General features: G+C 42.2%; 51 protein-coding genes (1 of these 51 running past the window's edge). 47 read left to right on the plus strand and 4 right to left on the minus strand.

All coding sequences use genetic code 11. From position 1 onward, the window contains the following. Nucleotides 1-172: 172 nt before the first annotated feature. Nucleotides 173-973 carry an MBL fold metallo-hydrolase gene (locus tag LJE11_RS03085; RefSeq protein WP_008704134.1) on the plus strand — a complete coding sequence of 267 codons (801 nt, stop codon included), beginning with the start codon at nucleotides 173-175 and terminating at the stop codon, nucleotides 971-973. 77 nt (nucleotides 974-1,050) lie between these two features. Here the strand turns inward: LJE11_RS03085 and LJE11_RS03090 are convergent, their stop codons facing one another. Then, nucleotides 1,051-1,710, minus strand: a complete 660-nt coding sequence (locus tag LJE11_RS03090) for a TetR/AcrR family transcriptional regulator (RefSeq protein WP_008704131.1) — start codon at nucleotides 1,708-1,710, stop codon at nucleotides 1,051-1,053. A gap of 328 nt (nucleotides 1,711-2,038) precedes the next feature. On the opposite strand from LJE11_RS03090, the gene LJE11_RS03095 reads away from it, so the two are divergent. The 42 genes from LJE11_RS03095 (at nucleotide 2,039) to xerD (ending at nucleotide 47,890) form a co-directional block, all read left to right on the plus strand. Then, nucleotides 2,039-4,129, plus strand: a complete 2,091-nt coding sequence (locus tag LJE11_RS03095) for an efflux RND transporter permease subunit (RefSeq protein ID WP_022381013.1) — start codon at nucleotides 2,039-2,041, stop codon at nucleotides 4,127-4,129. A 58-nt stretch (nucleotides 4,130-4,187) separates the two neighbouring features. After that, nucleotides 4,188-7,202 (plus strand): hypothetical protein, encoded by a 3,015-nt coding sequence (locus LJE11_RS03100; RefSeq protein WP_008704127.1) that lies wholly within the window; start codon nucleotides 4,188-4,190, stop codon nucleotides 7,200-7,202. 472 nt (nucleotides 7,203-7,674) lie between these two features. Further along, nucleotides 7,675-8,871, plus strand: coding sequence for an FtsW/RodA/SpoVE family cell cycle protein (locus LJE11_RS03105; RefSeq protein WP_008704125.1), 1,197 nt, complete (start codon nucleotides 7,675-7,677; stop codon nucleotides 8,869-8,871). A 249-nt stretch (nucleotides 8,872-9,120) separates the two neighbouring features. Beyond that, the gene (gene acpP / locus LJE11_RS03110) at nucleotides 9,121-9,354 is read left to right on the plus strand and encodes an acyl carrier protein (protein WP_008704123.1); all 234 of its coding nucleotides are present in this window, start codon (nucleotides 9,121-9,123) and stop codon (nucleotides 9,352-9,354) included. Between the two features lie 166 nt (nucleotides 9,355-9,520). After that, the gene (gene fabD / locus LJE11_RS03115; RefSeq protein ID WP_008704122.1) at nucleotides 9,521-10,441 is read left to right on the plus strand and encodes an ACP S-malonyltransferase; all 921 of its coding nucleotides are present in this window, start codon (nucleotides 9,521-9,523) and stop codon (nucleotides 10,439-10,441) included. Nucleotide 10,442: 1 nt separating this feature from the next. After that, entirely contained in the window at nucleotides 10,443-11,183 is a 741-nt protein-coding gene (fabG, locus tag LJE11_RS03120; protein ID WP_008704121.1) for a 3-oxoacyl-[acyl-carrier-protein] reductase, read from the plus strand. Between the two features lie 14 nt (nucleotides 11,184-11,197). Next, complete coding sequence (fabF, locus tag LJE11_RS03125; protein WP_008704120.1) at nucleotides 11,198-12,433, plus strand: beta-ketoacyl-ACP synthase II; 1,236 nt, start codon at nucleotides 11,198-11,200, stop codon at nucleotides 12,431-12,433. An 87-nt stretch (nucleotides 12,434-12,520) separates the two neighbouring features. Next, nucleotides 12,521-12,982 carry an acetyl-CoA carboxylase biotin carboxyl carrier protein gene (gene accB / locus LJE11_RS03130; RefSeq protein ID WP_008704119.1) on the plus strand — a complete coding sequence of 154 codons (462 nt, stop codon included), beginning with the start codon at nucleotides 12,521-12,523 and terminating at the stop codon, nucleotides 12,980-12,982. A 19-nt stretch (nucleotides 12,983-13,001) separates the two neighbouring features. Next, a complete protein-coding gene (gene fabZ / locus LJE11_RS03135; RefSeq protein ID WP_008704118.1) occupies nucleotides 13,002-13,433 on the plus strand; it encodes a 3-hydroxyacyl-ACP dehydratase FabZ in 432 nt (143 codons plus the stop codon). A 3-nt stretch (nucleotides 13,434-13,436) separates the two neighbouring features. Continuing rightward, the gene (locus tag LJE11_RS03140) at nucleotides 13,437-14,783 is read left to right on the plus strand and encodes an acetyl-CoA carboxylase biotin carboxylase subunit (protein WP_008704117.1); all 1,347 of its coding nucleotides are present in this window, start codon (nucleotides 13,437-13,439) and stop codon (nucleotides 14,781-14,783) included. A gap of 182 nt (nucleotides 14,784-14,965) precedes the next feature. After that, nucleotides 14,966-16,681, plus strand: a complete 1,716-nt coding sequence (locus tag LJE11_RS03145) for an acetyl-CoA carboxylase carboxyl transferase subunit (protein ID WP_008704116.1) — start codon at nucleotides 14,966-14,968, stop codon at nucleotides 16,679-16,681. Between the two features lie 757 nt (nucleotides 16,682-17,438). Continuing rightward, nucleotides 17,439-18,890 carry a glutamate--tRNA ligase gene (gene gltX, locus LJE11_RS03150; protein WP_020994074.1) on the plus strand — a complete coding sequence of 484 codons (1,452 nt, stop codon included), beginning with the start codon at nucleotides 17,439-17,441 and terminating at the stop codon, nucleotides 18,888-18,890. Between the two features lie 2 nt (nucleotides 18,891-18,892). Then, a complete protein-coding gene (locus LJE11_RS03155) occupies nucleotides 18,893-20,719 on the plus strand; it encodes an ATP-dependent helicase (RefSeq protein ID WP_008704113.1) in 1,827 nt (608 codons plus the stop codon). Next, the gene (locus LJE11_RS03160) at nucleotides 20,716-21,267 is read left to right on the plus strand and encodes a 4'-phosphopantetheinyl transferase family protein (RefSeq protein WP_008704112.1); all 552 of its coding nucleotides are present in this window, start codon (nucleotides 20,716-20,718) and stop codon (nucleotides 21,265-21,267) included. The genes LJE11_RS03155 and LJE11_RS03160 overlap by 4 nt, the downstream gene beginning before the upstream one ends. 3 nt (nucleotides 21,268-21,270) lie before the next feature. Next, entirely contained in the window at nucleotides 21,271-22,401 is a 1,131-nt protein-coding gene (locus LJE11_RS03165; protein WP_008704111.1) for a hypothetical protein, read from the plus strand. A 34-nt stretch (nucleotides 22,402-22,435) separates the two neighbouring features. Continuing rightward, nucleotides 22,436-23,374, plus strand: coding sequence for a stage III sporulation protein AA (gene spoIIIAA, locus LJE11_RS03170; RefSeq protein ID WP_008704110.1), 939 nt, complete (start codon nucleotides 22,436-22,438; stop codon nucleotides 23,372-23,374). After that, nucleotides 23,359-23,877, plus strand: a complete 519-nt coding sequence (locus LJE11_RS03175) for a stage III sporulation protein AB (protein WP_008704109.1) — start codon at nucleotides 23,359-23,361, stop codon at nucleotides 23,875-23,877. Before spoIIIAA ends, LJE11_RS03175 begins: the two co-directional genes overlap by 16 nt. 81 nt (nucleotides 23,878-23,958) lie before the next feature. Beyond that, on the plus strand, nucleotides 23,959-24,153 hold the full coding sequence (gene spoIIIAC, locus LJE11_RS03180) for a stage III sporulation protein AC (protein ID WP_008704108.1): 195 nt from the start codon (nucleotides 23,959-23,961) through the stop codon (nucleotides 24,151-24,153). A gap of 52 nt (nucleotides 24,154-24,205) precedes the next feature. Continuing rightward, a complete protein-coding gene (locus LJE11_RS03185; protein WP_020994071.1) occupies nucleotides 24,206-24,592 on the plus strand; it encodes a SpoIIIAC/SpoIIIAD family protein in 387 nt (128 codons plus the stop codon). Then, entirely contained in the window at nucleotides 24,589-25,818 is a 1,230-nt protein-coding gene (locus tag LJE11_RS03190; RefSeq protein WP_008704105.1) for a stage III sporulation protein AE, read from the plus strand. Before LJE11_RS03185 ends, LJE11_RS03190 begins: the two co-directional genes overlap by 4 nt. A 32-nt stretch (nucleotides 25,819-25,850) precedes the next feature. Continuing rightward, nucleotides 25,851-26,417, plus strand: a complete 567-nt coding sequence (locus tag LJE11_RS03195; RefSeq protein WP_008704104.1) for a stage III sporulation protein AF — start codon at nucleotides 25,851-25,853, stop codon at nucleotides 26,415-26,417. A gap of 40 nt (nucleotides 26,418-26,457) precedes the next feature. Beyond that, complete coding sequence (locus LJE11_RS03200) at nucleotides 26,458-26,718, plus strand: hypothetical protein (RefSeq protein ID WP_227194528.1); 261 nt, start codon at nucleotides 26,458-26,460, stop codon at nucleotides 26,716-26,718. 10 nt (nucleotides 26,719-26,728) lie between these two features. Next, nucleotides 26,729-27,481, plus strand: coding sequence for a SpoIIIAH-like family protein (locus LJE11_RS03205; protein WP_020994069.1), 753 nt, complete (start codon nucleotides 26,729-26,731; stop codon nucleotides 27,479-27,481). Nucleotides 27,482-27,636: 155 nt separating this feature from the next. Continuing rightward, nucleotides 27,637-29,226: a peptide chain release factor 3 gene (locus LJE11_RS03210; RefSeq protein WP_008704101.1), complete on the plus strand. Its 1,590-nt coding sequence runs from the start codon at nucleotides 27,637-27,639 to the stop codon at nucleotides 29,224-29,226. Nucleotides 29,227-29,294: 68 nt separating this feature from the next. Continuing rightward, nucleotides 29,295-29,681: an Asp23/Gls24 family envelope stress response protein gene (locus LJE11_RS03215; RefSeq protein WP_008704100.1), complete on the plus strand. Its 387-nt coding sequence runs from the start codon at nucleotides 29,295-29,297 to the stop codon at nucleotides 29,679-29,681. A gap of 64 nt (nucleotides 29,682-29,745) precedes the next feature. Next, complete coding sequence (gene nusB / locus LJE11_RS03220) at nucleotides 29,746-30,168, plus strand: transcription antitermination factor NusB (RefSeq protein ID WP_008704098.1); 423 nt, start codon at nucleotides 29,746-29,748, stop codon at nucleotides 30,166-30,168. Next, nucleotides 30,165-31,394, plus strand: a complete 1,230-nt coding sequence (gene xseA, locus LJE11_RS03225) for an exodeoxyribonuclease VII large subunit (protein WP_020994067.1) — start codon at nucleotides 30,165-30,167, stop codon at nucleotides 31,392-31,394. The genes nusB and xseA overlap by 4 nt, the downstream gene beginning before the upstream one ends. After that, the gene (xseB, locus tag LJE11_RS03230; RefSeq protein ID WP_008704094.1) at nucleotides 31,372-31,611 is read left to right on the plus strand and encodes an exodeoxyribonuclease VII small subunit; all 240 of its coding nucleotides are present in this window, start codon (nucleotides 31,372-31,374) and stop codon (nucleotides 31,609-31,611) included. Before xseA ends, xseB begins: the two co-directional genes overlap by 23 nt. Beyond that, a complete protein-coding gene (locus LJE11_RS03235; RefSeq protein WP_008704093.1) occupies nucleotides 31,595-32,482 on the plus strand; it encodes a polyprenyl synthetase family protein in 888 nt (295 codons plus the stop codon). Before xseB ends, LJE11_RS03235 begins: the two co-directional genes overlap by 17 nt. A 13-nt stretch (nucleotides 32,483-32,495) precedes the next feature. Next, on the plus strand, nucleotides 32,496-34,364 hold the full coding sequence (gene dxs, locus LJE11_RS03240; RefSeq protein WP_008704091.1) for a 1-deoxy-D-xylulose-5-phosphate synthase: 1,869 nt from the start codon (nucleotides 32,496-32,498) through the stop codon (nucleotides 34,362-34,364). Next, nucleotides 34,364-35,173 carry a TlyA family RNA methyltransferase gene (locus LJE11_RS03245; protein WP_008704090.1) on the plus strand — a complete coding sequence of 270 codons (810 nt, stop codon included), beginning with the start codon at nucleotides 34,364-34,366 and terminating at the stop codon, nucleotides 35,171-35,173. The genes dxs and LJE11_RS03245 overlap by 1 nt, the downstream gene beginning before the upstream one ends. Before the next feature lie 23 nt (nucleotides 35,174-35,196). Beyond that, nucleotides 35,197-36,057, plus strand: coding sequence for an NAD(+)/NADH kinase (locus LJE11_RS03250; RefSeq protein ID WP_008704089.1), 861 nt, complete (start codon nucleotides 35,197-35,199; stop codon nucleotides 36,055-36,057). Nucleotides 36,058-36,075: 18 nt separating this feature from the next. Next, entirely contained in the window at nucleotides 36,076-36,534 is a 459-nt protein-coding gene (gene argR, locus LJE11_RS03255; RefSeq protein WP_008704088.1) for an arginine repressor, read from the plus strand. An 83-nt stretch (nucleotides 36,535-36,617) separates the two neighbouring features. Further along, nucleotides 36,618-38,309, plus strand: a complete 1,692-nt coding sequence (gene recN, locus LJE11_RS03260; protein WP_008704087.1) for a DNA repair protein RecN — start codon at nucleotides 36,618-36,620, stop codon at nucleotides 38,307-38,309. Nucleotides 38,310-38,463: 154 nt separating this feature from the next. Further along, nucleotides 38,464-39,681, plus strand: coding sequence for a SpoIVB peptidase (gene spoIVB / locus LJE11_RS03265; RefSeq protein ID WP_020994066.1), 1,218 nt, complete (start codon nucleotides 38,464-38,466; stop codon nucleotides 39,679-39,681). 220 nt (nucleotides 39,682-39,901) lie between these two features. Next, nucleotides 39,902-40,708 (plus strand): sporulation transcription factor Spo0A, encoded by an 807-nt coding sequence (gene spo0A / locus LJE11_RS03270; RefSeq protein ID WP_008704085.1) that lies wholly within the window; start codon nucleotides 39,902-39,904, stop codon nucleotides 40,706-40,708. Nucleotides 40,709-40,761: 53 nt separating this feature from the next. Then, complete coding sequence (gene glgA, locus LJE11_RS03275) at nucleotides 40,762-42,210, plus strand: glycogen synthase GlgA (RefSeq protein ID WP_008704084.1); 1,449 nt, start codon at nucleotides 40,762-40,764, stop codon at nucleotides 42,208-42,210. 346 nt (nucleotides 42,211-42,556) lie between these two features. After that, on the plus strand, nucleotides 42,557-43,621 hold the full coding sequence (gene recA, locus LJE11_RS03280; RefSeq protein ID WP_008704083.1) for a recombinase RecA: 1,065 nt from the start codon (nucleotides 42,557-42,559) through the stop codon (nucleotides 43,619-43,621). A 2-nt stretch (nucleotides 43,622-43,623) separates the two neighbouring features. Then, nucleotides 43,624-44,211, plus strand: coding sequence for a regulatory protein RecX (locus LJE11_RS03285; protein WP_020994065.1), 588 nt, complete (start codon nucleotides 43,624-43,626; stop codon nucleotides 44,209-44,211). A gap of 174 nt (nucleotides 44,212-44,385) precedes the next feature. Beyond that, nucleotides 44,386-45,945, plus strand: coding sequence for a ribonuclease Y (rny, locus tag LJE11_RS03290; protein ID WP_008704078.1), 1,560 nt, complete (start codon nucleotides 44,386-44,388; stop codon nucleotides 45,943-45,945). Between the two features lie 213 nt (nucleotides 45,946-46,158). After that, nucleotides 46,159-46,752, plus strand: a complete 594-nt coding sequence (locus LJE11_RS03295) for a stage II sporulation protein M (RefSeq protein WP_008704076.1) — start codon at nucleotides 46,159-46,161, stop codon at nucleotides 46,750-46,752. A gap of 253 nt (nucleotides 46,753-47,005) precedes the next feature. Further along, a complete protein-coding gene (gene xerD / locus LJE11_RS03300) occupies nucleotides 47,006-47,890 on the plus strand; it encodes a site-specific tyrosine recombinase XerD (RefSeq protein ID WP_008704075.1) in 885 nt (294 codons plus the stop codon). A gap of 249 nt (nucleotides 47,891-48,139) precedes the next feature. Here the strand turns inward: xerD and LJE11_RS03305 are convergent, their stop codons facing one another. Further along, nucleotides 48,140-49,171, minus strand: coding sequence for a 3-deoxy-7-phosphoheptulonate synthase (locus tag LJE11_RS03305; RefSeq protein ID WP_008704074.1), 1,032 nt, complete (start codon nucleotides 49,169-49,171; stop codon nucleotides 48,140-48,142). A gap of 264 nt (nucleotides 49,172-49,435) precedes the next feature. Beyond that, nucleotides 49,436-50,767, minus strand: coding sequence for a polysaccharide biosynthesis protein (locus tag LJE11_RS03310; RefSeq protein WP_020994064.1), 1,332 nt, complete (start codon nucleotides 50,765-50,767; stop codon nucleotides 49,436-49,438). A 185-nt stretch (nucleotides 50,768-50,952) separates the two neighbouring features. Here LJE11_RS03310 and LJE11_RS03315 point away from each other — a divergent pair, with 185 nt between their 5' ends. The 4 genes from LJE11_RS03315 to LJE11_RS03330 all read left to right on the plus strand — a co-directional run bounded on the left by LJE11_RS03315 (nucleotide 50,953) and on the right by LJE11_RS03330 (nucleotide 55,896). Continuing rightward, entirely contained in the window at nucleotides 50,953-51,429 is a 477-nt protein-coding gene (locus tag LJE11_RS03315) for an RrF2 family transcriptional regulator (protein WP_008704071.1), read from the plus strand. Between the two features lie 17 nt (nucleotides 51,430-51,446). After that, the gene (gene nifS, locus LJE11_RS03320; protein ID WP_008704069.1) at nucleotides 51,447-52,631 is read left to right on the plus strand and encodes a cysteine desulfurase NifS; all 1,185 of its coding nucleotides are present in this window, start codon (nucleotides 51,447-51,449) and stop codon (nucleotides 52,629-52,631) included. Nucleotides 52,632-52,716: 85 nt separating this feature from the next. After that, on the plus strand, nucleotides 52,717-53,166 hold the full coding sequence (gene nifU, locus LJE11_RS03325) for a Fe-S cluster assembly scaffold protein NifU (RefSeq protein ID WP_008704067.1): 450 nt from the start codon (nucleotides 52,717-52,719) through the stop codon (nucleotides 53,164-53,166). 195 nt (nucleotides 53,167-53,361) lie between these two features. Beyond that, nucleotides 53,362-55,896: a cation-translocating P-type ATPase gene (locus tag LJE11_RS03330; protein ID WP_008704066.1), complete on the plus strand. Its 2,535-nt coding sequence runs from the start codon at nucleotides 53,362-53,364 to the stop codon at nucleotides 55,894-55,896. Nucleotides 55,897-55,972: 76 nt separating this feature from the next. On the opposite strand, the gene LJE11_RS03335 is transcribed toward LJE11_RS03330, so the two are convergent. Then, a protein-coding gene (locus LJE11_RS03335) for an amylosucrase (protein WP_144137246.1) crosses the window boundary here: on the minus strand, nucleotides 55,973-57,671 show its 3' portion. The gene runs 443 nt beyond the window's last position; only the last 1,699 of its 2,142 coding nucleotides appear in the window; the start codon falls outside the window, past its right edge; the stop codon is at nucleotides 55,973-55,975.

A 57,671-nucleotide genomic window follows, 5' to 3' on the forward strand; every position in this document is an offset into this window, starting at 1 on the left:
GCAATCTGGAATGAATTTTGGCTAAGTTACTGTGAACGGAGTGAACAGTAACGAAGATTCATATCGTCTGACAGACAGATTCCTTTTTACTTTAGAATATGCTATTATATATAGGAAATATTTGCTGCCTGCCAAGTGTCAGCATCCAAAGAAAGTCGGGAGGTACATAAAGATGAAACTTACAATATTGGGAACCGGAAATGCAAAGGTGACGAAATGCTATAACACCTGTTTTGCGCTAAATGAAGATAAAGAATATTTTATGATAGACGGAGGTGGCGGAAACACAATTCTGAAGCAGCTGGAGGACGCAGGAATCAGCTGGAAAGAAATCAGAACTATATTTGTGACACATAAACACATCGATCATCTGCTTGGAATCATCTGGATGCTTCGTATGTATTGTCAGGGAATGGCAAGAGGACAGTTTGGCGGTGAAGTGACTATCTATGGACATGATGAAGTGATCAGCCTGCTGAAACAGATGGCAGAGATGCTTCTCACACCAAAGGAAACGAAATTTATCGGAGACAAAGTCCATCTGGAAGAAGTAAAGGACGGAGAAGATAGAACGATTCTGGGACACAGGGTGACATTTTTTGATATTCTGTCTACAAAGGCAAAACAGTTTGGGTTCTGCATGGAGTATGCAGAGGGAAAGAAGCTGACCTGTTGTGGAGATGAGCCATATAATGAATGTGAACAGAAATATGCCAAAAACAGCACATGGCTTCTTCATGAAGCATTCTGTCTGTTCTCCCAGGCAGATAAATTCAAACCATATGAGAAACATCATTCTACCGTAAAGGATGCCTGTGAGCTGGCACAGAAACTGGAAGCAGAGAATCTGATTCTGTATCATACAGAGGATAAAAATATTTCCAGACGAAAGGAGCTCTACACAGAAGAAGGCAGACAGTATTATAAAGGAAATCTCTGGATTCCTGATGATCTGGAAATCTACAAATTATAAAAAGACAAACCTCCGGAGGCTTGCCTTTTTTACAGCAATCTTTTTAAATGTATCATTTATGAGGGTTGCCATAGTGATTATGCTGTATGGTCCACATGTGTTTTGGTGTCGGAAGACAAAACTTCACATGTAGTATGATCCTGTGAAAAAGTTTCCATAATTCCTGAAATAGTCCTGTGCAGATAAGGACGGTACTCAGCCAGAGACACAGGCTGCTGATACAGAATGCAGCTGTAGCAGGTGGAACCTACCAGCTCAATGATCGTAAAGAGCATCAGTTCCGGATTTTTATAATGTAGTCCGCTTTGAGCAATCATATCCAGATAGGACTGATAAAAATTATATTCGTCGTCAGGCATTTTTTCCTCAAAAGCACCCTTGAAGACACCCCAGGCAAGATTCTTTGAAATAAACAGCAGGAGAGTACGGTCTTTATTCAACTCAGTAAGAATGTAATCTATAATAAAATGTACCTGCCTGTCAAATTCGCTGATATGTGCATTCTGCACAGCCTCATGGGCCCGGAAAAACAATTCTCCGGTCTTGTGGGAAACCAGTTTATTCCGGATATCATATTTATCCTTAAAATAGAGGTAAAAAGTCCCCTTGGCAACCCCGGCCTGATCTACAATATCTGAAATTGTAGTTTTGGTAAGTCCCTTCGTCGTAAAAAGTTCAAAGGCAGTGTTGAAAAGAGCATCTTTTTTCTTCTTTTTATTCAGCTCCAGTTTTCCCATTTCAGATTCATTCCTTCCTCTACTGTATACATAACATTTTAACCGAATCAGGTAAGTCCCGCTGCGGAAAGCAATAAGCGTCTTACTGTTCACAGCAACATAAGCTTACTTTGTAATTATATTGTGATCATATATAATTACTATTTTAAACAAAAATGACTGAAAGTCAATATTACATTTTTGTTCTGGAAAAATTTAGACAAATTGTGAAGAATGATTATTGACTGAAAGTCATTTTTGTTATATAACATTCCATGAAATAAAAAATGACTGTTGGTCATAGAATGATCAAACAGTATCAATAATAAAGAAAGAAGAGGAGAAAAAGATGATTAAGGTAGGAAAGTGGATTGCAAAACACAAGATACTGATCATTATCATCGGAATTGCATTGCTGATCCCTTCATATCTCGGTATGGCGGCGACCAGAATCAACTACGATGTACTGAGTTATCTGCCGGATACCCTTGAGACAGTTGATGGACAGGACATTATGGTAGATCAGTTTGGGATGGGAGCCTTTTCCATGATAGTGGTGGAGGATATGGAACTGAAGGATGTAGCTGCTCTGAAAGAGAAAATCGAAGCAGTTGATCACGTGAAAAAAGTACTGTGGTATGACAGTGTCCTGGATGTTTCCGTTCCTGTAGAAATGCTTCCGAAGGATTTGAGAGAGGCATTTTTTAACGGAGATGCAACTATGATGATCGCGTTGTTTGATAATACAACATCATCAGAAACTTCCATGGAAGCTGTGACGCAGATTCGTAAGATTACTTCAAAGAACTGTTTTGTCAGTGGAATGACAGGCATTGTTACTGATATCAAACAGATCGCACTTAAGGAAATGCCGATTTACGTTGTGATTGCTTCCTGCCTTTCTCTGATAGTGTTGCTCCTTGCAATGGATTCTCTGGTAGTTCCGGTTTTGTTTTTGCTCTGCATTGGTGTTGCAGTCTTGTATAATCTTGGAAGTAATATTTTTCTTGGTCAGATTTCATACATCACTCAGGCATTGACAGCAGTCCTGCAGCTTGGTGTTACCATGGATTATTCCATTTTCCTGCTGAACAGTTATGAGGAGAATAAGAAGCGGTTTGAGGGTGATAAAGAGAGGGCTATGGCACATGCCATCAATGCAACCTTCAAATCTGTAATCGGAAGTTCTATTACAACAGTAGCCGGATTTATCGCACTTTGCTTTATGACCTTCTCACTTGGACGTGATATGGGTATCGTAATGGCCAAGGGAGTTGTTATCGGTGTTCTGTGTTGTGTTACTTTGCTCCCTGCTCTGGTGCTTACTTTTGACGGAGCCATTGAAAAAACAACACATAAGCCGCTGCTTCCAAGTTTTGATAAGGCATCTGCTTTTATTACAAAGCATTATAAAGTATGGCTGATCATTTTCCTGGTAATGCTTTTCCCGGCAATTCATGGAAATAACAATCTGAAGAATTACTACAATATTGACAAGTCACTTCCTTCCACGCTGGACAGTAATGTGGCAAATGCCAAACTTCAGGAAACCTTTGATATGAATAATGTTCATATGGTGTTATTAAAGAAAGGTCTGACATCAAAAGAAAAAACAGAAATGCTTGACCAGATCAAGGATGTTGATGGTGTAAAATGGGCACTTGGAATGGACTCTTTCGTAGGTGCGGCATTCCCGGATACCATGATCCCAAGTAATCTGAAGAAGATGCTGGAAAGCGATGAGTACGAGATGGAATTTATCTGCTCCAAATATAAAACAGCCACAGACGAGGTAAACAATCAGATTGATGAGATCCAGAAGATTGTAAAAGGATACAGTCCGGAATCTATGGTAATCGGAGAAGCACCTCTGACCAAGGATCTTCAGGATGTTACGGATGTGGATTTAAAGACTGTAAATACTATCTCTATCCTGGCAATTTTCATTATTATCATGGTTGTGTTTAAATCCATTTCGCTTCCGTTTATTCTGGTTGCAGTTATTGAGTTTGCGATTTTTGTCAATATGTCCGTTCCTTATTATCAGGGAAAGGAAGTGGTGTTCGTAGCAAGCATTGTTATCGGTTGTATCCAGCTGGGAGCTACTGTTGACTATGCAATCCTTATGACCAGCAGATACCAGAAAGAACGTGGTCTTGGAAAGAGTAAGAAAGAATCCATTGCCATCGCACATAAAACTTCCATGAAGTCAATTGTGATCAGTGGCTGCAGCTTCTTTGCGGCAACTTTCGGAGTTGGTCTTTATACACAGGTAGATATGATCGGAAGTATCACAAACCTGCTTTCACGTGGAGCTGTGATCAGTACACTGGTGGTATTGTTTATACTTCCGGCTATGTTTATGATATTTGATTCTCTCATCTGCCACACATCTATTGGATTTGCCAAGAAGAAACCGGCAAAAGAGAAGAAACAGTGATTCAGGATTTTTAAAAAGAAGCTTATTGTAAAGAGATAGAATAAAGGAGTAAGTTATTATGAACAGAAACAGAAAGAAAGCAGCTGCAGCAACGCTTGCAGCAGGAATGGCTGTAGTTCTCGGAGCAGGTACTGTAATGGCAGCTGCTTCAACAGGTGATAATGGATTGCAGAAAGAAGAAACCGTTTATGTAAATACAACTGCCGGAGGAGAAGTAACGGATGTCACAGTATCTGACTGGCTGAAAAATTCCGGGGACAGTTCCAATTCTGAGGTGAAAGATGCCTCTGATCTTCAGGATATAAAAAACGTAAAAGGTGATGAAACATTTACTCAGAATGGAAATGATCTGACCTGGAGTACTGATGGAAAGGATATTTATTATCAGGGAAAGACAGAGAAAGATCTCCCGGTTTCCGTAGGAATTAAATACTATATGGATGGAACAGAGGTTTCTCCGGAAGCTCTGGCAGGAAAGACAGGACATCTGAAAATGGAAGTGACATATACAAATACTTCTAAAACAACCAAAACAGTGAATGGCAAAAAGACTGATATTTATTCACCCTTTGTTATGGTGACAGGAATGATCCTTTCTACAGATAATTTCTCCAATGTTACAGTAGATAACGGTAAGGTTATTTCTGACGGAAGCAGAAATGTTGTTGTCGGTTTTGGTATGCCGGGAATGAAAGAAAGTCTGGATATGTCTTCTGATATTGCAGATGAAGTGAATATCCCTGAAGGATTTACAGTGGAAGCAGATGTTACAGACTGTGAGATGAATTCTACATTTACCGTAGCACTTACAGATATTTTCAAAGATATTGATCTGAATGATGTGGATGGACTGGATGAGCTGAAGGATTCAATGAAAGATCTGACGGATGCAGCAGTAAAACTGGTAGACGGAACCAAAGATCTTTATGATGGAACTAATAAACTCAATGACAAATATAAAGAATTTTATGATGGAATCGGAACTCTGAAAAGTGGTGTCAGTGATCTGAATGACGGAGCAAAAGAACTGGATGACGGAGCAAAGGAATTAAGCAGCGGAGCACAGACACTGAATACAGGGGCACAGACTTTAAACAGTGGTGTTTCCTCTTATACAGCAGGGGCAGACACACTTTCAGATGGAATCAAACAATATACAGCGGGAGTAGATACGCTGGACAGCAAGATGGCTGAATATGAGGCTGGAATGAAATCTCTTTCCGATGGTGTAAATGCATATGTTGCAGGCGGCAATCAGCTTGCAGGCGGTGTGCAGAGTTATGTAACAGGAACAACTACTCTGACAGACGGAATGCAGCAGTATATTGCAGGAGTTAATCAGCTTGCAGGCGGTGTGGGTCAGTATGCTGGTGGTATCAAGAGTTTAGTGGATGGGATTGGTCAGGTTGTTCCGGGAATTGATACTGCTGTAAATGGAATCCAGACTGCTGTAGAAAAAATGACAGCTCTTTCATCTAAAATCGATGCAAATCAGATTGCTAATTTCAGTGACAGCATGACGGCTTATACAACAGGCGTTTCTGATTACACTTCTGCAGTTGGCCAGTATATTGAAAGTGTAGAACAGCTTGCATCAGGACTGAGCCAGCTTGAGAGCTCACTTGAAAACATGGGAGCTTCCACAGCTTCAGAAATAGAAGAAAGTGCAAATGCAATGTCCGGACAGTTAAATGACAGTGCTGAAACCATGAACAGTCAGGCAGATGCAATTGAATCCTGGATCAGTGATTCCGCAGAGGCTTCTGTAGATGCATCTTCTGTAGATGCAGGAGTTGCAGCAGTCAGCAGTCAGCTGGAAGCAGCAGAATCTGCTTTGTATAATATTGATACCAGCAATATGGATGATGAAACAGCAGCTGCTGTAGAAGCTGCGATTGATGGTGCGTTAGGTTCTATTCAGGCAGCTGAGGACAGTGCATCTAATATTGATACATCCACAATTACAGCCTCCGCACCTGATACGTCAGCATTGCAGTCAGCAGCAGACGCTTTAAGGGCATCTGCGTCCAGTGCGGAATCAACAGCAGATGCACAGGAAGAGGCAGTCAACAGCAGTGTTGAACAGATGAAACAGCAATTACAGGCATTAACTCAGGGAATGAAGACAGTGCAGGAAACTGTATCACAGTTAAATGCAGGTGCAAAAGAGCTTACTTCTAATGATGGCACATTAAAAGCAAGTGGAACCCAGCTTGCTCAGTCAGGAACCCAGATTGCTACAGCAGTAAATCAGATGAGTACATTATTTACCGGACTTGGACAGCAGCTTCCGGAAATGCTGCAGGGAATCGATCAGCTGAAAGCAGGCTCTGATCAGCTGACTACTGCAAATAAATCTCTCCAGAGTGGATATGAAAGCCTTGCAAAAGCAAGCACAGAACAGATGATTTCCGGCGCAGATACACTGCTTAGTTCCGGAAAGACACTGACAGATGGAATTGCACAGCTTCAGGGCGAAAATAATGTTAATGCACAGACACTGTTAAAAGGAGCCAAGACTCTTAAGAGCGCAAGAAAGAGCTTGACCAGTGGTATGTCTCAGATCAATTCTGCAACAGGTCAGATTACAAGTGGTGTGGAAACTCTGGCATCTAACAGTGGAACACTGTACAGCGGAGCAGATCAGCTTTCTTCGAACAGTTCTACATTAAACAGCGGAGCATCTCAGCTTGCATCAGGAACCCAGACACTTGTATCCGGAGCACAGACCCTTGCATCAGGAACAGGCAGCCTTGTATCCGGCACTCAGACATTAATGGATGGTGCGGATAAGCTTTCTGATGGCAGTGATCAGCTTAAAGATGGTATCAGCGATCTGAATGACGGAGCAAAAGAACTGAACAAAGGACAGAAGAAATTCTATAAAGAAGGTATTAAGAAACTGGATGATACAGTAAACGGAGATCTTCAGGATATTCTTGACAGATTTGAGGTAATCCAGTCTGACGATGTAATGTACACAACATTCACAGACAGATCCGGCGATATGGACGGAAATGTTAAATTTATTTTCGAATCTGACCCGATTGAAATCAGTGATGATGAGAAATAGATATCATAAACCTGAGACATACAGAATAAGGGAAAGATGAACAGCCAGACTTATCTAAAATGGGTTACTGTTCACTCCGTTCCCAGCAACACGCTTCGCGATGCACAGAATTTATGCTAATCGCATAAATTCGCGCAGCATGTCTCGGGTTTTCTGTGACCTTCGCTCACAAAAACACCTCGCGGGATATTACCAGTGAATAGTAACTAAAGTTACTGTTCACACACCACTATTCCGCGAGGTGTTTTGGCATGAATATGCCAAAATCCCGAGACATACAAGCCAAAATTCCATTGCCGCAGGCAATATGGAATGAATTTTGGCTACGTTACTGTGAACGGAGTGAACAGTAACTAACTAAAATGGGGCAGATGCAATCAGGCAACTGCCCCATTGCTTATGAAAAAGCTTTCTGTTATAATAAAAAAGTCAGATGGGAATTTTAGAAAACAAGAAAGCATCAGGTGATTAAATGGAAAATACAAAATCACAAAAAAAGTCGTATTCAACAGCATCTTCCAAGAGCAGGGCGCGTCGAAAAACAAAAACAGATTATTATGATTACAGTCTGGTAGCAGTTATTGTACTGCTGACCTGTTTTGGGCTTATCATGCTGTACAGTACAAGCTCCTATATGGCTCAGATAAATTACGGAAGCGACATGTATTTTTTTAAAAAACAGGCCATCATCAGCGTGGCATGTATTATCATGGCACTGATCATTTCCAGGCTCAATTATCGGATACTGAACCGTTTTAGCACAGCTTTGTATGTAGCGGCACTGGTGTTGATGGCACTGGTAAAAACACCGCTGGGGCAGTCTTCTCATGGTGCCCAGAGATGGCTGAATCTTGGACCGGTTCAGTTCCAGCCGGCAGAGCTTGCCAAGATAGCAGTTATTGTCTGCCTCCCATATATGATCGTGCATATGGGAAAGAAAGTCCATACCTTAAAGGGCTGTATGGTTCTTGCTGTTGTGGGAGGCGGACTGGCACTGGCTGCATATGTATTTACGGACAATCTGAGTACAGCAATTATTATTTTCTGTATTACTGCAGGACTGATTTTTGTGGCTCACCCAGATATTAAGATTTTTATTATTATTGCAGGTGTTGTTATTGCGCTGGCAGTGATCGGAGTCATTTTTCTGAATGCAACAGTGAGTGTTGATGGAAGTGGAAGCTTTCGTCTGAGACGAATCATGGTATGGCTTCATCCGGAAGAATATGCGGACAGTTGGGGGTATCAGACAATTCAGGCATTGTATGCGATTGGCTCGGGAGGATTTTTTGGCAGAGGACTTGGAAACAGTATTCAGAAGCTGGGAAGTGTACCTGAGGCACAGAATGACATGATTTTTTCAATTATCTGTGAAGAACTGGGGATTTTTGGAGGTCTTATCGTGCTGATGCTTTATGCATATCTGTTATACAGGCTGTTTGTTATTGCACAGAATGCACCGGATATGTTTGGCTCACTTATGGTCAGTGGGATTTTTATTCACATAGCATTGCAGGTTATTCTTAATATTGCGGTTGTTGTAAACCTTATGCCGAATACAGGTGTCACTCTTCCGTTTATCAGTTATGGAGGTACGTCGATCGTATTCCTTATGGCAGAGATGGGACTTGCGCTGAGTGTGGCAAGGCAGATTAAATTTGAGGAATAAAAAATGTAATAAAATAGTGCTTGACAAACAGGAGGGAAGAATATATACTTTGAACATCAAAGTAATCAATCCCGATAAAACCAAATCTGAATAAATGAGACGTATTTACTGGTCTGACGGATGATAAGGTTGAAAACAAGAAAAAGCAGAATCATCATCTGCTTAACAAAAATAATAAAAAACAAGTGATAACCGGAGCAGGAAAAAGAGAAGCATTCCGGGGCTTGAATTAAAGGAGAAGAGAAAATTATGTTAGAAAAAATGAGTGAAATGATCGCAGAGCAGTTAAATTGTGATGCAGCAGGAATTACTGCTGAAACTTCTTTCAAGGATGATCTTGGTGCAGATTCACTTGACCTGTTTGAGCTGGTTATGGCTCTGGAAGATGAATACAATATTGAGATCCCGGCTGAAGATCTTACAGATTTAACAACAGTTGGAGCTGTTATGGATTATCTGAAAAACAAAGGCGTAGAGGCTTAATCATATAGAAATGACAAATAACTCCTTGGAGCCAGAGATGGCTTCGGGGAGAATTTTTTGACATTATAATTTGAGTATCAAAATATTTTAAACTAAAATAATTTGCAATCAGAAACAAATTGTTATCATCTGATATAAACATAAAAATAAAGGAAAGGAAAATGATATGTCTAAAATTGCATTTGTATTTCCGGGACAGGGCGCACAGTATACAGGAATGGCGAAAGATTTCTATGAAAAATATGCTGTAAGCCGCAAAGTATTTGAAAACGCATCAAAAGCATCCGGGCTTGATGTAGAAGCTTTATGCTTTGAAGAAAATGACAGATTAAATATTACAGAATATACACAGATTGCCATGCTGACAGCAGAAATCGCAATTTTAAGAGCTGTAGAGGAAGCCGGAATCAGGTCTCAGGTAAATGCTGGACTGAGCCTTGGAGAATACGGAGCACTGGTGGCCTCCGGTGTTATGAAGGAAGAGGATGCATTTACTGTAGTGCGAAAAAGAGGAATTTTTATGCAGGAGGCATATCCTACAGGTGGTGCAATGTCCGCTGTTCTTGGAACAGATGCAGAGCTGATTGAAAAAATCTGCAATGAGACACAGGGAATTGTATCCATTGCAAATTATAACTGTCCGGGACAGATTGTGATCACAGGTGAGGAGACAGCAGTTGCAGCAGCAGGGGAGGCATTAAAGGCAGCAGGCGCCAGACGTGTGATTCCTCTTAAAGTCAGTGGCCCATTTCACTGTGAGCTTCTCAAAGGCGCAGGGGAAAAACTGGGACAGGAACTTGAGAAGGTAGAAATTCAGTCATTTACAGTACCTTATGTGACAAATGTAACTGCACAGTATGTGACAGGACCGGAGCAGGTAAAGGAATTGCTTGTCAGCCAGGTTTCATCCTCTGTGCGCTGGCAGCAGTGTGTAGAACAGATGATTGATGATGGTGTAGATACTTTTATTGAGATTGGACCGGGAAAAACTCTGACAGGATTTCTCAAAAAGATCAACAGAAATGTAAAAGCATTACATGTTGAGAAAACAGAAGATCTGGATGAAGTGAGAAAGGAGTGTCTGTAAAATGCTGAAAAATAAAATTGCCCTGATTACAGGTGCAGGACGTGGAATCGGACGAGCCATTGCTATTGCTCTTGCAAAGGAAGGTGCAGAGGTGGTTATCAATTACAATGGTTCTGAAGAGAGAGCGAAGGAAGTAAAACAGACCATCGAAGAAAACGGTGGAAAAGCTTCCATATATAAATGCAATGTCAGTGATTTCGCAGCCTGTGAAGCAATGATCAAAGATATAGTTAAAGAATACGGACACCTTGATATTCTGGTTAATAATGCAGGAATTACCAAAGATGGTCTGATCATGAAAATGAAAGAAGAGGATTTCGATTCTGTACTTAATGTAAACCTGAAAGGTACATTCAATACAATCCGTCACAGTGCCCGTCAGATGCTGAAACAGAGAAGTGGAAAGATCATCAATATTTCTTCTGTTTCCGGAATCCTCGGAAATGTGGGCCAGGCAAATTATGCTGCATCCAAAGCAGGTGTGATCGGTCTGACAAAAACAATGGCAAGAGAGCTGGGCAGCCGGGGGATTACGGTAAATGCCATTGCACCCGGATTTGTAGACACAGAGATGACAGAAGTACTCTCAGAAGAAATCAGGGAAAATGCATGTAAGCAGATTATCCTGGGACGTTTCGGAAAGCCTGAGGATATTGCAAATACAGCAGTATTTCTGGCATCAGACAAAGCAGACTATATTACAGGACAGGTCATCAGCGTAGATGGCGGTATGAATGTATAAATAAGGAGAACAAAATGAGAAGAGTTGTAATTACAGGTATGGGAGCAATCACTCCGGTAGGCCTTAGTGTAGAAGAATTCTGGAACAGCGTAAAAGAAGGAAAAACAAACTTTGCAGAAGTAACACGTTTTGATTCCACAAATTACAGAGCGCATATGGCAGCAGAGATCAACAATTTTAATCCAAAGGATTATATGGATTTCAAATCTGCAAAACGTATGGAGCTTTTCAGCCAGTATGCGGTAGCAGCAGCAAAAGAAGCTATTGAGCAGTCCGGACTGGATATGACAAAAGAAGATCCCTTCCGTGTAGGCTGTAGCGTAGGAAGCGGTATCGGAAGTATGCAGGTGGTAGAGAAATCCTGCGAAATTCTCAACACAAAGGGACCAGGAAGACTGAATCCTCTGATGATTCCTCTTCTGATCTCCAATATGGCATCCGGAAATGTTTCCATTCAGTTTGGACTCCGCGGAAAGAACATTAACGTTGTAACTGCCTGTGCAACAGGAACCCACAGCATCGGAGAAGCATACCGTACTATTCAGTGCTCTGATGCAGATGTTATGGTTGCAGGTGGAACGGAAGCAGCTATCACACCAACAGGCTTTGGTGGTTTTGCGGCACTGACAGCATTGACCTCATCCACAGATCCTGAGAGATGTTCCATCCCTTTTGACAAAGAAAGAAGCGGTTTTGTAATGGGTGAGGGTGCCGGCGTGGTAGTTCTGGAAGAACTGGAGCATGCCAAAGCACGTGGAGCGAAAATCCTTGGCGAGGTTGTCGGATATGGTGCAACAGGAGATGCTTATCACATTACATCCCCTGCAGAGGACGGTTCCGGTGCTGCCAAAGCTATGGAATGGGCTGTAAAAGAAGCAGGAATTTCCACAGATAATGTATGGTATGTAAACGCACATGGCACAAGCACACATCATAATGACTTATTTGAAACAATTGCCATTAAGAAAACATTTGGTGAACACGCAAAAGAAATGAAAATAAATTCTACAAAATCTATTACAGGACATCTTCTGGGAGCTGCCGGTGCAGTGGAAGTGATCACCTGTGTAAAAGAACTTCAGGAAGGCCTGATCCATCAGACTGTTGGTTATAAGGTGCCGGATGAACAGTGTGACCTGGATTATGTAGGAAACGGTAATGTAAAGATGGATATCAAATATGCACTTACCAATTCTCTTGGCTTTGGCGGACATAACGCATCCTTACTTATTAAAAAGTACGAAGACTGATCACGCAGATAATAAATGGTATGGTGATTTTGAAAACAATATACGACAGTGATCTTATAATATAGCTATTTCAGCAGGAGGAAATAAATGGAACTGGCAAATATATTAGAACTGATCCACGCAGTCAGCGATTCAGATCTCACAGAATTTAACCTGCAGGACGATACCTTAAATATTTCCATGTCAAAAGAAAAAACAATTGTACAGCAGATGGCAGTCAATGCTGATCCGGCAGATGCTCAGCAGTATCAGCCGGTAGTGCAGCAGGCTGTACATGTAGAATCCGTCAATGCTGTTAACGATGAAGTACAGACAGGAAGTGTGGTAAAATCTCCTCTTGTAGGTACCTATTATGCAGCATCTTCTCCGGAAAATCCACCCTTTGTAAAAGTAGGAGATAAAGTAAGCAAAGGTCAGGTCCTTGGCATTGTGGAAGCAATGAAGCTGATGAACGAGATTGAATCAGAATTTGATGGTACAGTAAAAGAAATCCTTGTAGAAAACGAGCAGATGGTAGAGTTCGGACAGCCGATGTTTGTGATAGAATAGAAGAAGGAGGTAAAAAACTATGAAACTTACAACAAAAGAAATCATGGAGATCATTCCCCACAGACACCCGTTCCTCCTGATTGATACTATTGAAGAACTGGTGCCGGGTGTGAAGGCAACAGGAAAGAAATGTGTTACCTATAATGAGCCGCATTTCGCAGGACACTTCCCACAGGAACCGGTTATGCCGGGAGTTCTGATCGTTGAAGCGCTTGCGCAGACAGGTGCAGTTGCAATTCTGAGTAAACCGGAAAATAAAGGAAAGATCGCATATTTTGCATCGATCAACAATGCAAAATTCAAGAACAAGGTAGTTCCCGGAGATACCCTTACTCTCGAAGTAGAGATCATTAAGGAAAAAGGTCCCATGGGAGTGGGAAAAGCAAAGGCAACAAACCAGGACGGTAAGGTAGCAGTGATCGCAGAGCTGACTTTTGCAGTAGGAGCATAACAGATGTTTAATAAAATTTTGATTGCCAATCGTGGTGAGATTGCAGTGAGGATCATCCGGGCATGTCGTGAGATGGGAATCCGCACAGTAGCCGTATACTCAGAAGCAGACAGAGATGCCCTGCATACCCAGCTTGCAGATGAAGCAGTATGCATCGGAAAGGCACAGTCATCAGACAGCTATCTGAACATGGAGCGAATCTTAAGTGCTACCATTGCCACAAAAGCAGAAGCAATCCACCCGGGATTCGGATTTCTCTCAGAGAACAGCCGTTTTGTGGAAATGTGTGAGAAATGTAATGTGGCATTTATTGGTCCTTCCGCAGAAGTAATTTCCAGAATGGGAAATAAATCTGAGGCGAAAAACACAATGCGGAAAGCTAAAGTCCCGGTAGTGCCCGGCACAAAGGAACCGGTCTACACAGTAGAACAGGCTTTGGAAGCTGTAAAGGAAATCGGTTTTCCGGTCATGATCAAAGCATCAGCAGGCGGCGGTGGAAAAGGAATGCGTGTAGCCGGAAATGAACAGGAATTTGCCAAATTGTTTGAGACAGCACAGCAGGAGTCGGTCCATTCCTTCTCCGATAATACCATGTATCTGGAACGGTTTGTGGAGAATCCCAGACATGTTGAAGTGCAGATTCTTGCGGATAAATACGGAAATGTAGTTCATCTGGGAGAACGAGACTGCTCTGTTCAGAGACGTCACCAGAAAATGATCGAAGAGTCTCCATGTATCGCAATCTCTGATGATCTGAGAAAGAAAATGGGTGAGACAGCAGTACGGGCAGCAAAGGCAGCAGGCTATGAAAGTGCAGGAACCATAGAATTTCTTCTGGATCAGTCCGGAGAATTTTATTTCATGGAAATGAACACCAGAATCCAGGTAGAACATCCGGTAACAGAATTTGTGTCTGGTGTAGATCTGATCAAAGAGCAGATCTGCATTGCGGCAGGTGAACCGTTAAGCGTTCAGCAGAAAGACATAGAAATCTGCGGTCACGCCATGGAATGCAGAATCAATGCCGAGGATCCTGAGAGACATTTCATGCCATGCCCTGGTAAGATCACTGACTTACATCTTCCCGGTGGAAACGGAATCCGCGTGGATACAGCAGTTTATAATGACTACGCAATCCCGCCCTACTATGATTCTATGATTGCCAAGATCATTGTTTATGACAAAGACCGCCGCAGTGCCATTCGAAAGATGATCAGTGCACTTGGAGAAGTTGCCATCGAAGGAGTAAAAACTAACGTGGATTTTCTGTATGAACTTCTCAATCAGCCGGATTTTCAGGAAGGAAATATCACCACAGATTTCATTCCGCAGCATTATCCGGATCTGTAAAAGAAAACTGGTGCAAATATATTTTATAGTTCAGCGGAAATTACATATTTATTATTGAAAGGTAATTGATAAGCAAATCAATAAAATTATTTTTGACAGAATTAGTTTGATTAATAGTTATTAACGTTATTTTGTTGTCTGAAAGAACATCAAATTGGGTTACATAAAGGAGCAGGATTTTAATGGCAGACTTGAAGAGATTTTTTAAGAAAACAGTTTCAGAAGACCGGCATAAACAGGCCGCATCTGTTTCCGTACCTGAAGGCTTATGGATTAAATGTCCAAAGTGCGGAGAAATGGTTTACAGAGAAGACGTAATATCCAACGCCTATGTGTGCCCGAAATGCGGAGGATATTTCAGAATCAGTGCGAAACGCCGGATCAAAATGATCGCAGATAAAGGAAGTTTTAAAGAGTGGTTCACAGGAATTGACAACAGCAATCCACTGGACTATCCGGATTATCCGCAGAAAATTGAGGATCTGAGAGAAAAAACACACCTTGATGAGGCAATTCTCATCGGAGAAGCCACCATCGGAGGAATCCGTACAGTGATCGGAGCCATGGATACCAGATTTCTCATGGCTTCCATGGGATATGTGGTGGGAGAAAAGATCACCCGCTCATTTGAAGAAGCAACAAAACAGGGACTTCCGGTCATTCTGTTCTGTTGCTCCGGCGGTGCCAGAATGCAGGAAGGAATCGTATCACTGATGCAGATGGCAAAAACCTCCGCAGCCATTAAACGTCACTCCCAGGCAGGGCTTCTCTACACATCTGTGCTGACAGACCCGACTACCGGTGGCGTTACAGCAAGCTTTGCCATGCTTGGAGAGATTATCCTTGCAGAGCCAGGCTCGCTGATCGGATTTGCCGGCCCGAGAGTCATTGAACAGACTATAGGTCAGAAACTGCCGGAGGGCTTCCAGAGACCGGAATTTCTTCTGGAACATGGATTTCTCGACGGAATTGTTGAACGAGGCTCTATGCGGGATGTTCTTTCGCTGATCCTGAAACTGCATGATACCAGAAAATGTTACGGAGAATTTCCACAGGAAACATCTGCCAGATCTTTCGATACTTTTGGAAAAAAGAAAAAGCAGAAGAAACAAAAAAATCTCACAGCCTGGGACAGAGTCCAGATTGCCAGAAGCAGTGACCGTCCGTCAGCAGCGGAATATATTGATGCCATTTTTGATGATTTCATGGAATTTCATGGTGACAGAGGTGTCAGAGACGACAATGCCATCATCGGCGGCATTGCTACACTGGACGGACAGCCCGTTACAGTAATCGGAATCCGTAAAGGGCATACTACAAAAGAAAACATCAGATGTAACTTCGGAATGCCATCACCGGAAGGGTACAAAAAGGCTCTTCGACTGATGAAACAGGCAGAGAAATTCGGACGTGCAGTCATTGCATTTGTAGACACTCCGGGGGCATTCTGTGGACTGGAAGCAGAAGAACGGGGACAGGGCGAAGCCATTGCAAGGAATCTTCTGGAAATGTCCGATTTGAAGGTGCCGGTTCTTTCGGTTGTAATTGGTGAAGGCGGCAGTGGCGGTGCACTTGCACTTGCAGTCGGCAATGAAGTCTGGATGATGGAAAATGCAACCTACACCATCCTTTCACCGGAAGGCTTTGCATCCATTCTCTGGAAAGACAGCAGAAAGGCACCGGAAGCTGCGGAGGTCATGAAAGTAACGGCGGCTCATCTGAAAGAACTGGGAATCATTGAACGGATCATACCGGAGGAATATCCTGCAAGTGAGGAGAATTTGCCGGAAATTGCAGAGTATATGAAGATTAGAATGAAGCAGTTTCTGGAGAAACAAGCTGGTAAAAGTGGGGAACAGATCGCACAGGAACGGTATGAGAGGTTTCGTAAGATGTAGCGTGTGAATGGCAAAAGGGACGCGCAGAAAAATATTTTATTTGGAGTGCGGTTTCGGGGTCTAAGATATTCTAAGCTCTCAGAAATCTGCTAAAGGCATGAGCCGTCTTGTCAAACTCGCTTCGTTGCAAACTTCGCTCAGACAGTGATGCAGCCGGCTCATAACGCGGATTTCTGAGAACTAAGAATATCTAAGACCCCTGCAAATGCACTCCAAATAAAATATTTTTCTGCGCTGTTTTGTTGCATGTTGTTATGCGTTTTCTTAGGGTTTCTATAGTTATATTGTACAGTAGATATATTATTTTGGTTAATTATTCTGCGAAGTCAGGAGTGGTGCTTTCTTTACTGTTGTACGGTAAATATGTTATATAGCCAATAGTCAGCATGGGAAGCGATAGTGTCCGGGGGTGAATTTGAGGGTTCATTGTAGTTCTTGGCATTTGGGAAGACGCGTTATGAGCCAATCGTTTCACTGTCTGAGCGAAGTCGGAGACGTAGCGAGTTTGAGAGAGTGGCTCATGATTTTAGCGGCTTCCCAAATGCCTAGAAATACAATGGTTCCGAAACTGAGCCCCCGGACACTATCGCTTCCCATGCGTCCCTATTCAAAAAACATTAAAATTTTCCCCTATCCCGACTTGAAATAAGAAAGCCTCTGACGTATAATAAACCCGAAAGTAGAAAGGCGCTGCTTTTAAGCAGGGTCTTTTTTTACAGATTTTGAATATATAAAAAATTCAGGAGTGAAAAAAGTTATGACCAAGATCAGAACAAGATTTGCACCAAGCCCTACAGGCAGAATGCATGTTGGAAATTTAAGAACAGCATTATATGCATACCTTATTACAAAACATGAAGGCGGAGATTTCATCCTCCGTATTGAAGATACAGACCAGGAACGTTACGTAGAAGGCGCTGTAGATATTATCTACCGTACTCTTGCAAAAACAGGACTTCTCCATGATGAAGGTCCGGACAAGGACAAAGGCTTTGGACCGTATGTTCAGAGTGAGCGTCAGGCACAGGGAATCTATCTGAAATATGCACAGCAGTTAGTAGAACAGGGTGATGCATACTACTGTTTCTGTAAGAAGGAAGAACTGGAAGGTATGAAACGTGTTGTGGCAGGAAAAGAGATTTCCATTTATGACAAACGCTGCCTTAAACTTTCCAAAGAAGAAGTACAGCGTCGTCTTGATGCAGGAGAACCACACGTAATCCGTTTCAATATGCCAACAGAGGGAACTACAACATTCCATGATGTAATCTACGGAGATATCACAGTAAACAATGAGGAACTGGAAGATCTGATCCTGATCAAATCTGACGGATACCCAACTTATAACTTTGCAAACGTAATCGATGACCATTTAATGGAGATTACACACGTAGTAAGAGGTAACGAGTATCTTTCCTCAGCTCCGAAATACAACCGTATCTACGAAGCTTTCGGATGGGATATCCCGGTTTATGTACATTGTCCGTTGATCACAGATGAGACACACCAGAAGCTTTCCAAACGTTGTGGACATTCCTCTTATGAAGACCTGCTTGATCAGGGATTTGTTTCAGAAGCGATCGTCAACTATGTGGCACTTCTCGGATGGAGTCCTTCTGACAACAGAGAGATCTTTACACTGGATGAACTGGTACAGGCATTTGATTATCATCATATCAATAAATCTCCGGCAGTATTTGATATTGCGAAACTTCGTTGGATGAATGGTGAGTATATCAAGAAAATGGATGCGGATGAATTCTATGAGAGAGCACTTCCGTATATGAAAGAAGTTCTGAAGAAAGACTACAACTTCAAGAAGATTGCAGGAATGGTACAGACCAGAATCGAAACATTCCCTGACATTCCGGCTCTGATTGACTTCTTTGAGGAAGTACCGGAATATGATTCCGCCATGTACTGCCATAAGAAAATGAAGACAAATGAAGAGACTTCTCTTACAGTATTAAAAGAAGTACTTCCGGTTCTGGAAGAACAGAAAGATTATACAAATGATCCGTTATTTGAAACATTAAGTGCATTTGTAAAAGAGCATGGTTATAAGAACGGATATGTAATGTGGCCTCTGCGTACTGCTGTTTCCGGCAAGCAGATGACGCCGGCCGGTGCTACTGAGATCATGGAGATCATCGGTAAAGACGAGACAATCAAACGAGTAAAGGCAGCTATTGAGAAATTAAGCAAATAAATATGAAGAGAAATCCATCTCAACTTCGGGCAATCACTCACCTGTCAGGACCTATGATGGTCCTGGCAGGTCCCGGCTCGGGGAAAACTTCCGTTATTGTGGAGAGAACTGCATACATGATCAATGAGGGGAAGATACCGGCTTCTTCTATTTTGGTTGTAACTTTTTCCAGAGCAGCGGCAACAGAGATGAAAGAACGGTTTTTGAAATTCGTGGGGCAGAACAGAAGCGAAGTGACTTTTGGAACTTTCCACGGAATTTTTTATGGGATTTTGAAAGCGGCCTATCATCTGAGTGCGGCCAATATTCTTTCTGAGGAAGAAAAATTCAGTATTCTACGTGAGATGACTGAGAAATATGGACAGGAAATGGCTCAGGAGGGAGATTTCATTGAAGAAGTTGCCAGGGAAATCAGTGTTGTAAAGGGGAACTGTATTTCTCCGGAGCATTATTATGCATCCTGTTGCTCGGATGAGATATTCAGGGACATTTTTCATGGCTATAAGCAGGCTCTGAAGGCGAAACGCAAGCTGGATTTTGATGATATGATCCTCTGTTGTTATGAACTTTTTTCTCAGAGACAGGATATCCTGAATGCATGGAGAAGAAAATTTGTCTACATTCTGGTGGATGAGTTTCAGGATATCAACAGCTTACAATACAAGATTTTGCAGATGTTGGCGGCACCTGTCAATAATCTGTTTATTGTAGGGGATGATGACCAGTCCATCTATCATTTCCGGGGCGCAAGACCAGAGATTATGTTAAATTTTACAAAGGATTATCCGAAGGCAGAGACAGTCCTTTTGAATGTGAATTACCGGTGCAGTAAGAATATCTTGCGTACAGCCATGGAAGTGATCGGATGTAATACCAGACGTTTCAAAAAGCAGCTGGATACTCCAAATGAAGAAGGGATGCCTGTGACGTGCAAGGAATTTGATAATCCAAGAGAAGAGTATATGTGCGTGGTGGCAGCACTAAAAAAAAGAATGGAGCGCGGCGAGGATCTGCTGAATACGGCAATCCTGCTTCGTACAAATCAGGAATCGGAAGGTCTGATCAATGTGCTGATGGAATATCAGGTTCCTTTTACAATGAAAGAACAGCTTCCCAATCTTTTCCGCCACTGGATCTGCCGGGCGCTTCTGGCTTATCTTGAAATGGCAGCAGGAGACAGGAGCAGGAAGAATTTTCTGGAGATCATGAACCGGCCAAATCGCTATATTTCCAGAGAAGCGTTGAACAGTTCGCAGATTAATTTTAATGAACTTCGGGAATATTATAAAGACAAAGACTGGATGTGCGACAGGATTACCACACTGGAAACGCATCTGAGGATTCTTGGTACTCTTTCCCCTTTTGCTGCGATTAATTTTATCAGAAAAGGAATGGGATTCGAAGAATACTTGCGTGAATATGCACAGTATCGTAAAATAAAACCAGAGGAACTGCTTGAGACCCTGGACCGGATCCATGAGAGTGCAAAAGGCATGAAAACCCTGGCGAAGTGGCAGGCTTACATAGAAGAATATACGAAGCGCCTGAATGAACAGGCAAGGAAACAGCAGGATAAAAAAGAAGGAGTGACTATATCCACACTCCATGCGGTAAAAGGTCTGGAATATGATATTGTGTATATTCTGAATGTTAATGAAGGAAGCATTCCATATCGCAAGGCGGTTTTGGCAGAAGCAGTGGAAGAAGAACGAAGATTGTTTTATGTAGGGATGACCAGGGCGAAAAAGAAGCTGGTGCTTGCCTATGTGAAACGCCAGTATGAGAAGGAACGGGAGCCTTCCCGGTTTCTTGAGGAGACAGGCCTATGAATAAAGGAATTATTTACTGTACAAAAATACGGGAAGAATATGAAGGCGCACATATGGAGCATATGATCGCAGAGAAACTTCTGGAAATCGCACTGAAAAAAGAATATGGAATCAATCTGTACAATGAACCCAGAGCAGAGGGAGAACATGGAAAACCATTCCTTTCCTATCGTCCGTCCCTGCATTATAATATCAGTCATTCCGGAAAATATGTGGTATGTATTCTGGCTGATCAGGAGGTTGGAATTGATGTGCAGATTCATTGCAGAGCCAATTATGAAAGAATGCTCAGACGTATGGTACCCCGGGAACAGTATCTCGAAATTCTCTCAGATATAAATGTGGAAAAGAAATTTTTTGAACAGTGGGTACTGAGGGAAGCTTATATCAAATGGACCGGTGAGGGGCTTTCCAGAGACATGAGGACTATATCCATGGATGAAGGCAGTCATATGCTGCTTGATATGGAAGACGGTTACAGTGGAGCAGTATGGGCAATGAATCCCATGGAAATCAACTGGAAATATGAAGACATCATACTTGGGTAAGACATGAACAGACAAACGAAGAAAGAAATCCGAAGACTGGCAGTGAAGATTCTTGTAGCAGTACTGGCACTTGGACTGGCTTTCTGGGGATATGCTTTCGTATACAGGGGTAAGACGGAACCTCCTGCAAAATATCCGGTAACCAACCAGGATGCTGCAGTGTATTCATTACGCGGACAGATACAGATGCTGTCGCAGCAGGAGGAGTTAAATACCTTTGCCTTTGAGGGCAGAAAAAAAGAAAAAGAGTACGGAACTTATATTATTCCCGGACTGAGATATACAAGAACATTCCTGAATGTAGAGGGTACAAAACAGGCGGTATGTACTTCCATGACTCCTCAGGGACTTGCAGTGACCGATGAGTATGTACTTGTAAGTGCCTATTGTCATACGGAAAAACATAACTCTGTTATTTATGTGATCAACAAAGAAACTCACAGATTTATCAAAGAGGTAGTCCTGCCAGGTCTGCCTCATGTAGGCGGACTTGCCTATGATCAGGAACATGATATGCTGTGGTATTCTTCAAATACCAATGGAATCGCACAGGCGATCAGCATTAAGATGGATGTGCTGCGTGACTATAATTATGCGGATAACCATATGCCTGTGCAGGTAAATCAGACATGTAGTCTTTATGGAATCGTGAGAGATTCTTTTATGACTTTCTATAAGGGGTGCCTGTATGTAGGATGTTTTAACAAATATACAGAGAGCACCATCGCGAGATATGCGGTGGATTCAAAAGGTGATCTGGTGAATACTTTTAATGAGGAACTTGGCATGATGTTTGAAATGGCGGTTCCGCTGGATTATTCTACAATATCAGAACAGGCACAGGGAATGGCTTTTTATAACGATAAGCTGTTGTTGTCTCATTCTTTTGGTATTCTGCCATCCAGGATTGTTTTTTATGAACAGTCGGATAAACGTCTGTATGTCAATGAAAATTCTGCAAGATCATACAGAATGCCTGAGATGATCGAGCAGATTGTTGTAGAGGGGGATGAACTTTACGTACTCTTTGAATCAGGAGCTTATGCGTACAGGGGGTATGCAGGAAATGTGGTAGACCGGGTTCTGAAGCTGAATCTGATAAAAATGGAAGAGTCTTATCAGGAAGAGTACTAAAATCGGTTTGTCCACATATATTAAGTGTAAAGAGGTGAGACATATAGAAGCGCAGCAGATTGAAAACCTGTTTGCCGGAAATATCCGGAATCTTTTAATGGATGCGAAGCTGGATTATGATAAATTATATGAGATACGCCTTCGTGTAGGGCGTCCGTTGTTTTTAACTTATGACGGAGGAGAGTGTTTTTTGCGAAAACCGGGTCAGGAACAGTATCTGGTGACAACGGAAGATTTGAAAGAAACACTGGAATATGTCACAGGATATTCCCTGTATGCTTATGAGGATGAGATCAGACAGGGATTTATCAGTGTTCAGGGTGGTCACAGAGTAGGTGTGACCGGAAAGGTAGTGCTGGATCGGGGCAGGATCATGGGAATGAAATATATTTCCTGCATCAATGTCCGTCTGGCACATGAGATTCAGGGATGTGCGGATAAGGTGATGCCTTATATCCGTACAGAGAAATGGGTTGCAAATACATTGATCATTTCACCGCCAAGGTGTGGAAAGACTACGCTGCTCAGAGATATTATCAGGCAGCTCAGTAATGGATGGGCCAATACCCAGGGTCTGACAATAGGTGTGGTGGACGAGAGAAGTGAGCTGGCAGGCTGTTATCAGGGAATTCCTCAGAATGATCTGGGAATGCGTACAGATGTGCTGGACTGCTGTCCGAAATCAGAAGGTATGCAGATGCTGGTACGTTCCATGTCACCGGATGTGGTTGCAGTGGACGAGTTAGGCTGTGAAGAGGATTTCAAGGCAGTTGACTCAGTGATCCACTGCGGATGTAAGCTGATTGCGACTGCACATGGAAGCTGTCTGGAGGATGTTCTGGATCAGCCATTCTTTTATAAGCTTATGGGCGAGAAAGTATTTGAACGTTATATTATCCTGGACAAAAATGATCAGGCAGGATGTCTGAAAGCTGTATTAGATGAAAATGGAAAAGTATGCTTAGAACAGTAGGATTGTGTGTAATTGTAATTTCCGGTGTCGGTTGCGGTTTTGCCATGAGCAATGAACTTGGCAGACGCAAAAAGATGATGGAAATGATCTTACGGATGATCATCCTCCTAAGAGGAGAAATACGTTATGGAAATAAATCTCTGTACGATGCCTTTACAGGTGCTTCCGGGAAACTGGAAGGGAAGTACAGAGAATTTTTTATACTTACGGCACAGAAAATGAAAGAAAAAACAGGGGATTCCTTTGGGACAATCTTCAGAGAATCGGCCGGAAAGTGTCTGGATCTGGATTGTCTTTCGCAGGAAGAGAGAGACAGATTTTATTCACTGGGAGATCAGCTTGGTTATCTTGGACTGGATATGCAGCTAAAACAGATGGATCTGATGGAAAAGGAAACAGAATATGCGATCAGGGAACTCAGGAAAGATTTTTGTGAAAAAAGAAAATTATACCGCAGTATGGGAATATTGGGCGGAATATTTGTGGCTGTGTTTTTTTGGTGAGCATGTATTTATAATCTGTTTCTTTACTGTGTAGATTACTGTTTTGCTGTATCTGGCAGCAGAAGCCGGAAAGGAGAGACTGTGGAGGTAAGTCTTATTTTTAAAATCGCTGCAGTAGGGATTCTGGTTTCTGTTCTCTGCCAGATCCTGAAACACAGTGGAAGGGATGAACAGGCATTTCTGGTAAGCCTGGCGGGGCTTCTGATGGTGCTGTTCTGGATTGTTCCATATATTTATGAACTGTTTGAAAGTATTCAGCAGTTGTTTGTGCTGTGATTTCAAATCAACTGTTATGGCAGTTGACAGAACAGAAAGAGGTTTGAATGGCATGGATATTGTGAAAGTTTCAATCATGGGTATCTGCGGAATGATGCTTGGTTTTATTCTAAAAGAAACCAGACCGGAATTTGCTGCACTTGTGACCATGATGACGGGTTTTCTGATTCTTGGTCTTGCAGCAGGAAAAGTTTCTTATCTGTTTGAAACCATGAACAGGCTGAGAGAAAGCTTCCCCATAGACAGCAGTTATCTCACAGTTCTGGTTAAGATTATCGGGATCACATATATCGGACAGTTTTCATCTGCAATCTGCAAAGATGCCGGATATCAGATGATCGGAACACAGATCGACCTGTTCTGTAAACTGTCTGTGATGGTTCTGAGTATGCCGGTACTGCTGGCAATTCTGGATACGATTTCGGAGTTTATGATATGAGGCAGGATAAAGAGAGAAGTATCAGGGAACAGGCAGATCTGTGGAAAGGTTACTGGTGTATACTGGCATGTATACTCTTGGTAGGAAGAGTGTCATATCTTACATTCTTTCAGAATCATATAGTATCCGTATATGCCGCTGCGCAGACAGAACAGAAAGAAGATTCTTCAGTACAGATCCTGCAGGAGAATCTAATGGAAGAGATACAGATTGATGATGTGCAGAAAATGTTGGATGAGATTATGGATGACCATGTTTTTTCTGTCAGGAAAGCACTGATGAATATCATAAACGGGGAGGAGCCTGTTTCAAAAGAGACTGTACGGAGCTTTTTGTATAGTCTCTTTTTTTCGGATATAGAGAATGAAAAAGGATTAATACTGAAACTTTTACTTGTGATTTTTATTGCAGCGGTGCTGGCGGAGTTTGCTGATGTTTTCGGAAACGGACAGGCTGGCAGTATCAGCTTTTATATTGTCTATCTTGCGCTGTTTACAATGCTTATGGAGAATTTCTCAAGGCTTGGAAGTACGCTTACAAACTGGCTTCTTGGACTGACGGATTTCATGAAAGTTCTGTCTCCGGCTTATTTTATGACAGTGGCTGCATCAACCGGATCATCAACGGCTGCTGCATTTTATGAAGGGATTTTGCTGATGATCTGGGCGGTTCAGTGGCTTCTTGCAAATCTGTTTCTGCCTGCTGTAAACCTGAGTTTGCTTCTGAAAATGGTTAATTATTTGTCAAAAGAGGAGATGCTTACAAAAATGGCAGAACTTTTGGATGTAGCTGTAAACTGGGGGTTGAAAACTCTTCTGGGAGCTATTGTTGGTCTGCAGATTGTGCGGAATATGGTGAGCCCGGTGATGGATGCCATGAAGCGTTCTGCTGTTGGCAAGGCAGCGAGTGCGATTCCCGGCATTGGAAATGCAGTGACCGCTGTAACAGAATTAGTGCTGACCAGTGCAGTGATGGTGCGAAACAGTTTTGGCGCAGTAATCGTGATCCTTCTGTTGCTGATTGGAGCAGGACCGATTATCCATTATGGAAGTCTTTCTCTGGTTTATCGTTTTCTGGCTGCGATTGCACAGCCAATTTCTGACAAAAGAGTTGTGGGAGCCCTGAGTACAATGGGGGAGGGATGTGCAATGCTTTTAAAGCTTTTGCTGACAGCAGAAGTACTTTGCATGCTGACATTCCTGATAGTTGTAGTTTCTGTATCCTGATGAACTGACAGAAAGATTGCCGGAGGAAACATATGAAAGAAGAGCTGTATTTATGGATTCGGAATCTGGCAGTATTTTATATCTTTTTCACTGCGGTTCTGAATCTGATACCTGACCAGAAGTATGAGAAATATGTACGCTTTTTTATGGGCCTGCTGCTGATTTTTATGATGAGTACCCCGATATTTTCCATTCTTGGAAAAGGTTCGGAACTGACGGAAAGTTTTCTGGATAATTTTTCTGAAGAAAACAGAGAGAAAGAACTCCGGGAATTTCAGAATATTCAGAAAGTCTATCTGGAAAAAGGTTACGAACTGGAACTGGAACAGAAAATCCGGGAAACTCTGGAAAAAAGAGGCATAGAAGTATATAAGGTGAAAGTAAATATAGAAGGGGAGGAGACGCAGGCAAACCTTGTACTGAAGACAGAAATTTCTCAGGAGGAGAGAAAGGAGCTTAAAGATGCGCTGGTGGAAGAGTGGGGACTTAAAGAAAACAGAATTTGTATCCAGATTGTCCGAAATGAATCCGGCAAAATGGGGAATCCTGTTGCTCATCGGAGTACTTCTGGCAGTAGCGGCGATGCCTGTATCCAGTAAGCAGCAAAAGAAAAATACGGCAGGAGAGCAGAGTGAAGATATGCAAAAAAATGTTCTGGAAGAGAAACTTGAAGCATTTCTTGAAAATACGGAAGGGGTGGGAAAGGTACAGGTTATCCTGATGACAGATGAGAAGAAAGACAGGCAGAGCTTCTATAATTCAGAAACCATACAGGTGACCGGTGTTCTGATTTCTGCGGAAGGTGGAGGAAATCCTGTAGTGGTCCAAAATATTCAGGAGGCGGTCATGGCATTATTTCAGGTGGATGCTCATAGAATTAGAATAATGAAAATGAAATGAGGAGATAAATGTGAAAAAAGTCATCGGAAAAAATCAGGTCATTATTACATCGCTGGCAATTCTGATTGCAGTGGCAGGATATCTGAACTTTGCAGATGTAGATCTTGGATTCAGGGATAAGGAGGCAAGTACGGACAGCAGCAGTATCCTTGAAGATGCAGGATATGATCTTACAGATGAAACTGCTCTTCTGGATGAAAATCAGGCAGATGGAGGTCTGACTGATAACAGTCTTACAGACAGTCAGGAAACGGATACTCCCGGGGAGGCTGTGTTTACGGGTTCTACAGGATTTGCCGCACAGGCAAAGATCAGCAGAGAACAGGTGCGCTCACAGAACAAGGCAGATCTGCAGGACATTATCAATAATGAAGAAATTGATGATGAAGAGAAGCAGGAGGCAATACATACGATGGTCTCGATGACAGACCTTTCAGAAAAAGAAGCGGCAGCAGAGCTTTTGCTGGAGGCGAAGGGCTTTAAGAATGTAGTTGTAAATCTTACCGGAGAAACTGCGGATGTTGTGATCCCTGAAGCAGAACTTTCTGATGCACAGAGAGCACAGATTGAAGATATTGTAAAAAGGAAAACAGGAATTGCGCCAGAAAATATTGTGATCACCCCACTGAAGGAGAGTGAAGATGCAGAAGATACAACACAGACAGATGAAACATCAGCAGATACTTCGTATGAGGAAGACAGCGAAACATCAGCACAGCCATATGAGGATACCGCAATCGATACAACTGATATTTATGACTGATATTTTGATATGAATATGCGAACATATATCTTGACAGAAAAGAGGTGCATATACTAGAATAGGAATGCTGTAAAAAAATAGAAAACGTAACTGATACCGGCTGTTGCCGGTGTTTTATGCAAACAATTATAAGAAAGCGCAACAGGAGGCTGAACGTGTCTAAGTATACGAATGAAATAGAAAAAAGAAGAACATTTGCCATTATTTCCCATCCGGATGCAGGTAAAACTACACTGACTGAGAAATTCCTGCTGTATGGCGGAGCAATCAATCTTGCCGGAAGTGTTAAAGGTAAGGCAACAGCCCGCCATGCAGTGTCAGACTGGATGGAGATCGAAAAAGAGAGAGGTATTTCCGTTACTTCCTCTGTTCTGCAGTTTCATTATGATGGTTACTGCATTAATATTCTGGATACACCGGGACATCAGGATTTCTCGGAGGATACTTACCGTACACTGATGGCAGCAGATTCTGCAGTCATGGTAATCGACGGTTCCAAGGGTGTGGAGGCACAGACCAGAAAACTGTTCAAGGTCTGCGTAATGCGCCATATCCCGATTTTTACATTTATCAATAAGATGGATCGTGATGCAAACGACACATTTGACCTTCTTGATGAGATTGAGAAAGAACTTGGCATCGCAACCTGCCCGATCAACTGGCCAATCGGTTCCGGTAAGAAATTCCGCGGTGTTTATGACCGTAATACAGAGAAAATACTTACCTTTTCTGATACACAGAAAGGTACCAAAGAAGGTGTGATCGAGGAAATCCCGTTAAGTGACAGCCGGGCAGATGAGATTATGGATCCGGAGCAGAAAGCACAGCTTCTGGATGAGATTGAGCTTCTGGACGGCGCAAGTGCAGATTTTGACCAGGAGCTGGTAAGCAAAGGTAAGCTGACACCTGTATTCTTCGGATCTGCGCTGACAAACTTCGGTGTGGAAACATTTCTGGAACATTTCCTGAAGATGACAACATCACCGCTTCCGAGAGTGTCTGATATTGGGGAAATTGACCCCATGGATGATGATTTCTCAGCGTTTGTATTTAAAATCCAGGCAAACATGAACAAGGCACACAGAGATAGAATCGCATTTATGAGAATCTGTTCCGGTAAATTTGACGCTTCCCAGGAAGTATATCATGTGCAGGGTGATAAAAAGATGCGTCTGCTTCAGCCGCAGCAGATGATGGCAGAATCCCGCCATGTGGTAGATGAGGCATATGCCGGAGATATTATCGGTGTTTTTGACCCGGGTATCTTTTCCATCGGAGATACAATTTGTGCACCCGGTAAAAAGTTTGCATTCGAAGGTATTCCTACATTTGCACCGGAACATTTTGCGAGAGTCCGTCAGATTGATACTATGAAGAGAAAACAGTTTGTTAAAGGTATCAATCAGATCGCGCAGGAAGGTGCTATTCAGATTTTTCAGGAGTTTAATACCGGTATGGAAGAAATTATTGTAGGTGTTGTAGGTGTCCTGCAGTTTGATGTTCTGAAATATCGTCTGGAAAATGAATATAATGTAGATATCCGTCTGGAAACACTTCCATATGAACATATTCGCTGGATTGCAAATAAAGAAGAAGTAAAAGTGGATAAGATCATTGGAACCTCTGATATGAAAAAAGTTACTGATCTTAAGGGAAATCCGCTGCTCCTCTTTGTAAATTCCTGGAGTGTGGGTATGACAGAGGACAGAAATCCTGGCTTAATATTAACGGAATTCAGTAAATAACCCTTTTCATTTATCTGTCGATTTGGTATAATGAACAAAGATTAAAGAATCCCTCAGGAGGTTTTCAGATGGCAGAGAAAAGAATAACATATAAAATACAGGATTTAGGAGGCATTGGTGAGGTCCAGATCGCAGATGAAGTGGTCGCTATCATTGCCGGACTTGCTGCTACGGAAGTAAACGGAGTTGCTTCCATGGCAGGCAATATCACAAACGAACTGGTAAGCAAACTTGGAATGAAGAATCTTTCCAGAGGTGTTAAGGTTACTGTACTCGAAGGAGTTGTAACAGTAGACCTGAACCTGAATATCGAATATGGTAAGAACATTCTTGAGACAAGTAAGAAAGTTCAGGAGAAAGTAAAATCATCCATAGAGAATATGACAGGTCTTGAGGTTGCAGATGTTAATATTCATATTGCCAGTGTAGATATGGAGAACGAAAAAGGAAAGTAACCCTTTCCTTTTTTGTGTACTTAAGAGATATTTAGAAAGGAAAGCTGTTTATACAGCAAAAATTATGCGAAGAAGAGAGCAGAGAGAACATATTTTTAAATTACTGTTCATGACAGAATTTAATTCAGAGGAAGAGATGAGTGAGCAGCTTTCACTTTATTTTGATACTCTGGAGGAACTTTCAGAGAAAGATCAGGAGTATATGAGCCGGAAATACCGCCATGTACTTGAAAAATTAGACGAGATCGATGCACTGTTAAATGAGACAAGCAATGGCTGGAAGACAAAGAGAATGAGCCGCGTTGACCTGACTGCCCTGCGTCTGGCAGTGTATGAACTGAAATATGACAAAGATGTACCTACAGGTGTAGCTATCAATGAGGCGGTAGAGCTTGCCAAACGTTTTGGCGGTGAGACTTCCGGTTCCTTTGTAAACGGTATCCTTGGCAAGATTGCTAACAGTGAAAGCGAAGAAAAATCAGAATGAAAAACACATATTCTGTAGGTCAGGTAAACCGTTATATCAAAAATATGTTTACCCAGGATTATTTACTGCAGAAGATTTATGTAAAAGGCGAGGTGTCCAATTGTAAATATCATACAAGCGGACACATCTATTTTTCCCTGAAAGATGAGACAGGAACATTGAATTGTGTGATGTTTGCCGGACACAGACGGGGACTTGCATTTGCCATGAAAAATGGCGATAAGGTGATCGTTGGCGGGAGTGTGGATGTATATGAACGCGACGGCCGCTATCAGATGTATGCAAAGGAGATTACCCTGGAAGGTGCAGGAATTCTGTATGAGAGATATCTTGCATTGAAGCAGGAACTGGAAGATATGGGAATGTTTGCACAGGAGTACAAACAGCCCATTCCGAGATTTATCAGACGTCTGGGTGTGGTAACTGCACCGACAGGTGCGGCTGTTCAGGATATCCGCAATATTTCCTATCGAAGAAATCCCTATTTACAGATTATTTTATATCCGGCTCTTGTACAGGGGGCGGGTGCGGCAGAAAGTATTGTAAAAGGAATACAGATGCTTGATAAGACAGATGTGGATGTGATTATTGTGGGAAGAGGCGGTGGCTCTATTGAAGATCTCTGGGCGTTTAATGAAGAAATCGTGGCCAGAGCTATTTTTGAGTGCAGTACACCCATTATTTCCGCAGTAGGTCATGAAACGGATTTTACAATTGCTGATTTCGCTGCTGATCTGCGAGCTCCTACTCCTTCTGCTGCGGCAGAGCTTGCGGTGGATGATTACAGAAGTGTGATTGAAGCAGTCAGTATTTACAGGCAGCGGTTATATCGTGCAATGAGTGGTAAAACGGATCTGTACCGCAGCAGACTGGAGCATTTTCAGACAAAATTTGCTTATCTGAGTCCGGAGAACAGGCTGCGGGAGCAGAGACAGCGTCTGGCAGATCTGGAGAATGCTGTACAAAATGGAATGAACAGGAAACTTCAGGATGAGAGACACAGATTGTCTGTTTATCTGGAACGTTTTGCAGGACTTTCCCCTTTAAAGAAACTGAATCAGGGATATTCTTATGTGGCAGATAAATATAAAAAGACATTGACAAGTGTAGAACAGGTACAAAATGGGGATACCATTTATATATCTGTGACAGACGGTACGATAGAAGCAGATGTTACAGGTACGGTGAAGGAGGAGAGAATCTATGGCGAAGAAAGAAAACTGTGAGCAGTTACAGGAGGAGAAATCTCTGGAAGAGATGTTTGCAGAACTGGATCTGCTGGCTGAAAAACTGGAAAACAGAGACACATCGCTGGAGGACTCTTTTATACTGTACAGACAGGGCATGGAACTTTTGAAACTTTGCAGCGGGAAGCTGGATACAGTGGAGAAGAAAATGCTGCAGCTTAATGAGGATGGTACATTTAGTGAATTTTCAAGATGAATTAGCAAAGAGAACGGAAGAAACAGAGAAAGTGATCAGAAGCTTTCTGCCTGCAGAGGCGGGATTCGCCGGAACAATGGCTCAGGCTATGAATTACAGTATGCTGGCAGGAGGCAAGCGCCTTCGGCCAATGTTGATCCGGGAGACATATCGCCTGTTTGATGGTAAGGAAGAAGTTGTAAAACCGTTTATGGCAGGAATGGAGATGATCCATACTCATTCCCTGATCCATGACGATCTTCCTGCACTTGATGATGATGATTACAGGCGCGGCAGACTGACTACACATAAGGTATATGGGGAAGCCATGGGGGTGTTAAGCGGTGTTGCGCTGCTTAATTACGCATACGAAACCATGTTTCAGGCATTTGCCCTGACAAAAGAGCAGGATCGGGTAATCCATGCGTTGAGAGTGGTCTCACAGAAAACAGGCATTCATGGAATGCTTGGAGGACAAAGTGTTGATGTGGAAAATGACGGAAAGCCCCTTGAAAAAGAGATGCTTGACTATATTTACAGAAATAAGACGTCAGCATTGATAGAAGCCTCCATGATGACAGGCGCAATTCTTGCAGGAGCAAATGAGCAGGAAGTATCTGCAGTGGAGAAAGCTGCCGGAAATATAGGACTGGCTTTCCAGATTCAGGATGATATTCTGGATGTGACCAGCACTGCAGAAGAACTGGGAAAACCTGTACACAGTGATGAGAAGAATAATAAAGTTACTTATGTGACTCTTTTTGGAACAGAGAAGGCTGCTGAACAGGTGGAAGAACTCTCAGAAAAGGCAATCGATCTGCTGAAGAGTCTGAATAAAAATAACGAGTTTCTGTATTTGTTAATTGAAAAATTAATAAACCGCAGAAAATAAAGGAAGGATACAAATGATTCTGGAAAAGATTAAGAAACCCAATGATATCCATAAGATACCATTGGAAGATTTCGAGCCTCTGGCAGCGGAGATCAGGGACTTTTTAATCCGGTCAGTAAGTCAGACAGGCGGACATCTTGCTTCAAATCTGGGAGTAGTGGAACTGACTCTGGCTCTTCATAATGTGCTGGATTTTCCGGAAGACAAACTAATCTGGGATGTAGGACATCAGGCATATACACATAAGATTCTTACCGGAAGAAAAGATGAATTTAAGAATCTGCGACAGGAAGGTGGATTAAGCGGTTTTCCTAAGAGAAGTGAGAGCCCCTGTGATGCATATGATGCAGGACACAGTTCCAATTCAATTTCGGCAGGACTGGGATATGTGCATGCCAGAGATATTCTGGGACAGAAGCATCATGTGGTTTCTGTGATAGGAGATGGTGCTCTCACCGGAGGAATGGCGTATGAGGCATTAAATAATGCTGCAGAGTTAAAGACAAATTTTATTATTATCATAAATGACAATAATATGTCCATTTCCAGAAATGTAGGAGGCATGTCCACTTATCTGAGTGCACTAAGAACTGCAGAAGCTTATACAGGAATGAAGATGGGTGTGACAAAGGCACTGAAGAAGGTTCCGAAGGTAGGGACTGCTCTGGTAGATACTATGAGAAAAACCAAAAGCAGTGTCAAGCAGCTTTTTATTCCGGGAATGCTGTTTGAAAATATGGGACTGACATATCTGGGACCTGTTGATGGTCATAATATGCGTCAGATGATGAAACTCTTTAATGAAGCAAAACGGGTAGAGGGACCGGTAGTTGTTCATGTCCTGACAAAGAAAGGCAGAGGATACGAACCTGCAAGTGCCTATCCGGACAGGTTTCATGGAACAGGTCCTTTTGATATTAAAACAGGCCGGGTACTTCAGAAGAAAACAGTGCCGGGTTATACAGATGTTTTTTCCAAAGCACTGGTCTCTCTTGGTGAGAAAAATAAAAAACTGACAGCTATTACCGCAGCCATGCCGGATGGAACCGGACTTGTGGAATTTTCCAGGAGATTTCCGGACAGATTTTTTGATGTGGGAATCGCAGAGGAACATGCGGTGAGTTTTGCGGCGGGTCTGGCTCTTGGCGGCCTGGTTCCTGTTGTTGCCATCTATTCATCTTTTCTGCAGCGTGCTGTAGATCAGATCCTGCATGATGTATGTATGCAGAAGCTTCATGTGATTTTTGCTGTTGACAGGGCAGGGCTTGTAGGCGCAGACGGGGAGACGCATCAGGGCTGCTTTGATCTGTCTTATTTGTCCATGATGCCGAATATGACTGTTCTGGCACCGAAGAATGACAGAGAACTGGAAGAGATGCTTGCATTTGCGGTAAGCTTTGACGGACCGATTGCAATCCGCTATCCGAGAGGCAGTGCGCATCAGGGGCTTCGGGAATATCAGGCACCTGTGGAATATGGCAGAAGTGAGATTATCCGCAAAGGAAAAAAAATCGCTGTGCTGGGAGTGGGAAGTATGATCCCGTCCTGCATGGAAATCTGTAAAGGACTGAAAGATGACGGCTATGATCCTACTTTTGTAAATGCCAGATTTGTGAAACCACTGGATGTGGATCTTCTTGATGAACTGGCAAAGGATCACAGTCTGTTTGTGACAGTAGAAGAGAATGTGAAAAACGGCGGATACGGAGAGCATGTGTCTGCTTATATGGAAGCCTGTCATCCGGAAATAAGAGTGTTGTCGGCAGCTGTCTGGGATCGTTTCGTACCCCAGGGAAATGTAGAAAGCCTGCGCAGCCGGATTGGACTTGGAGTGGAAGACATCAGACAGGCAATAGAAGATAGTGAGGAATTAAGAGAGTAATGAAGAAACGTTTGGATATGCTTATGATGGAACGTGCCCTTGCACCATCCCGCGAGAAAGCAAAGGCATTCATCATGGCAGGCGATGTATATGTTGATGGTCAGAAAGAAGATAAGGCGGGAACCATGTTCCCGGAGACTGTAAAGATTGAGGTCAGAGGAAACACTCTTCCGTATGTAAGCCGTGGTGGGCTGAAACTTGAAAAAGCTATGAAAAACTTTGATGTCACATTGGATAGTAAGGTCTGTATGGATGTAGGTGCGTCCACCGGAGGGTTTACAGATTGTATGTTACAGAACGGGGCAGTAAAAGTTTATTCCATTGATGTAGGATATGGACAGCTTGACTGGAAGCTTCGTAATGATCCGCGTGTAGTCTGTATGGAGAAAACCAATATCCGCTATGTGGTACCGGAGGATTTGGGAGAACCGGCAGATTTTTCATCAATTGATGTGTCCTTTATTTCTCTTACAAAAGTACTGCTTCCTGTAAGAAATCTCCTTACAGATGAGGGTGAGATCGTATGTCTGATCAAGCCGCAGTTTGAGGCGGGGAGAGAGAAAGTCGGAAAGAAGGGGGTTGTAAGAGATCCTGCTGTTCATCAGGAAGTGATCGAAAAAGTGCGCGATTATGCCATGAGTATTTTTATGGAGCCATGTCATCTTTCTTTTTCGCCAATTAAAGGACCGGAAGGAAATATCGAATATCTTCTTCATCTGAAAAAACATCCGGAAGGTACCGGGGTTACCGACAGCCTGAAGGTATCTGTAGAAGCTGTTGTGGCAGAGGCTCATGGACAGTTGGATTAAAAAGGCTGAGTCAGGAAGAAACTATGGACAGGTTTTATATTATTACAAACAGTGACAAGGATAAAAAACTTGAAATCACAGAAAAAATCGCAGATTATCTGAAAACACATCACAAAAACTGTGAAGTACAGCAGGCAGAAAGGAAACATGAGGGTTCCTTTCATTATACAGATCCTGATAAGGTTCCGGACGATACACAGTGTATTATTGTTCTGGGAGGAGATGGCACACTTCTTCAGGCAGCAAGGGATGTGGTGCATAAGGAAATTCCTCTTCTTGGAATCAATCTGGGAAATCTGGGTTTTCTTGCAGAAGTGAATCAGACCTCTCTGTACAGTGCTCTGGATCAGCTGATGGCGGATGATTACGAGGTAGAAGAACGCATGATGCTGGAAGGAAGGGTGTACCGCGGCAGAAAACTGATCGGACAGGATATTGCATTGAATGACATTGTGATCGGCAGAGACGGTCATCTCCGCGTGGTCCGGTTTAAGAATTATGTAAATGATGTTTATCTTAACTCTTATAATGCTGATGGAATTATTATTTCAACACCTACCGGATCTACCGGATACAGTCTGTCAGCGGGAGGACCTATTGTATCGCCCAATGCCGCCATGACGATCATGACTCCCATAGCACCACACACGCTGAATACAAGAAGCATTATTTTTCCTGCGCAGGATGTGATCACTGTAGAGATAGGAAAAGGAAGACACTGTGACTGTGAAAAGGGAATCGCATCTTTTGACGGAGATACATTTATCCCCATGGTCACCGGTGACTGCATTCAGATCCGGCAGGCAGATGTAAAGACAAAGATTCTGAAGCTGAACCATTTAAGTTTTGTTGAGGTATTGCGCCGGAAGATGAGAGACAGCTGATCAGCAGGAGGAAATAAGGTGAAAGTTGCGAGACATGAGAAAATTATTGAACTGATTCATCAGTATGATATTGATACACAGGAAGAGCTGGCCTCCAGACTTAATGAGGCAGGATTTAAGGTGACACAGGCGACTGTATCCAGAGATATTCGTGCTCTCAAGCTGACAAAAGTGGCAGGAAAGGACGGAAAGTCCCGTTATGCAATTATTAATAATGAATCAGGAAGTCTTGGAGAAAAATATACAAGAGTATTGGAAGATACCCTGCTTTCTATTGATGTGGGACAGAATATCATTGTGATCAAAACCGTTTCCGGAATGGCCATGGGCGTGGCAGCAGCCCTGGATGCGTTGAAATGGCCGGAAATACTGGGATGTATTGCAGGTGATGACACTATTATGTGTGCTGCAAAGACTGCAGACATGGCACTGGGAGCAGCAGAGAAACTGAGAAGTTTTGTCAGATTGAATAAGTGATTCCACGAGTAACTGCTCAATACCTTTGCAGTTACAATCCTGAACTTTTAACATTACAAATGACTTGATTATGGAGGCAATAAATGTTAGCTCATCTGCATGTGAAAAATCTTGCATTGATAGAAGAAATAGAAGTAGAATTTGGTCCCGGACTGAATATCCTGACCGGTGAGACCGGAGCAGGTAAATCTATCCTTCTGGGGTCTATGCAGCTGATCTTGGGTGCAAAAACTTCTAAAAATATGATAAGGGAAAATGCATCCTATGCACTTGTGGAGCTGCTTTTTCAGGTAGAAAACGAGAAAGCGCTGGAGACACTGAAAGCACTGGATATCTGTCCGGAAGATGGACAGGTACTTCTGTCCAGAAAAATCATGGATGGAAGAAGCATCAACAAGATTAATGGAGAGACAAGTACTGTAGGTCAGATGAAGGCCGCTGCTGCATGCCTTTTGGATATCCATGGACAGCACGAGCATCAGTCACTTCTGTATCAGGATAAGCAGCTTGCAATCCTGGATGCATATGGAAAAGAAAAAATCCTTCCTGCAAAGGAGAAAGTATCTCTGGCATACAAAGAATACAGCAAATGCAAAACAGAACTTGGTTCCATGAATATGAATGAGGAGCAGAGGAATCGTGAGCTGGCTTTTCTGGAGTTTGAGATCAAAGAAATCGAGAAAGCAAATCTGCAGCCGGGAGAGGATGAGGAACTGGAAGCCCGGTACAGAAAAATGAGCAATGCAAAACTCATCGTTGACTCCCTACAGCTTGTACATAATCTCACAGGCTATGAAAGCAAGGAAGGCGCCGGAGAGACTGTCGGAGAGGCATTAAAGGAATTCTCTCATGTAACACAGTATGATCCGGAGCTTACACCTCTTGCAGAGACACTTACTTCTGTAGACGGTCTTCTGAATGATTTTAACAGAGAATTATCCGCTTATCTGGACGAGCTGACCTTTGATGAAGGAGAGTTTTATGAGACAGAGAGAAGACTGGATCTGATCAATGGACTGAAGGCAAAATATGGACGTACCATTGAGGAAATTTTCACATATCGCAAACTTCAGGAAGAAAAACTGGAAAAATTACATAAATATGAAGAAAATTTACAGGAATTAAAGGAGCATCTCAGAGAACTGGAAAATATTCTTGAGAAAAAGTCGGATGAATTAGCAAAAATCCGTAAAGAATACAGTAAACAGCTTGAGCAGAAGATTATTCAGGGATTGAAGGATTTAAACTTCCTGGATGTGAATTTTGCCATTGATTTCCGGAAAAAGAAAAACTACACAGATAATGGAACCGATGATATCCAGTATCTCATTTCTACAAATCCCGGAGAAACTCTGAAGCCACTGGGACAGATCGTATCCGGCGGTGAGTTGTCTCGAATCATGCTTGCATTAAAGGCAATCCTTGCAGACAGAGATGAGATTGAGACATTGATCTTCGATGAGATCGATACTGGTATCAGTGGAAGAACTGCACAGAAAGTCTCTGAAAAGATGGCAGTGATCGGACAGCATCATCAGGTACTCTGCATCACGCATCTGCCGCAGATTGCAGCTATGGCAGACAGTCATTTTGAAATTGAAAAACATCTGCAGGGAACTGAGACTATTACCCAGATCCATGTGCTTAAAGAACATGATTCCATCCGCGAACTGGCAAGACTGTTAGGTGGTGCAGAAATTACACCTGCAGTTCTTGAGAATGCGAAAGAGATGAAAGAATTGGCACAGAAACAAAAAAATACAAGATTTAAATAAAATAATTGACCACATACTAAGAGAGGATAATCTTTGTGACGGATTGTTCTCTCTTATTTTTGTACCTTTCGGGTTTACTGTGATGGGAAGTGTTTTATGGCAATTTCACAGTTACAGAATTTCATAAATACAGAATGAAAGGATGTGCATAACAATGAACAAAAGAAAATACAGACTTTTTGTCATCTGTTGTCTTGTGCTGGATCTGTTGGTGATGCTGATATCAGGTTACAGATATCTGGACAGAAAGATACCTGACGAAATTCAGATTTCCAGAGGCAAAAAAACAGAAGATGTCACAGAAGTTTTGTCAACACCGTTTGTTACATTTGAAGAAGCAGTTACTGTTTCGCAGGATGGAGGCTATATTCTGCCCTGTAAACTTTTGGGTTATATTCCATTTAAAGAAATAAAAGTGACACCTGCAGATGATCAGGAAATTTATGTCAGCGGAAGCACCATAGGAATTTATATGCAAACAGAAGGTGTTCTGGTGATTGACACCGGTGAAATTCAGAATCGGAATGGTGAGACAGAGGAGCCTGCGAGAAATATTATCAGACAGGGAGATTACATTATCTCATTTAACGGAGAAAAAATCTCTACAAAAAGAGAACTGATAGATGACATCTCAGAACTTGATGGCAGCGAAGTTACACTGGGGATAAGCCGCAAAGGAGAGAGTATTCCTGTATCTGTAACTCCTGTAAAAGACAAAAAAGGAGACTATAAACTTGGAATCTGGGTAAGAGATGATACTCAGGGGATAGGAACACTTACCTACGTAGATCAGAATGGTAATTATGGTGCCCTTGGCCATGGAATCAGTGATATAGACACTGCCCAGCTTCTGAATATCCGAAACGGAGCTTTGTATAAAGCCCGGATTCTTGCGATTAACAAAGGAAGTAAAGGCAATCCCGGCGAACTTGCAGGATATATCTGCTATGATGACAGAAATATTCTTGGAACTATCGAAGCAAACAGCAGAAACGGAATTTATGGTCAGTTCACAGGGATTGCAGATGATGCGATCACTTTAAAGAAAATGCCGGCTGCGTATAAGCAGGAAGTGAAGATTGGAACAGCCACAATTCTCTGCAGTACAGATGGCGAGGTAAAAGAATATGATGCAGAGATCAGAAAAATAGATTTGAATCATGAAGATACCAACAAAAGTTTTGTGATAAAGGTGACAGATAAAGAACTTCTGGAAGCTACAGGAGGGATTGTACAGGGGCTCAGCGGAAGCCCGGTTATCCAGAATGGAAAAATCATTGGTGCGGTAACTCATGTATTTGTTCAGGATGCTTCCAGCGGATATGGAATCTTTATTGAAAATATGCTGAAAAATACAGAAAGACTTTTTTAATGGATGATCAGGATTATGAAACAAAAATCTGATTATTGTCGAAATATATCAGATGCCTGTGAAAAATGAAAATAAAGAAAAAAGAATCACCAAAGCTGTCGACATAAAATAGGACAAATTTCCCTCTGTGTCTTGATTTTTCCGTAAGCATTCCTCTATAATATGTGATGAACCGAAAAAGAAAAGAGATTTATTGAAAAATGGGGGAGGAGTGAAATTTATGGAAAAATTAAATGTGGCAATTGCAGATGATAATGAGAAAATGGTGGAAGTACTTGGTCAGATAATAGAAGAAGACAAAGATCTGGAACTTGTGGGAAAAGCGCATAACGGAGAAGAAATCTGTAATATTATACGTGAAAAGGAACCGGACGTTGTGGTTCTGGATATTATTATGCCGAAAATGGACGGACTGGCAGTAATGGAGAAATTTGCCAATGACAAAAGTCTCAAAAAGATCCCATCATTTATCGTAGTTTCGGCAGTCGGTCAGGAACGTATTACAGAAAATGCATTTAACTTAGGGGCAGATTATTATATCCTGAAGCCTTTCGATAATCAGATGCTGCTTAATCGTATCAAACATGTGCGCAGAGCCGGCGAGAGAAGAATACGTCAGATCGGGCGGCAGCCTGAAAGGACAGAAGACAATCCGGTACCTGTGAGAAATCTGGAAACAGACGTGACAAATATCATTCATGAGATTGGAGTGCCTGCACATATTAAAGGATATCAGTATCTGCGTGACGCCATCATCCTGTCAGTTAATGACATGGAGATGCTCAATTCCATTACCAAGATACTGTATCCTACGATTGCAAAGAAACATCAGACAACAGCCAGCAGAGTGGAACGGGCTATCAGACACGCCATTGAAGTTGCCTGGAGCAGAGGAAAAATGGACACAATAGATGAATTATTCGGTTACACAGTCAGTACAGGAAAAGGAAAACCCACAAATTCAGAATTTATTGCTCTGATTGCAGATAAAATCAGACTGGAATATAAAAATCGCTCTTTCCAATAGTCATAGTTTGGAGTATAATTATTCAATAAAGGCTACCAAGGAGGGTTTTTCGCATGAAAAATATTTTATTTGCAACATCTGAAGCTGTACCATTTATCAAAACAGGAGGTCTGGCAGATGTAGCTGGCTCATTGCCGAAATATTTTGATAAACGATATTTTGATATTCGTGTGATCTTACCGAAATATGCCTGTATGAAACAGGAATGGAAAGATAAAATGAACTATATCACACATTTCTACATGGATCTTGGATATAAGAACTGCTATGTAGGAATCATGCACATGGAGTACGAAGGAATTCAGTTTTATTTTATTGACAATGAATACTATTTCAGCGGACCCAAACCATATGATGGAGGAACATGGGATCTGGAGAAATTTGCATTCTTCTCCAAAGCTGTACTGTCAGTTCTTCCGGTTATCGGATTCAGACCGGATATTATACACTGTCATGACTGGCAGACCGGACTTGTTCCCGTATATCTGCACGACAGCTTCCAGCAGAATGAATTTTTCTGGAATATCAAGACGATCATGACAATACATAACCTTAAATTCCAGGGTGTATGGGATGTACAGACAATCAAGAATATCACAGGACTGTCCGATTATTATTTTACAGCAGACAAACTGGAAGCATATAAAGATGCCAACTATCTGAAGGGCGGTATTGTGTTTGCAGATGCAGTCACTACTGTAAGCAATACTTATGCAGAGGAAATCAAGACGCCGTTCTATGGAGAAAAACTGGACGGTCTGATGTGTGCGCGTGCAAACAGCCTGCGTGGAATTGTAAATGGTATTGATTACAATGAATTCAATCCTGAAACAGATCCATATATCACAAAGACTTATAATGCAACAACTTTCAGAAAAGAGAAAGTTAAGAACAAACTTCAGCTGCAGAGAGATCTTGGATTGCAGGAAGATCCGAAGACGATGATGATAGGTATTGTATCACGACTGACAGATCAGAAAGGGTTTGATCTGATCGCATATGTGATGGATGAGCTTTGCCAGGATGCTATCCAGCTTGTAATTCTTGGAACCGGTGATGAACGTTATGAGAATATGTTCCGTCACTTTGACTGGAAATATCATGGAAAGGTATCTGCTCAGATCTATTATGATGAGAAAATGTCTCACCGTATCTATGCATCAGCAGATGCGTTCCTGATGCCGTCCTTATTTGAGCCATGTGGTTTGAGTCAGCTGATGAGTCTCCGTTACGGAACACTTCCGATCGTCAGAGAAACAGGTGGACTGAAGGATACGGTCGTACCTTATAATGAATATGAGGGAACCGGAAACGGATTTTCTTTCAGAAACTACAATGCGCATGAGATGCTTGCAACAGTGCGCAATGCGGAAAGAATCTATTATGATAAGAAACGTGAATGGAATAAAATGGTTGATCGTGCTATGGCAGCTGATTTCTCATGGGGTAATTCCGCACGTCAGTATGAAGAAATGTACAACTGGCTGATTGGTGATAAATAGAAACAGAGAGAAATATTAAAAACTACGAAAGAGCAGGGAATGTAAAAAAAGCACATTCCCTGCTTTTACTGTTATGTTGTTACTGTTTACACACCATTATCCCGCGAGGTGTTTTGGCATGAATATGCCAAAATCCCGAGACATACAAGCCGAAATTCCATTGCCGCAGGCAATCTGAAATGAATTTTGGCTACGTTACTGTGAACAGAGTGAAAACAGTGACGTTATGATGAATGAAAAGGTTATTCAGGCAGAATAAAAAGCTTGACATTTGACAGGAAGTATAATACTATAATGAATAGAAAACGAACATAAGTTCTTGAAGGACTGAAGGAGATTAAAATAAATGATAAATGAAGAAAAGCAGAAAGCACTGGAAGCAGCGCTTGGACAGATTGAGAAACATTACGGGAAAGGATCAGTCATGAAACTCGGGGAATCCGGAGCAAATATGCAGGTGGAGACAGTCCCTACCGGATCTTTAAGTCTTGATATTGCACTTGGAGTAGGTGGTGTTCCCAAGGGACGTATCATCGAGATTTACGGACCGGAATCCAGCGGTAAGACAACCGTTGCACTTCACATGGTTGCGGAAGTGCAGAAACGAGGAGGGATTGCTGGATTTATTGATGCAGAACATGCTCTGGATCCTGTCTATGCAAAGAATATCGGTGTAGATATCGATAACCTGTACATATCACAACCGGACAATGGAGAACAGGCACTTGAGATCACAGAGACGATGGTGCGTTCCGGAGCTGTGGATATTGTGATAGTTGACTCGGTTGCCGCACTTGTACCGAAGGCGGAGATTGATGGAGATATGGGTGACAGCCATGTAGGTCTTCAGGCCAGACTGATGTCACAGGCTCTCCGTAAACTTACAGCAGTGATCAGTAAATCTAATTGTGTAGTTATCTTTATCAATCAGCTGCGTGAGAAGGTTGGAGTTATGTTTGGAAACCCTGAGACAACGACAGGTGGGCGTGCTCTGAAATTTTATTCATCTATCCGCATGGATGTCCGCAGAGTAGAGACATTGAAACAGGGCGGTGAGATGGTGGGAAACCACACCAGAATCAAAGTTGTGAAGAATAAGGTGGCTCCGCCGTTTAAACAGGCAGAATTTGATATTATGTTCGGAACCGGCATTTCCAAAGAGGGAGATATTCTTGATCTGGCAGCGGAATGCGGAATTGTAAATAAGAGCGGTGCATGGTATGCATATAACGGAGATAAGATCGGACAGGGACGTGAAAATGCGAAGATTTTCCTGAAAGAGCATCCAGATATCTGTGATGAGATTGAGAAGCAAGTCAGAATCCATTATCATCTTCTTCCGGATGAAGAAGGACAAGCCAAAGAGCCGGTGCCGGCAACAGGTGATGCACCGGATGCTTCTGAGGAGTGATCATGGGGAATTCATCTGGAGATCTGAGAGAATTTCTCAGGAATGCAGAGGCTTTAAAGAGACAGACTGTACAGAAACAACAGAAAAATTTAACGGAAGAACCTGAAGAATACAGAGACGCAAGGCGTAAAGCCATGCGTCTCTTAGAACATATGGATCGGACGGAGAAGGGATTGAGAGAGAAATTGCGCCAGGCGGGATTTACCAGTCAGGCGGTTGATCATGCTCTGACATATGTTGAAGCCTATGGATATATAGATGATGAACGATATGCCAGAACTTATATTGCATACAGAATGGATACAAAGAGCCGGCAGAAGATCATCCGGGAACTTATGGGAAAGGGAATAGACAGGAAAACAGCGATAAATGCATGGGAGGAAGAGGTTGCCTTAAATATGCCTGATGAAAAAGAAATCCTTTATCGAACCATAGAAAAGAAATATCCGCCGAATACTGAGCTGGATGAGAAAAAAATGCGTCGGCTCTATGGTTATCTTGTGAGAAGAGGATTTGGATATTCAGACATTGCAGATACTCTTGAGAATATGAATATCAGACTTGTACATACATATTCGGATGAATCATAGTATACTCCATTGTATGTATATTGCAAAATATATTACTGAGAACAGAACGAACAGTAATTAAATATAGGAAAAATATTCAAACAATTATCCTGAAAAACTTGACATAAGTATGAAAAAAAGATAAACTTGTATTGTTGTATTTGTACAATGAAAACTAAATAAGGAGGTGCTCCTGTGACAACAACAATTATTGTTGCAATTGTCGCTGTGGTAGTCGCGCTACTTATTGCAGTTCCTGTTACTTGCAAAGTCGCTGTGAACAATAAAATCCAGAAGGATGCCGAGATTGTTGGGACAGCAGAAGACAAAGCAAGAAGCATCATAGATGAAGCTCTGAAAACAGCTGAGACTAAAAAAAGAGAAGCTTTATTGGAAGTGAAGGAAGAATCTCTCCGTACAAAAAATGAACTGGAGAAAGAAACCAAGGAACGAAGAAACGAACTGCAGAAATATGAAAATCGTGTATTAGCAAAAGAATCCGCGGTTGACAAGAAAGCAGATGCAGTTGAGAAGCGTGAAGCGGAATGCACAGCGAGAGCAGCTGAGGTGCAGAAAAAAGAAAAACGGGTAGAAGAACTTGAGCAAAAAGGAGTACAGGAACTGGAACGAGTTTCAGGTCTGACCTCCGAACAGGCAAAAGAAGAATTACTCAGATCCGTTGAAGATGATGTAAAAGTGGATGTAGCCAGACTTTACAGGGAATTGGAAAGCAGGGCAAAGGAAGAAGCTGGTAAGAAGGCTAAGGAATATGTTGTCAATGCCATCCAGAAATGTGCAGTTGACCATGTAGCTGAAACTACCATTTCGGTTGTTCAGCTTCCGAGCGATGAGATGAAGGGAAGGATTATTGGTCGTGAAGGCCGTAATATCCGTACTCTTGAGACACTTACAGGTGTGGATCTTATTATTGATGATACACCGGAAGCAGTTGTGTTATCTGCTTTTGATCCGATCCGTCGTGAAGTTGCACGTGTAGCTCTTGAGAAGCTGATCGTAGATGGACGTATCCATCCGGCCAGAATCGAAGAGATGGTTGAGAAAGCCCAGAGAGAAGTAGAAGCGCAGATTCGCGAAGATGGTGAGAATGCAGCTATGGACGTTGGAGTTCATGGTATTCATCCTGAATTACTGAAACTTCTTGGACGTATGAAGTTCCGTTCAAGTTATGGACAGAATGCTTTAAGACATTCTATTGAGGTAGCTCAGTTATCCGGAATGCTGGCCGGTGAGGTTGGCGTAGATGTCCGTATGGCTAAGAGAGCAGGTCTTCTTCATGATATTGGTAAATCAATTGACCATGAAGTAGAAGGATCTCATATTCAGATTGGTGTGGATCTCTGTAAGAAGTATAAGGAATCCCAGATTGTTATCAATACGGTCGCATCTCATCATGGTGACTGTGAGCCGGAATCTCTGATCGCATGTATTGTACAGGCTGCAGATGCTATTTCAGCGGCGAGACCTGGTGCAAGAAGAGAAACGCTGGAAACTTATACCAATCGTCTGAAACAACTGGAGGATATTACGAACCAGTTTAAAGGTGTTGATAAATCTTTTGCCATTCAGGCGGGAAGAGAAATACGTGTAATGGTAGTGCCGGAGCATGTTAATGATGCAGATATGGTTCTCCTTGCGCGCGATATTGCGAAACAGATTGAAGCAGAACTTGAATATCCCGGTCAGATTAAAGTCAACGTGATACGTGAAAGCAGAGCGATTGACTATGCGAAATAATATGATTGTTCATTTTATGGACTATCGTGGACAGTTCTTTGCAGATATAAACTGTGCAGATTGTATTTATACAGTCTGTGCAGTTTTTTTATGTTATAGGAAATTACTTCGTAATGTTCCTATAACATAAAAAAGCCCTCCGGACACGATTCTTTCTTGTAAAGACAGGAATACTTCCTGGAATTTCTCAGTAAACTGGTACAGGGTGATAGAATGAAGAAAAACAGAACGGGAACCAAAAAATTTCCTGCGCTTATTTTATTTCTTCTTGGATTTCTGGCCGGAAATCTGATACCGAATATAATCTGGAAGGCAAAATGGCAGCAGAAAACATGGGCATCGGTATATTTTCTGAGTACATTTGCAGGAAAAAATACAGGCAATATTGAATATCTGAAAGAAATATTAAAATACAGAGGTGTTTTTTATCTGTTGAATATAATCTGTGGATTTTCGGTTTTTGGTGCGCCGCTTGCTGTTATAACGCTTCTGGGATCAGGATTGTATGCAGGTATGATAATGACTGTTTCAATACTGGAATTTGGATTTGCAGGCGGGGTGATCGGAATGGGACTTTTGCTGCCGCAATATTTATTTTACATTCCGGTCTGGCTTTATTCTATGGAACAGGAATGGAAGATATCATCAGAAATATGGAGAAACAGAGGTCTGATTTCCGGAGAAGTCAGTATTTATCTTAAAAAAATGTGCATTGCAGCAGTAGGATATTTTCTGGGAATACTTATCGAATGTTATGTGAACCCTCTGATCATTGATATTATTCTGAAATATATAAAAATTTTTTAATGACATATTTACTATATTTAGTATTGGTTGTCATAAAATCTCCGACATATGGTATTTGATGCTGAAAAAGCTTGAAATACAAGGATTTTTCTCGAAAAAAAGGTTTGATTTTATGTAAAATAAACAGTATAATACATATACATTTTATCGGAGAGAGTGCGATTTTCTGCTGATAAACTGCGAAGAGGATTAATTTTCGTCTGATCGCAGGAGATACAGGCAGCGGATATTTTGATTAAAAGGAAACGGGAATATGGACATAGAAATAAGGGAATTTATTACATATCTGCATAATACAAAAAAAACATCGGCAAATACAGAGATCTCATACCAGAGAGATCTGAAAAAAATGGCGGAATTTCTGAAGGAACGGGGAATCAGAAATTATAAAGATGTAAAAGAACTTGAGCTTGAAGGGTATATCAGTTACATGGAACGTGAGAAGTTTGCGTCATCTTCCATTTCCAGAAGCGTTGCTTCTATGAGAGCATTTTTTCAGTATCTGTGGAAGGAAGGCGTGATCGCAGAAGATCCGGCAGATAACCTGAAACCTCCGAAGGTTGAGAAAAGGGCACCTGAGATACTTACCATAGAAGAAGTGGATAAATTACTTCAGCAGCCGAAATTGGATACCCCTAAAGGGATAAGAGATTCAGCAATGCTAGAATTGCTGTATGCAACAGGTATGAGAGTCAGTGAGATGCTTCATCTTCAGATTTTTGATGTCAATCTCCAGTTTGGATATGTGGTCTGTAATGAGAATGGAAAAGAGAGGATTATCCCTATTGGTATTCCATGCAAGAAGGCAATGGAACGGTATCTGCAAACAGCCAGAACTGTTTTTGTGAAAGATGAGAAAGAAACAGCATTATTTACAAATTGTTCAGGGAAAGCGATGAGCCGTCAGGGATTTTGGAAAGTATTAAAGGGATATGCGGATGATGCCGGTATCAAAAGGGATATTGCCCCGCATACATTGAGACATTCTTTTGCTGTGCATATGCTGCAGAATGGTGCGGATATACGAAGCGTTCAGGAAATGCTGGGACATTCCGATATTTCCACTACGCAGGTTTATCTGGGCATGAATATGAATAAAATGCGTGATGTGTATATGAAAACACATCCACGTCATTAAAAACTTATTATTTATGAGGATTGCTATAATGTCAAATGAAAAAGCTTCTATAGTCTGTTTTGAACAGTTTATAGAAGCTTTTTTAACTGAATCAAGTAAGTCCCCTGCTTTAATTGCGAAGAGCAATAAGCAGTGGTGGCTGAATAGTTTTTTCCTGTAATGTCATAACATGTGTTAGTTACAGATAGTGTAATTACAGCGATCCATCTGATCAGAGAGTATGGAATGTTGTTTATAAACAATAACGGATCAACACATCTCAGCAATTGTATACAGAAGACGTTCGGATTCTTCCCATCCAAGACATGGATCGGTAATAGATTTTCCGTAAATATGATCACATCCGATCTTCTGATTTCCCGGTTCAATATAACTCTCGATCATAAGCCCTTTTACCAGAGTATGAAGTTCCGGGTCTATCTGGCGGCTGTGGAGAACCTCTTTTGCAATACGAACCTGCTGGTCATATTGTTTATTAGAATTAGAGTGGTTGGTATCAACGATAACAGCCGGATTTTTAAGGTTTTTCTCCTGATATTTCTCCCAGAGAAGACGAAGATCCTCGTAATGATAGTTCGGGATTGCCTCCCCATGTTTATTTACGGCACCGCGGAGAATTGTATGAGCCAGTTCATTACCTGTTGTTTCTACTTCCCAGCTTCTGTAGATAAAACGATGTCCGCCCTGAGCTGCTACAACGGAATTGAGCATGACTGCAAGATCGCCGCTGGTTGGATTTTTCATACCTGCAGGAACTTCCATGCCGCTGACGGTAAGACGATGCTGCTGGTCTTCCACAGAACGTGCACCTACTGCCACATAAGAAAGCAGGTCAGAAAGGTAACGGTAATTTTCCGGATAAAGCATCTCATCTGCACAGGTCATACCACTGGTCCGGATTGCATGGATATGCATTTTACGGATTGCTACAAGCCCTGCAAGAAGATTTGGCTGTTTCTCGGGATCCGGCTGGTGAACCATACCTTTATAGCCTTCTCCTGTTGTTCTTGGTTTGTTTGTATAAACACGTGGAACAATCAGAACCTTGTCAGCTATTTTCTCCTGAACATTGCGTAATCTGGTAAGATAGTCCAGAACAGCATCTTCATTATCTGCTGAACAAGGACCGATGATTGCAAGGAATTTATCGGACTTTCCGGTAAAAACATCACGCAGTTCTTTATCTCTTGCATCTTTAACAGCCTGAATTTCAGCATCAATGGGATACTGATTACGGATTTCTTCAGGGGTTGGTAATTTTTTGATAAAATCGAATCCCATAGTAATATCTCCTTTGTGTCTATTTGTCTTGCTTTTTTCGGAATTTATTATAAACCATTCCTATCTGAATGTCGATAGCCAAAATATTTTCGGATGACTTTCTGCGATCATATCAAGCGTTACTGTTCACTTCGTTCTCAGTAACGTAGCCAAAATTCATTCCAGATTACCTGCGGCAATGGAATTTTGGCATATCCATGCCAAAACACCTCGCGGGATAGTGGAGTGTGAATAGTAACTATCAAGTCTCTTAATCAATATGCATTATTTACGGGGATTGCTATAGTTGTTTTGCAGTATTTGTAAACTGTGCAGGATGCTGAGCGCCAGTTCGCTGCAGAGAATCCCGTACAGATATCCCCGGATTCCCAGAACAGGGATTGCAAACAGCACGAAACTGATCCGGATGCAGACGCTGATCACACTGTGCAGCAGGCAGATGCCGGATTTTCCAAGGCCGTTGAGTACGCTGGTGAGAGTGGTGTTCAGGTACAGAAAAGGACAGATATAGGACATGGTATGGATATAGATTCCGGCTGTCTGACTGTGAAACAGAAAATTTCCAAGAAATTCTCCAAGAAACAGAAAAAAAACCAAGCAGGATCCGCCTAGCAGCAGACAGTATCGGAAAATCTTGCCGATCACATATTGGATTCGCTTTTGATACCCCAGAGTCTGCAGCTGGGTAATGGAGGGAATCAGCATGGCCGCAGCCGAGTTTGTAAGCGTAGCGGGGAAAAGAATAAGCGGAAGTGCCATCCCTGTAAAGATTCCGTAAACACTCAGGGAATCTTTGGGAGTAAGTCCTGACATTTGCAGCCTTGCAGGTATAAGAATCACTTCAATACTTCCCAGAAGAGTGAGCAGTATTTTATTCATGGTAAGAGGAACGGAAATATGGAGCAATTTTCTGAGAACAGAAAGCGGTCTTCTGATATTCCGGATATTATAATGTGTTACCTTAAAATGCATACTGACTGCGAAAAGAGAAATAAAAGATGAGGCTATTTCCCCGATAAGATTTCCGCCGACTGCAATTGCCGGAGTGATGTTTCGCCCTTGCGATGCACAGATCAGATAAAGAATATAACATCCGCCTGTGCGGAAAAGCTGTTCCAGAAGCTGGACTCCTGCGGGAAATCCGGCCTGTTTTCTTCCCAAATAATAGCTGCTGATACAGGTATGAAGTGTACTCAACGGAATACTCAGAGAAAGAATCCGTATCAGACCGGAGGTCTGTGACTCTTTCAGAATCTGTACTGCCCAGAAATCCGCATAGCTGTAAAGAAACCAGGAGAATACCAGGGAGAAAACAACAGAAAATACAGTTCCCACGACAAAATAATCTGAGATATGACGACTGGGATTTTTGGAAACTTTTTCTGCGGCAGTGAGGCGGGAGATTGCAGTCTGGATACCGGAAGCGCAGATGGACATGATCAGAATCTGCAGTGGAAGTATAAGCTGAAAGATACCAAGCCCATGTGCACCAATAGTGTGTGACAGGAATATTCTGTAAAAGAACCCCATAAGTCTGCTTAACAAACCGGCAAATGTAAGAAGTAAAGTTCCTTTGATAAAAAGTTTTTTTGACATAATGAAAAATCCAGACCTTTTCATGCGCAGCAGGTGCGAATATCCGCTTGACTAAAAAACAGTAACCTGCCGAAACGCCTTTACAGCAATATATGAACAAAACAGCCTTGACAGAACGGTTTGTTTCTGGTAAAGTAATCATGAAATCCGAGGGAAACACTGGGAATTAAAAACGAGGTGAGAAAATGAAACTCTCAACAAGAGCCCGTTATGGTTTGAAAGCACTGATAGATCTGGGTTTACACAGTGAGAATGAAGCGATATCTTTACAGAGCATTGCGGAGAGACAGGATATCTCCACAAGCTACCTTGAACAGCTTATGGCCATGCTTAAGAAGGCCGGTCTGGTAAAGAGCAGCAGAGGGGCTTACGGTGGATACCAGCTTGGCAAGCCAGCAGATGAGATTTCAGTCGGTGAAGTTCTGCGCGTGCTGGAAGGCAGTCTGGAAGCAGCAGCCTGTCCCGGGATTGAGAATGACGGAACCTGCCATGGCAGTGATGTATGCGTGGCGAAACTCGTCTGGAAGAGAATCAATGACAGTATTACAAATGCTGTTGATACCCTGATGCTTGGTCAACTGATTGAGGAAAGCAGAAGAGTACATGAAGAAAAAATGGGAAGTCAGGGCATGAAAGAAAATGTACCGGACATACTTAAATAAAACAGGAGGACAAGAAAATGGGAAAAATGATTTATCTGGACAATGCAGCAACAACTAAAACAGCACCGGAGGTTGTCCAGGCAATGCTGCCATATTTTTCAGAATATTATGGCAACCCGTCCAGTATTTATGATTTTGCAGGCAAGAGCAAAGAGGCGATCACCAAAGGAAGAGAGCAGATCGCAGAAGTTCTTGGAGCAAAGAAAGAAGAAATTTATTTCACAGCAGGTGGTTCCGAGTCTGATAACTGGGCTCTGAAGGCTGCCTTTGAGGCATATAAAGCAAAAGGAAACCACATCATCACAACAAAGATCGAGCATCATGCAATTCTCCATACCTGTGAATATCTGGAGAAACGTGGCGCAAAGATCACATATGTAGATGTAGACGAGAACGGTATTGTAAAACTGGATGAACTTGAGAAAGCAATCACACCGGAAACAATCCTGATTTCTGTAATGTTTGCAAACAACGAGATTGGTTCTATCCAGCCGATCAAGGAAATCGGACGTATCGCAAAAGAGCATGGAGTGCTTTTCCACACAGATGCTGTTCAGGCATTCTGTCAGGTTCCAATCAATGTGGATGAATGCAATATTGATATGTTAAGCTCCAGCGGACATAAGATCAATGGACCAAAAGGAATCGGTTTCCTCTACATTCGTAAGGGCGTAAAAATCCGTTCCTTTGTACATGGCGGTGCACAGGAACGTAAACGTCGTGCAGGTACAGAGAATGTGCCGGGAATCGTTGGATACGGTGTAGCAGCAGCACGTGCAAATGCATCCATGAAAGAACGTACTGATAAAGAAATCGCTATCAGAGATCATCTGATCCACAGAATTGAGACAGAGATTCCTTATGTAAAAGTAAACGGTGACCGTATAAAACGTCTTCCGAATAACGTAAATGTCAGCTTCCAGTTTGTTGAGGGCGAATCTCTCCTGCTGATGCTGGATAATTATGGAATCTGTGCATCCAGCGGATCTGCCTGTACATCAGGTTCTCTTGATCCGTCCCATGTACTTCTTGCAATCGGACTTCCGCACGAGATTGCACATGGTTCTCTGCGTATGACACTCAGCGAAGAGACAACAATGGAAGATGTAGATTTCGTAGTGGACAGATTGAAAGAAATTGTAGCGCACTTAAGAAGCATGTCTCCATTATATGAAGATTTCATGAAAAAACAGAATAAATAACAAAACAGAAGATAATTGTTTGTATTTTTGCAGTTACAACAGAAATAATATTAAAAGAAAGTCAGGATAACAGGAGGAAACACAAATGGCTTACAGTGAAAAAGTAATGGATCATTTTCAGCATCCGCGTAATGTAGGAGAAATAGAGAACGCAAGTGGCGTAGGTACAGTGGGAAATGCAAAATGCGGTGATATCATGAGGATTTTTCTTGATATCGATGATGAAACACATATCATCAAAGACTGCAAATTCAAAACATTCGGATGTGGTGCGGCAGTTGCAACCAGCAGCATGGCAACAGAGATGGTAATGGGAAAAACCATCGAAGAAGCTATGGAAGTTACAAATAAGGCAGTTATGGAAGCCCTGGACGGACTTCCGCCTGTAAAAGTACACTGCTCCCTGCTTGCAGAGGAAGCAATCCATGCGGCTCTGTGGGATTATGCACAGAAGCATCATATTGAGATTAAAGGTCTTAAGAAACCAAAGTCTGATATTCACGAAGGTGAAGAAGCAGAGGAAGAAGAATATTGATTATAGCAAAAAATCTGAATCTGTTTGTAATCTGAAATCGTTATTTATAAAGAAGGGGCGGGTGATACTCATCATCTGCCCTGTGCTTTATATTATGGCATTATATGATACCAGGGACAAAAGATATTTTGTGAAGCAGTTCCCGCAATTTTTATTATATGATGCTGCTATAAATATTTTCTGCAGGAGGTAGAAATGACAGGACTTACAAATGAACAGGTGCAGGAGAGGATTGCAGAAGGAAAAGTTAATGTCAACGAGAACCCGAATACCAGAACCTACAAGCAGATCATTTTGGAAAACACGCTCACATTTTTTAACTTTTTAAATATTGCATTGCTTGTTCTGGTGCTTTTTGTGAGATCTTATAAGAACTCCATGTTTATGGGAATCATTCTGATCAATACAGTGATAGGTATTATTCAGGAAATCAGAGCAAAGAAGACGATTGACAAACTTGCAATCCTTACAGAGAGTAAAACAGTAGTTTTGCGTGAGGGGAAGAAATGGAGTATTTCCACAGAGAAACTTGTTCTGGATGATTTGATCTTTCTGAAAACAGGAGATCAGGTTCCGGCTGACGTAAAGGTACTGGAGGGAACTGTAGAAGTAAACGAGTCTCTACTCACCGGTGAGTCGGACAATCTGTCCAAAAGCCAGGGAGACGAACTTTTTTCAGGAAGCTTTGTGACATCAGGGGAAGCTTGCTGTCAGGTAATCCATGTTGGAAAAGATAATTATGCATCGCAGATCACAAGTGAAGCAAAGGAATTTAAACGTCATAATTCGGAACTTCGCAATTCTCTGAATGCGATTCTGAAGGTGATCAGTATCATTATCGTGCCTCTTGGTGCCATGTTGTTTTACAAGCAATATATGATCGTAGGAGATACACTGAAGGATTCTGTGGTAAATATGGTTGCCGCAGTACTTGGAATGATCCCGGAAGGCCTGGTACTTCTGACAAGTGTGGCACTGACATTGGGTTCTATGGTTCTTGCTACAAAGAAGACACTTGTGCAGGAGCTTTACTGTATTGAAACGCTGGCGAGAGTTGACACGCTCTGTCTGGATAAGACCGGTACGATCACAGAAGGTACCATGAAGGTTGAAGATGTGCAGTTGTATGATACAGCACAGACAACTGTTGTACAACATACAGCAAAATTTGATCCGGAAACAGGGGAGCCTGTTCAGAATGTGTCAGCATTAAAACCGGAGGTTACGGTATCAGCAGAGAAGGAAAACGGACAGATACAGGAAACAGTAAATTTAGAAACGGTATCTCAGGAAGAAAGACAGAAGCTTCAGGAAATTGACCACATTATGGGAAATATGATGTCAGTTCTTCATGATCAGAATGCAACAGCAGATGCGCTGAGAAAGCGCTTTCCTTCAAGAAATGACCTGAAACTGATCCATGCCATTCCTTTCTCCTCAGACAGGAAATACAGTGGTGCTGTTTTTGAAGGAAGAGGAACTTATCTGATGGGAGCTGCACAGTTCCTTTTTCCGGAAGGAAATGAAGAACTTCTGGAACATTGCAGCAGTTACGCACAGGAGGGATACCGTATCCTTGTTCTGGCTCACAGTGAACAGGAGACAAAAGGAACGGAACGCCCGACAGGACTTGAACCGTTGGGACTGTTTCTCATCACTGACGTGATACGTGAGGAAGCACCGGATACTCTGGCTTTTTTTGACAGTCAGGGAGTTGACCTTAAAGTTATCTCAGGAGATGATCCTGTGACTGTCTCTGCGATTGCAAAGAAAGCAGGACTGAAAAATGCCAATCATTATATCGATGCAACAACAATCAAAACTCCGGAAGAAATGCAGCGTGCAGTTGCAGAGTGCAGTGTATTCGGGCGTGTAACACCACAGCAGAAGAAACAGATGGTACAGGCTCTTCAGTCACAGAAGCATACAGTTGCGATGACCGGTGATGGTGTAAATGACGTACTTGCACTCAAGGAAGCAGACTGCAGTATTGCCATGGCAGCAGGAAGCGATGCAGCTAAAAATATTGCAAATGTCGTTCTTCTTGATTCTAATTTCGGGGCAATGCCTCATATTGTAAATCAGGGCCGTCGTGTTGTAAACAATATCAGAAGTGCGGCATCCATGTTTCTGATCAAAACAATTTTTTCGGTTTTACTGTCATTGATCACAATTTTCTTTGGAGATGCATATCCCTTTGAACCAATCCAGATGTCACTGATCAGTGCCTGCGCAGTGGGAATTCCTACATTTCTTCTGACACAGGAAAATAATTACAATAAGATTGACCATACATTCCTGAGGCACGTATTTATGAATGCATTTCCTGCGGCAGTAACCATTACAGGATGTGTATTTACAATCATGCTGGTCTGTCAGGATGTATACCATTCCAACGTCATGCTTAATACAGCCTGTGTTCTGGTTACGGGGTGGAACTATATGTCTGCACTGCGTACAGTTTATTCGCCGCTGAACACATACAGAAAAGTGATCATTTATGGAATGCAGTTTGCATTTTTTATAAGTGCGGTTGTATTGCAGGATTTGCTGACACTGGGTTCTCTGGAATTTGGAATGATCATTCTGGTATTTGTACTGATGACATTCTCTCCAATCCTGATCGAAACTATTACAGAATGGATTAGGAGGATTTATGAGAAGTCACTGGACAGAGAAGATGAAAATAAAGGATTTTTTGCAAGATTTTTGGAAAGAGTCCAGAAGTAAAAAACGAGGACAATCTGTAAAATATGCAGATTGTCCTCGTTTGCATTATGCGGTCTGCGTTATGCAGATTAATGGTTTATTTCTTTTTGCACAGCCAGAAGCATCCAAATGCAGGAATCATAACACCTTTAGCTTCCATCTCATGTCCTGAGATAAGATCAGTGTATATGCCGTCATCTTCGTTGATCCATGCAACCTTATCCTGATCGCTGAAGTTATAGATTCCGATGAATTTCTCCTCTGCATTTTCGCGTACGATTGCAAGGATAGAAGAATCCCAGGTATCGATTGTACGAAGATCAGCTGTTGTGTCAAAAACGCTGTGTGAACTTCTGATATGTTCCAGATGATCCAGTGCGTGGAAAAGTTTTCCCTGTACTGTATCTGCGATATTTCTGTTTGGAGCAAGTGACCAGTTGAATTCTCCTCTGTGAAGATAGCGGGAATCAACTGCCTTATCAGGATCATCTTTATAAGAATAGTCGTTTACCTGACCAATCTCATCTCCGCTGTAGATTACAGGGATACCTGACTGGGAAAGCATAAATGCATGAAGTGTGATGTCATAGCGCACACTTCTGTCAACACCAACTACATTTCCTTCAAAACCATATTTCTCAATGCCGCACAGAGATGCGGTAGTACCGCAAAGTCTTGCATCACCCAGACGCGGGTCATCATTGTAAAGTTCACCGCGGCCAAATGTATCCGGATATTTGCCTGTAAAGAAATCATTCAGGAATTTCTTATGAGAAACCTCATCGATTGAGAAATTCTTCAGGAAATCATAATCCAGTCCCCAGCCAATATCATCGTGGCAACGCAGATAATTCTGGAAGATGTATTCTTTTGGAAGAGATCCCAGAATATCCAGCTGTCTGCGAAGCAGAGATACATCTTTGGTTGCAACTGTGTGCCAGGTGCTTGCCATAGTAGTAACGTTATACAGGATATGGCATTCCGGCTTTTCAAGTGTACCGAAATATGGAACAACTTTTTCAGGAGCCATGACAACCTCTCCGAGAAGAAGGACTCCCGGGCACACGATCTCGCAGATCATACGCATCATACGTACGATTGTGTGAACCTGTGGCAGGTTGCGGCAGTTTGTTCCAAGCTGCTTCCAGATATAAGGAACTGCATCGAGACGTACGATGTCAACACCCTGGTTTGCCAGATATAACATATTGTAGACCATTTCGTTAAACACAACAGGATTTCTGTAGTTTAAATCCCACTGGTATGGATAGAAAGTAGTCATGACATGTTTGTGAAGGTCATCCAGCCATGTAAAGTTGCCCGGTGCGGTAGTTGGGAATACCTGTGGACAGGTCTTCTCATAGAGAGCAGGAACATCGTAGGTATCAAAGAAGAAATAACGGTCCTGGTATTCTTTTTCACCTGCGCGAGCCCGTTTTGCCCACTCATGCTCTTCGGAAGTATGGTTCATAACGAAATCAAGGCAGATGTTGATGCCGCGTTCATGGCATTTGGAGGTAAGCTCTGAAAAGTCCTCCATAGTACCAAGCTCAGGCTGCACTGTGCGGAAGTCAGCTACTGCGTAACCACCGTCACTTTTTCCTTTCGGAGATGCGAGCAGAGGCATCAGATGAAGATAATTGACATTACATTCTTCCACATAATCCAGATGTTCCTCCAGACCTTTTAAAGTATGTGCAAAATTGTTTACATACATCATCATGCCTACAAGGTCATTGCGTTTATACCAGTCCGGATCAGCCTCACGCTTTTTATCAGATGCCTTTAATGCTGAA

Origin of the sequence: Blautia sp. DFI.1.216, from assembly GCF_020594215.1 — a bacterium.
In the GTDB taxonomy this organism is placed as follows: domain Bacteria; phylum Bacillota; class Clostridia; order Lachnospirales; family Lachnospiraceae; genus Blautia_A; species Blautia_A wexlerae.

Excerpts from the sequence above, each read along its gene's own strand:
- LJE11_RS03095 (WP_022381013.1), top strand. The coding sequence starts at position 2,039 with ATGATTAAGGTAGGAAAGTGGATTGCAAAACACAAGATACTGATCATT.
- nifU (WP_008704067.1), top strand. The coding sequence starts at position 52,717 with ATGGCTTACAGTGAAAAAGTAATGGATCATTTTCAGCATCCGCGTAAT.
- LJE11_RS03200 (WP_227194528.1), top strand. The coding sequence starts at position 26,458 with ATGCAAAAAAATGTTCTGGAAGAGAAACTTGAAGCATTTCTTGAAAAT.
- accB (WP_008704119.1), top strand. The coding sequence starts at position 12,521 with ATGGAACTGGCAAATATATTAGAACTGATCCACGCAGTCAGCGATTCA.
- recA (WP_008704083.1), top strand. The coding sequence starts at position 42,557 with ATGATAAATGAAGAAAAGCAGAAAGCACTGGAAGCAGCGCTTGGACAG.
- LJE11_RS03100 (WP_008704127.1), top strand. The coding sequence starts at position 4,188 with ATGAACAGAAACAGAAAGAAAGCAGCTGCAGCAACGCTTGCAGCAGGA.
- LJE11_RS03085 (WP_008704134.1), top strand. The coding sequence starts at position 173 with ATGAAACTTACAATATTGGGAACCGGAAATGCAAAGGTGACGAAATGC.
- gltX (WP_020994074.1), top strand. The coding sequence starts at position 17,439 with ATGACCAAGATCAGAACAAGATTTGCACCAAGCCCTACAGGCAGAATG.
- LJE11_RS03165 (WP_008704111.1), top strand. The coding sequence starts at position 21,271 with ATGAACAGACAAACGAAGAAAGAAATCCGAAGACTGGCAGTGAAGATT.
- fabZ (WP_008704118.1), top strand. The coding sequence starts at position 13,002 with ATGAAACTTACAACAAAAGAAATCATGGAGATCATTCCCCACAGACAC.
- recN (WP_008704087.1), top strand. The coding sequence starts at position 36,618 with ATGTTAGCTCATCTGCATGTGAAAAATCTTGCATTGATAGAAGAAATA.
- LJE11_RS03305 (WP_008704074.1), bottom strand. The coding sequence starts at position 49,171 with ATGGGATTCGATTTTATCAAAAAATTACCAACCCCTGAAGAAATCCGT.
- xseB (WP_008704094.1), top strand. The coding sequence starts at position 31,372 with ATGGCGAAGAAAGAAAACTGTGAGCAGTTACAGGAGGAGAAATCTCTG.
- LJE11_RS03310 (WP_020994064.1), bottom strand. The coding sequence starts at position 50,767 with ATGTCAAAAAAACTTTTTATCAAAGGAACTTTACTTCTTACATTTGCC.
- fabD (WP_008704122.1), top strand. The coding sequence starts at position 9,521 with ATGTCTAAAATTGCATTTGTATTTCCGGGACAGGGCGCACAGTATACA.
- LJE11_RS03315 (WP_008704071.1), top strand. The coding sequence starts at position 50,953 with ATGAAACTCTCAACAAGAGCCCGTTATGGTTTGAAAGCACTGATAGAT.
- LJE11_RS03215 (WP_008704100.1), top strand. The coding sequence starts at position 29,295 with ATGGCAGAGAAAAGAATAACATATAAAATACAGGATTTAGGAGGCATT.
- dxs (WP_008704091.1), top strand. The coding sequence starts at position 32,496 with ATGATTCTGGAAAAGATTAAGAAACCCAATGATATCCATAAGATACCA.
- glgA (WP_008704084.1), top strand. The coding sequence starts at position 40,762 with ATGAAAAATATTTTATTTGCAACATCTGAAGCTGTACCATTTATCAAA.
- LJE11_RS03145 (WP_008704116.1), top strand. The coding sequence starts at position 14,966 with ATGGCAGACTTGAAGAGATTTTTTAAGAAAACAGTTTCAGAAGACCGG.
- fabG (WP_008704121.1), top strand. The coding sequence starts at position 10,443 with ATGCTGAAAAATAAAATTGCCCTGATTACAGGTGCAGGACGTGGAATC.
- spo0A (WP_008704085.1), top strand. The coding sequence starts at position 39,902 with ATGGAAAAATTAAATGTGGCAATTGCAGATGATAATGAGAAAATGGTG.
- xerD (WP_008704075.1), top strand. The coding sequence starts at position 47,006 with ATGGACATAGAAATAAGGGAATTTATTACATATCTGCATAATACAAAA.
- LJE11_RS03090 (WP_008704131.1), bottom strand. The coding sequence starts at position 1,710 with ATGGGAAAACTGGAGCTGAATAAAAAGAAGAAAAAAGATGCTCTTTTC.
- LJE11_RS03195 (WP_008704104.1), top strand. The coding sequence starts at position 25,851 with ATGAAAGAAGAGCTGTATTTATGGATTCGGAATCTGGCAGTATTTTAT.
- spoIVB (WP_020994066.1), top strand. The coding sequence starts at position 38,464 with ATGAACAAAAGAAAATACAGACTTTTTGTCATCTGTTGTCTTGTGCTG.
- nifS (WP_008704069.1), top strand. The coding sequence starts at position 51,447 with ATGGGAAAAATGATTTATCTGGACAATGCAGCAACAACTAAAACAGCA.
- LJE11_RS03295 (WP_008704076.1), top strand. The coding sequence starts at position 46,159 with ATGAAGAAAAACAGAACGGGAACCAAAAAATTTCCTGCGCTTATTTTA.
- xseA (WP_020994067.1), top strand. The coding sequence starts at position 30,165 with ATGAAAAACACATATTCTGTAGGTCAGGTAAACCGTTATATCAAAAAT.
- LJE11_RS03285 (WP_020994065.1), top strand. The coding sequence starts at position 43,624 with ATGGGGAATTCATCTGGAGATCTGAGAGAATTTCTCAGGAATGCAGAG.
- LJE11_RS03175 (WP_008704109.1), top strand. The coding sequence starts at position 23,359 with ATGCTTAGAACAGTAGGATTGTGTGTAATTGTAATTTCCGGTGTCGGT.
- LJE11_RS03105 (WP_008704125.1), top strand. The coding sequence starts at position 7,675 with ATGGAAAATACAAAATCACAAAAAAAGTCGTATTCAACAGCATCTTCC.
- acpP (WP_008704123.1), top strand. The coding sequence starts at position 9,121 with ATGTTAGAAAAAATGAGTGAAATGATCGCAGAGCAGTTAAATTGTGAT.
- LJE11_RS03140 (WP_008704117.1), top strand. The coding sequence starts at position 13,437 with ATGTTTAATAAAATTTTGATTGCCAATCGTGGTGAGATTGCAGTGAGG.
- fabF (WP_008704120.1), top strand. The coding sequence starts at position 11,198 with ATGAGAAGAGTTGTAATTACAGGTATGGGAGCAATCACTCCGGTAGGC.
- LJE11_RS03250 (WP_008704089.1), top strand. The coding sequence starts at position 35,197 with ATGGACAGGTTTTATATTATTACAAACAGTGACAAGGATAAAAAACTT.
- LJE11_RS03155 (WP_008704113.1), top strand. The coding sequence starts at position 18,893 with ATGAAGAGAAATCCATCTCAACTTCGGGCAATCACTCACCTGTCAGGA.
- LJE11_RS03160 (WP_008704112.1), top strand. The coding sequence starts at position 20,716 with ATGAATAAAGGAATTATTTACTGTACAAAAATACGGGAAGAATATGAA.
- LJE11_RS03330 (WP_008704066.1), top strand. The coding sequence starts at position 53,362 with ATGACAGGACTTACAAATGAACAGGTGCAGGAGAGGATTGCAGAAGGA.
- LJE11_RS03245 (WP_008704090.1), top strand. The coding sequence starts at position 34,364 with ATGAAGAAACGTTTGGATATGCTTATGATGGAACGTGCCCTTGCACCA.
- LJE11_RS03185 (WP_020994071.1), top strand. The coding sequence starts at position 24,206 with ATGGATATTGTGAAAGTTTCAATCATGGGTATCTGCGGAATGATGCTT.
- LJE11_RS03190 (WP_008704105.1), top strand. The coding sequence starts at position 24,589 with ATGAGGCAGGATAAAGAGAGAAGTATCAGGGAACAGGCAGATCTGTGG.
- nusB (WP_008704098.1), top strand. The coding sequence starts at position 29,746 with ATGCGAAGAAGAGAGCAGAGAGAACATATTTTTAAATTACTGTTCATG.